This is a genomic window from Coleofasciculus sp. G1-WW12-02, assembly GCF_040219735.1.
Lineage (GTDB): Bacteria > Cyanobacteriota > Cyanobacteriia > Cyanobacteriales > Coleofasciculaceae > Coleofasciculus.
This window is the reverse complement of sequence record NZ_JAVJRX010000119.1, coordinates 1-57,671: the sequence shown is the minus strand read 5'-3', so window position 1 is coordinate 57,671 and position 57,671 is coordinate 1. Positions and strand designations below refer to the sequence as shown.

The 57,671-nt window shown below is 44.8% G+C and carries 39 protein-coding genes and 1 tRNA gene (1 of these 40 running past the window's edge); 12 read left to right on the top strand and 28 right to left on the bottom strand.

What is annotated here, in order from left to right; all coding sequences use genetic code 11:
* The 6 genes from RID09_RS19640 to RID09_RS19615 all read right to left on the bottom strand — a co-directional run.
* Positions 1–1,486, bottom strand: partial view of a helicase HerA domain-containing protein gene (locus tag RID09_RS19640; protein ID WP_446337608.1) — the 5' portion only. The gene continues 230 nt to the left of window position 1, outside the view; only the first 1,486 of its 1,716 coding nucleotides appear in the window; the start codon lies at positions 1,484–1,486; its stop codon lies off the left edge, out of view.
* Positions 1,487–1,589: 103 nt separating this feature from the next.
* Positions 1,590–2,954 carry a hypothetical protein gene (locus RID09_RS19635; protein WP_446337607.1) on the bottom strand — a complete coding sequence of 455 codons (1,365 nt, stop codon included), beginning with the start codon at positions 2,952–2,954 and terminating at the stop codon, positions 1,590–1,592.
* Positions 2,955–3,169: 215 nt separating this feature from the next.
* Complete coding sequence (locus RID09_RS19630; protein WP_446337606.1) at positions 3,170–5,233, bottom strand: serine hydrolase domain-containing protein; 2,064 nt, start codon at positions 5,231–5,233, stop codon at positions 3,170–3,172.
* 189 nt (positions 5,234–5,422) lie between these two features.
* A complete protein-coding gene (locus RID09_RS19625; protein WP_446337605.1) occupies positions 5,423–6,652 on the bottom strand; it encodes an RNA-guided endonuclease InsQ/TnpB family protein in 1,230 nt (409 codons plus the stop codon).
* Between the two features lie 330 nt (positions 6,653–6,982).
* Positions 6,983–7,774: a glutathione S-transferase family protein gene (locus RID09_RS19620; protein ID WP_446337604.1), complete on the bottom strand. Its 792-nt coding sequence runs from the start codon at positions 7,772–7,774 to the stop codon at positions 6,983–6,985.
* Positions 7,775–7,869: 95 nt separating this feature from the next.
* On the bottom strand, positions 7,870–8,646 hold the full coding sequence (locus RID09_RS19615) for an MBL fold metallo-hydrolase (RefSeq protein ID WP_446337603.1): 777 nt from the start codon (positions 8,644–8,646) through the stop codon (positions 7,870–7,872).
* 461 nt (positions 8,647–9,107) lie between these two features.
* On the opposite strand from RID09_RS19615, the gene RID09_RS19610 reads away from it, so the two are divergent.
* On the top strand, positions 9,108–9,350 hold the full coding sequence (locus RID09_RS19610) for a hypothetical protein (RefSeq protein WP_006105755.1): 243 nt from the start codon (positions 9,108–9,110) through the stop codon (positions 9,348–9,350).
* Positions 9,351–9,550: 200 nt separating this feature from the next.
* On the opposite strand, the gene RID09_RS19605 is transcribed toward RID09_RS19610, so the two are convergent.
* The 17 genes from RID09_RS19605 to RID09_RS19525 form a co-directional block, all read right to left on the bottom strand.
* Positions 9,551–10,243 carry a carbonic anhydrase gene (locus tag RID09_RS19605; RefSeq protein WP_446337602.1) on the bottom strand — a complete coding sequence of 231 codons (693 nt, stop codon included), beginning with the start codon at positions 10,241–10,243 and terminating at the stop codon, positions 9,551–9,553.
* 245 nt (positions 10,244–10,488) lie between these two features.
* Positions 10,489–11,205 (bottom strand): EXPERA domain-containing protein, encoded by a 717-nt coding sequence (locus RID09_RS19600; protein WP_446337601.1) that lies wholly within the window; start codon positions 11,203–11,205, stop codon positions 10,489–10,491.
* Between the two features lie 69 nt (positions 11,206–11,274).
* Complete coding sequence (locus RID09_RS19595) at positions 11,275–13,017, bottom strand: carbamoyltransferase family protein (protein WP_446337600.1); 1,743 nt, start codon at positions 13,015–13,017, stop codon at positions 11,275–11,277.
* Between the two features lie 97 nt (positions 13,018–13,114).
* A complete protein-coding gene (locus RID09_RS19590) occupies positions 13,115–14,152 on the bottom strand; it encodes a Rieske 2Fe-2S domain-containing protein (RefSeq protein ID WP_446337599.1) in 1,038 nt (345 codons plus the stop codon).
* A 118-nt stretch (positions 14,153–14,270) separates the two neighbouring features.
* A complete protein-coding gene (locus RID09_RS19585; protein ID WP_446337598.1) occupies positions 14,271–15,278 on the bottom strand; it encodes a Rieske 2Fe-2S domain-containing protein in 1,008 nt (335 codons plus the stop codon).
* Between the two features lie 31 nt (positions 15,279–15,309).
* On the bottom strand, positions 15,310–16,443 hold the full coding sequence (locus RID09_RS19580) for a hypothetical protein (RefSeq protein WP_446337597.1): 1,134 nt from the start codon (positions 16,441–16,443) through the stop codon (positions 15,310–15,312).
* A 95-nt stretch (positions 16,444–16,538) separates the two neighbouring features.
* A complete protein-coding gene (locus tag RID09_RS19575; RefSeq protein ID WP_446337596.1) occupies positions 16,539–17,558 on the bottom strand; it encodes a Rieske 2Fe-2S domain-containing protein in 1,020 nt (339 codons plus the stop codon).
* Positions 17,559–17,777: 219 nt separating this feature from the next.
* Positions 17,778–19,139 (bottom strand): cytochrome P450, encoded by a 1,362-nt coding sequence (locus tag RID09_RS19570; RefSeq protein WP_446337595.1) that lies wholly within the window; start codon positions 19,137–19,139, stop codon positions 17,778–17,780.
* Between the two features lie 61 nt (positions 19,140–19,200).
* Positions 19,201–20,865: an FAD-dependent oxidoreductase gene (locus RID09_RS19565; protein WP_446337594.1), complete on the bottom strand. Its 1,665-nt coding sequence runs from the start codon at positions 20,863–20,865 to the stop codon at positions 19,201–19,203.
* Positions 20,866–20,907: 42 nt separating this feature from the next.
* Positions 20,908–21,948, bottom strand: a complete 1,041-nt coding sequence (locus RID09_RS19560) for an SDR family NAD(P)-dependent oxidoreductase (RefSeq protein ID WP_446337593.1) — start codon at positions 21,946–21,948, stop codon at positions 20,908–20,910.
* Positions 21,949–21,985: 37 nt separating this feature from the next.
* Complete coding sequence (locus tag RID09_RS19555; protein WP_446337592.1) at positions 21,986–23,383, bottom strand: cytochrome P450; 1,398 nt, start codon at positions 23,381–23,383, stop codon at positions 21,986–21,988.
* 153 nt (positions 23,384–23,536) lie between these two features.
* Positions 23,537–24,400 carry a squalene/phytoene synthase family protein gene (locus RID09_RS19550; RefSeq protein ID WP_446337591.1) on the bottom strand — a complete coding sequence of 288 codons (864 nt, stop codon included), beginning with the start codon at positions 24,398–24,400 and terminating at the stop codon, positions 23,537–23,539.
* A 56-nt stretch (positions 24,401–24,456) separates the two neighbouring features.
* Positions 24,457–25,818, bottom strand: a complete 1,362-nt coding sequence (locus RID09_RS19545; RefSeq protein ID WP_446337590.1) for a cytochrome P450 — start codon at positions 25,816–25,818, stop codon at positions 24,457–24,459.
* 74 nt (positions 25,819–25,892) lie between these two features.
* Positions 25,893–27,254 (bottom strand): cytochrome P450, encoded by a 1,362-nt coding sequence (locus RID09_RS19540; RefSeq protein ID WP_446337589.1) that lies wholly within the window; start codon positions 27,252–27,254, stop codon positions 25,893–25,895.
* A 43-nt stretch (positions 27,255–27,297) separates the two neighbouring features.
* Complete coding sequence (locus RID09_RS19535) at positions 27,298–28,401, bottom strand: cupin-like domain-containing protein (protein WP_446337588.1); 1,104 nt, start codon at positions 28,399–28,401, stop codon at positions 27,298–27,300.
* 50 nt (positions 28,402–28,451) lie between these two features.
* Positions 28,452–30,434, bottom strand: coding sequence for a prenyltransferase/squalene oxidase repeat-containing protein (locus RID09_RS19530; protein WP_446337587.1), 1,983 nt, complete (start codon positions 30,432–30,434; stop codon positions 28,452–28,454).
* 188 nt (positions 30,435–30,622) lie between these two features.
* Positions 30,623–31,165, bottom strand: coding sequence for an EF-hand domain-containing protein (locus tag RID09_RS19525; RefSeq protein WP_446337586.1), 543 nt, complete (start codon positions 31,163–31,165; stop codon positions 30,623–30,625).
* A 397-nt stretch (positions 31,166–31,562) separates the two neighbouring features.
* On the opposite strand from RID09_RS19525, the gene RID09_RS19520 reads away from it, so the two are divergent.
* Together RID09_RS19520 and RID09_RS19515 are read left to right on the top strand one after the other, a co-directional pair.
* Positions 31,563–32,312, top strand: a complete 750-nt coding sequence (locus RID09_RS19520; protein ID WP_446337585.1) for an SDR family oxidoreductase — start codon at positions 31,563–31,565, stop codon at positions 32,310–32,312.
* A 29-nt stretch (positions 32,313–32,341) separates the two neighbouring features.
* Positions 32,342–33,649 (top strand): FAD-dependent oxidoreductase, encoded by a 1,308-nt coding sequence (locus RID09_RS19515; RefSeq protein WP_446337584.1) that lies wholly within the window; start codon positions 32,342–32,344, stop codon positions 33,647–33,649.
* Positions 33,650–33,696: 47 nt separating this feature from the next.
* On the opposite strand, the gene RID09_RS19510 is transcribed toward RID09_RS19515, so the two are convergent.
* Both RID09_RS19510 and RID09_RS19505 read right to left on the bottom strand, forming a co-directional pair.
* On the bottom strand, positions 33,697–35,028 hold the full coding sequence (locus tag RID09_RS19510; RefSeq protein ID WP_446337583.1) for a sensor histidine kinase: 1,332 nt from the start codon (positions 35,026–35,028) through the stop codon (positions 33,697–33,699).
* 254 nt (positions 35,029–35,282) lie between these two features.
* Positions 35,283–36,350, bottom strand: a complete 1,068-nt coding sequence (locus RID09_RS19505; protein WP_446337582.1) for a diguanylate cyclase — start codon at positions 36,348–36,350, stop codon at positions 35,283–35,285.
* Between the two features lie 1,000 nt (positions 36,351–37,350).
* Between RID09_RS19505 and mnmA the strand changes: the two genes are divergently transcribed.
* The 7 genes from mnmA (at position 37,351) to ileS (ending at position 49,295) form a co-directional block, all read left to right on the top strand.
* Complete coding sequence (gene mnmA, locus RID09_RS19500; RefSeq protein ID WP_446337581.1) at positions 37,351–38,415, top strand: tRNA 2-thiouridine(34) synthase MnmA; 1,065 nt, start codon at positions 37,351–37,353, stop codon at positions 38,413–38,415.
* Between the two features lie 441 nt (positions 38,416–38,856).
* Positions 38,857–39,432 carry a Uma2 family endonuclease gene (locus tag RID09_RS19495; protein WP_446337580.1) on the top strand — a complete coding sequence of 192 codons (576 nt, stop codon included), beginning with the start codon at positions 38,857–38,859 and terminating at the stop codon, positions 39,430–39,432.
* 371 nt (positions 39,433–39,803) lie between these two features.
* Positions 39,804–40,973, top strand: a complete 1,170-nt coding sequence (gene sat, locus RID09_RS19490) for a sulfate adenylyltransferase (protein ID WP_446337579.1) — start codon at positions 39,804–39,806, stop codon at positions 40,971–40,973.
* A gap of 161 nt (positions 40,974–41,134) precedes the next feature.
* Positions 41,135–41,593 carry a hypothetical protein gene (locus RID09_RS19485; protein ID WP_446337578.1) on the top strand — a complete coding sequence of 153 codons (459 nt, stop codon included), beginning with the start codon at positions 41,135–41,137 and terminating at the stop codon, positions 41,591–41,593.
* Between the two features lie 108 nt (positions 41,594–41,701).
* Positions 41,702–43,789, top strand: a complete 2,088-nt coding sequence (locus RID09_RS19480) for a tetratricopeptide repeat protein (RefSeq protein WP_446337577.1) — start codon at positions 41,702–41,704, stop codon at positions 43,787–43,789.
* Positions 43,790–44,267: 478 nt separating this feature from the next.
* The gene (locus RID09_RS19475) at positions 44,268–45,680 is read left to right on the top strand and encodes a Ycf66 family protein (RefSeq protein WP_446337576.1); all 1,413 of its coding nucleotides are present in this window, start codon (positions 44,268–44,270) and stop codon (positions 45,678–45,680) included.
* 117 nt (positions 45,681–45,797) lie between these two features.
* Positions 45,798–49,295 (top strand): isoleucine--tRNA ligase, encoded by a 3,498-nt coding sequence (gene ileS / locus RID09_RS19470; RefSeq protein WP_446337575.1) that lies wholly within the window; start codon positions 45,798–45,800, stop codon positions 49,293–49,295.
* Between the two features lie 272 nt (positions 49,296–49,567).
* On the opposite strand, the gene RID09_RS19465 is transcribed toward ileS, so the two are convergent.
* A tRNA-Gln gene (locus tag RID09_RS19465) sits at positions 49,568–49,639 on the bottom strand.
* 492 nt (positions 49,640–50,131) lie between these two features.
* On the opposite strand from RID09_RS19465, the gene RID09_RS19460 reads away from it, so the two are divergent.
* Entirely contained in the window at positions 50,132–50,365 is a 234-nt protein-coding gene (locus RID09_RS19460) for a hypothetical protein (RefSeq protein ID WP_446337574.1), read from the top strand.
* Here the strand turns inward: RID09_RS19460 and RID09_RS19455 are convergent.
* Together RID09_RS19455 and ldpA are read right to left on the bottom strand one after the other, a co-directional pair.
* Positions 50,353–52,077: a R3H domain-containing nucleic acid-binding protein gene (locus RID09_RS19455; protein ID WP_446337636.1), complete on the bottom strand. Its 1,725-nt coding sequence runs from the start codon at positions 52,075–52,077 to the stop codon at positions 50,353–50,355. The genes RID09_RS19460 and RID09_RS19455 overlap by 13 nt on opposite strands.
* Positions 52,078–52,198: 121 nt before the next feature.
* Complete coding sequence (gene ldpA, locus RID09_RS19450) at positions 52,199–53,446, bottom strand: circadian clock protein LdpA (RefSeq protein ID WP_446337573.1); 1,248 nt, start codon at positions 53,444–53,446, stop codon at positions 52,199–52,201.
* Positions 53,447–53,996: 550 nt separating this feature from the next.
* Here ldpA and RID09_RS19445 point away from each other — a divergent pair.
* On the top strand, positions 53,997–57,440 hold the full coding sequence (locus RID09_RS19445; RefSeq protein WP_446337572.1) for a response regulator: 3,444 nt from the start codon (positions 53,997–53,999) through the stop codon (positions 57,438–57,440).
* Positions 57,441–57,671: the final 231 nt, after the last annotated feature.

Sequence of the window (57,671 nt, the reverse complement as noted above, 5' to 3'; positions counted from 1 at the left end):
TAGCCTCAATATCCTTATCATCATTCAATAAACAGGTAATTCGGGTGCCAACCTGAGACATGACTTCATTATCAATCCCTGATGGACGCTGATCGACAATTAGTAATGTAACGAAATATTTCCGCATCTCCCGGGCGATAATGCCAAAGATGGTTTGACGTACTGTCGCTGAATCCAGGAAACGGTGCGCCTCTTCAATCGTAATCACTAATGGGCGCGGGCGATCGCATGGATTTTTGCTTTGCAGAAATTTCTCCGCCTTACGCACATATTTACCATGAATGCGGCGTGTCATCACATTCGTGGCTAACATATAGGAGAGCATATTCGATTGAGAACCAAATTCCACCACCACATGCTTCCCCGCATCCAAGGATTGCAGAATCTGGTCAATATAATTGTTAGGACAAGCACTTCGTATGTACTTTAACTCCTCTAGACGCAGTAACTTGCGCTGTAATGCCATAATTGAAGACTTATTTCCCCGCTTCTCATCGCAAAATATCTGGATATCCTCATTCGTCATATTCAGGAGTTGAGTAATCCAGGTTTTGCCAAACTCATTGCGGAGAATAATCGCATTTTCTAGACTCGCCTCAGACAGGTTTAACTCCCCTCGCACCAGCATAATATCTTCGACTTCAATTTGATCGAAACTGAGATACATTTCCTGGGCGTCTCGAATCCCTCGGCGTTGGGTGGATTCCGGGTCAAGGGTGTAAACTTGGACTTGATTGGGAAAGAGTTGGCGTAATCCTTTGACGGTACTAAATTGTTTTCCCTCCGATACGGCTTCCCATCCATATTCGGAGTGCATATCGAAGATTAAATTAACCGCCGCTTGCTTGCGAATAATCCCGGATAATAATAAGCGAGTTAGAAAGGATTTCCCGGTTCCCGATTTGCCAAATATACCATTACTGCGTTCCACAAACCGATCTAGGTCTAAGCATATTGGCACTTCCATGTCAAGGGGTTGACCGACAGAAAAATTACGCCGATGGGGGTCATCTTCCCAGCCAAACACCTTGCGGAAATCTCGTTCACTAGCGTCATAGACTTGGGAGAAGTGACTGGGAATCGTTTTCACCGGAAGTAATTCGTCGTCGTTATCACTACTTTGAGGTTGAAACGACGCTAAAGGACTTTTGCCATTCAGATTAAGGTTAGGTGTCTCGCGTTTTCCCGTGTTTGGCGTCAACATCAGCATCGGGGTTAGATTGATCGTCCCAAAGGTGCCACTTCCGGCGAGAACCTCACGCAAAAATTCATCATCGGGATGGGGGGGATTCGCCCAAATCCGCTGACTGGAGGTTCCTAGAGCCACATCCGTCAGCATACAGAAAAAGCGCGATCGCACCCCTTTAACAACCAGAAATTTGCCCACGCGCATATCTTCCACGGAGACATCCGCATTTAATCGCACTTCCAATCCGCCGGAGAGAGAACCTTCAATGACTGAACCTAAGCGTTTATCTACATCCATCACTGCTAGGGTTTGAACGAAGCCAAGCCTATCTTATCGCTCTATTGTTGGTTATAGGGCATTCTGCCTCGATTCAGGGGTTGAATTATTGCGCTTGGCTTTGTCAATGGCGTAACTGTAAACCCATTCCTTCCCGGCGATTGCGGAGATCATAGTAAATGACGGCTTTAATGATTTGCCAAAATGGCATGACTAACAGACCAGCCAAGATAATCATAATGAATGTTAATGGAATTAACACCCCTAGGCTAGAAATTAATGCCTCTGGCGAGGGCGCCATAAATAAACTTGGAATTATCAGCACTATAGGAATGAAAGCGAGCACTCCTAGCGGAATTGTGATCAGAAAAGCGACGGTAATTACCCCCGTAATTTGGATGACTAACCCCTTTGTCAATTGCCAGCTGCGGTCAAGGCAACTCGTTGAACTCATACCCGGTTCTACGGCTAGCGGTAACTCAGCAATACAGAAGTGAGAGTAGACCCAGATGAAAATAAATAGACTTACTACATTAATCACCAATCCTAGAATATTTAAGATAGCAACTAACGTTACATTATCTGGAAAAACCGTCGAAACAATCATTGTTGGTATACTAACAATAATTACTGACAAGATAGACAGCGCAAAATTGACGCCAAAAGAAATCAGCCCAATTAAGATCTGAGCAATCCAAAAGTCCCACATTTTCGGATTTAGCTGAGTACGAATACTATCGATTGTTTCCGGTTGCTCAGCAAACTCACTAACGGCATGACGTGAAATAATACCCTGAATTTGATAAAATTTTGCCCATCCGTAAATCGGTACTATTCCCCATAAAAATGCCTGAAATGCCAGACCAAAATATAGTTTGAACCGATCGCGATACAACCGCAGACTCGCACTAACCACATTACCCACACTCAAGGGTTTCATGGGTTGGCGAGGTCTGGAATGGCTGGATTGATTGCTATGGTGTGGAGTATGGGCGCTTGTTTGTCGATTGTGTGAGGATGTATACCCTCCAACAGCGTGACTAGGAACTTTGGCAAAATTTGAACCTGGTGGTGGTTCTAAACCAGGGGATTGGAAACTGGAAGATGTATCATTTTCAGCAGCAACGTCTGCGGGAGTTTGGTGCAGATTTAAATCGGGATCTGAGTCTTGAACATCTGCGGCTTGAGAGGATGAGGATTCTATCTCAAAGCTTTGATTCCAAGCAAAAGATTCTTGTCCTTTCTGACGCCCATAAACTTGCACCGTTTTAATCGTCTCAATACCTAGCTTGGTTAAACCCTGACGAATAAAAGAAACTGTCGCTTTTTGATTGGGAATTTGCGCTGATTCCACCAAGACTTGCAAACCATCATCCTGGCGATTAACCTTGGCGATGATATGCTTGGCTCGCAGTGAGCGGTTAATCATTGCCGCAATTGCTTTAGGATTACCTTGCTTAGCAAGCTTTAACATGTTTGGCTCAGCCATAACCCTGTCTCCAGTTTGAGTAAATTCAGATTATATCGAAGCGGTTAGCCGATACGAAATCACCTTCACTAGTTACTCTAGATTTCACGGTAGCTTTTACGGAAAATACCCCTTTTTGTGATATTTTTTTACATTTCCTAATAAAACGTCAGAACAATAGACTTGCAGGGGTCAGGCTAAGGATGTTAATGGGACAGAGAGTTAGGAATTCCAGATTAGAACTGAAATCCGAGTAAATTCCAGTACGCCAAAACGCCGATGAAAACTAAGGCGGCTAATGTGATCACAGAATAATGCGATCGCGCCCCAAAAGACCAGTACTGATTTTTCCAAGCTAACACGGTAAAAGCCAGCAATCCCAGGGTAGCCAAAGCGGTTAAGACAGGAAGACACAAGAGTGCGATCGCGACAGGGGGAACGCCGTAGGCTAACTTCCAGACGCCGATCAGCCAGAGTGACAGGGGTAAGCCAATCAGGAAGACTAAATTTAAAGTCGCGATCGCTCCCGCTAATCGCCACGCTGAGTTATGTTGCTGTTTATCTTGACTAAACTTTCCCCGCCACCATTGAATTAAGGGTTGTACGATTCCCCTACTAATAGCGGATAGGAACACCAAAACACAAAACCCGACAAGTCCAAAATGCACCCAAATCCCTTCATACCAGGATATCCGCTCATAAGTGCCAATCTTGGGAAACAGGGGATTGTAGGCAAAAGTAATCTGTCCCTCCTCATTTTCCTCAAACGCCGTAAATGTCGGCGTATCCACTCGTTTAAATAACAGTGGCTCTACAGGTTCAAGCTGAACGGGTTTGATTTTATTCAAAAAGAAGAGACTAGGAGTCTGAATTTCCAATCGGTTGTCATCAGTTTTTTTAATATTGATATGTTTGAATGTTCCTGCCAGTTTTGTAAACGTATGGCGGGGATATTCCATATCTCGATAAGTCCCCATAAACCGATCAAGTTCTACCTGGGAAGTATCAAGGGATTGAATGGGTGTAGACTCTTGGTCAACCGGAAAATAATGATCAAAAAATTGATTGAGGAATTTACTATGAATTCCGCTAAAACTATTAGAGGCAATGAAAATACCAATATTTTGGTCAGGGATTAACGTCAGCGAACTCGAATACCCCCGTAAGCTGCCTAAATGCCCGATCGCGCGGATATTATTAACCAAGCGTTCCCGAAACCCGTAGCTAGTTCCGGGTAATTTTGGGTGAGGTTTAAAATGGGTCTGGTGCATGAGTTTCGCCGTATCCTCCTCTAAGATACGCTCGTTTTCATAACGACCCTGTTGCAAGTGAGCAATCATAAAATGTGCCATATCTGTGGCGGTGGCACTCAGGGAGGCGGCGGGTGCAATATTAAGGTAGAGGAAGGGAACAGCGTTGTAGTTGCCATTTTGATACTGATAGCCAACCGCCAAATCATCCGCTAAATCCGGTGGCGGGGGTTGAGCAAAGCTGCTGCGCTGCATATCTAGGGGTTGTAGAATATTGTTGTTAATATATTCCAAAAATGGGCGATTTGATATCTGTTCCACCAAATAACCCAATAAAGCTGTAGCATGGCTGGAATAGCTGTACAATTCTCCCGGTTGCCAGACAATCGGCGGCATATGATCAGCCAGGTAATCCCCTAAGGGCGTCATCTCTTGTTCAGTGCGGGCGGCGAGTCCAACCAGACGCTTCGTGCTACCATCGGTATGCATCATCAGCTGGGCAAAGGTCACTGGTTCAGAGTGGGGGTTGTCGAGTTGAAAGCGTTCCAGGTATTGGCTAACATCACCATTTAAATCAATCTGTCCCTTCTCGTACAATTGCATTGTGGCGGTAGCCGTGAAGAGTTTAGACAAAGAAGCAACCCGAAACAGCGTGCGATCGGCAACAACAGGAATTTTTTTCTCGATGTTGGCATAACCATAGCCTTTGGTGAATAAAAGAGTTCCATCTTTGACCACAGAAATTACCGCACCAGGAACGTGAGACTTGGGCATCTCCTGTTCAAAGAAATTGTTCACAAATGTGGTAACTTCCTGTTGGCTAATAATTCCGGGCGTACCGGGTTCTGGGGAAACCGGGGGTTCTTTTTCAATCGCTTCCTGCGGTGGGCGATCTAAAGTGGGAATCTGGAAGGGTTCATTTTGCGCCACGGCGGGAAACCCTGACAAAGACAGAAACAGGATGAATCCGAGTAGTCCGCTAATAATTCCCTTAAACCATTGCTTTAGGGGTAATTTATACTGGCTTTTGTCAACCTGCGGTTGGGTCATTCTTCAAAACGATGGAGTCGGCAACAGAAATTGGGTCGGGATATTGCAGGGTGAGTATCCCTACCTTGGCAGTTTACCAAGGTGGTGAATGGCTGGAATCTGCATAGAGGATGATGATCCCAAGTTGCGGTTAACAGAACTCAAAAGGCAAAACCAGTAGATTTTACGGTAGCTACGGGTGACATACTCCTACACTGACCTGAGTACAGGTACAGTGTAGGCTTCGCAACCAATCCGGCTATTGCTTAGGAGGCGTTGCGCTTTAAGGACTGGATGCCCCTCAGCCCTATTTCTGATATTGATAGCTGCATTATGATCGCGGTCAAGAGAGCATCCACAATGAGGGCAGTCATGCCAACGAATATGCAGCTTTTTTGGTACTTTCTCACCACAATTGGAGCAATCTTGTGAGGTATTACGGGCGCTTACTGGCACAACCAACTTCCCAGCATTTTCGGCTTTGTTTGTCAGTATCGACAGAAAGTTTGACCACCCCGCATCCAACACAGATTTTGCCAATCGGGTACGAGCTAGACCAGAAACGCTTAACTCTTCATGAGCAACTACATCGTATTTTGACAGCAGATAATTAGCTGTCTTGAAGTGGAAATCCTTGCGTTTATCTGCAACTTTTTTGTGCTGTTTTCCCAGTTGCTTGATAGCTTTAAGTCTGCCGTTACTCCCTTTTTTGCGGCGTGATACCCGTTTCTGGATAACCCGTAGGCGCTTCTGGGACTTGCGGTAGTGTTGAGGAATAGCAACGGTTTCACCCTCTGAAGTTGTCAAGAATTCTTTTAAACCCATATCAATCCCAGTAATTTTATCTGGGTTGAAGTCTGGCTTAATTTCTGGAACAGTTTTATCTTCTAAGGAGAGCGTGACATAGTAGCCATCAGCTTTCAAGGTAACAGATGCAGTTTTGATTTTAAACCCATCAGGTATCGGGCGATGCCAGACAACTTTGACCTTGCCAAACATCGGCAAGTTAATCAGATTGCCCTGTAAACATCCTTCTTTCATCTGGGGATAAGTGAAGGTGCGATAGCGGTTACGAGCCTTGAACCGAGGTTTACCACTTCGTTTGCCGTTACTATCACCCTTCAAGAAATGGTCAAACGTTATCTTGACTCGTTTAACTACATCCTGAAGAACTTGCGAATAGATTTCGCCGTACCAAGGATGAGCTTTCTTAAGTTGCGGTAACGTTTTCTTCTGGCTGTAATAGTCAGGATTATCCCGCAACTCTGGCAAATGACAAACAAGAGGACAAGCGTTAACAGGAGAACGATTCTGCTCATACCAATTAAACCTATCAGCCAACAAATAGTTGTACTGAGCGCACAACATAGACAGCCATCTGTCTAGCTGAATAACTTGTTGTTTTGTTGGACGTAATCGGTACTGGTGAGCTGTCCTCATTAAGGTTCCCTCTCGTTTATCGACCTATAAAACAGTATCCTATATTTACGTACATATAACCAGAATAAAGTGAAAAACATTCGCTTAGAAATTATAATCACAGAATAGGAATCTAGACAGCTTGAGCAGGAAGCTGTAAAGCGCGGTATGACCAAATCAGAGTTAATTAGAAGCCTGATTGCTCGTTTAAGAGCACCTATTTGATAGCCTCCGTACCTCCGGCTATCCGCCTATCCATCCCAACGCCAACCTGGGTACAGGTATGGCGTGGGGCTTTCGGCGAAAGAAAGCTAAAACGGATTGCAGGTAAATTGTTATCGGACTACTTCTCTATTCAATCTCAATCGAGGTTGGTGACGAATCGCTGATTCCCGTTGTGGTCAATGGTGTGCGATACTCAGCATAGAGGCGATCGCGCCAGTCGAAGAAGGTTTGATACACGCTACTATCGGCTAAACCAGGAATGCCTTTCCCTGGAAGGGAGTCAGGTAAGTCGAGATAAGGACCATCGGGAAATTTCAGCAGTAAACTCACCCCGGCGACGGCAAAATCAGCTAAACAGGGACTGTCTGTGACTAAATAGGGGCGATCTGACAAGATTAAGCTGAGGGCTTCTAAGTCCTGCTTCAGACTGTCTCTGGCGTCTTTTATGGCGTCTGCACCATAGCCGATACCAATTCCCAAAACCTCAAAGACTTCTGCGGGAACACCGCCCAGAAAAGTTTTGAAGAAATATGGTGTATCTTTGGGTAATACGGATGTGCGATAACTGGGATTGTGACTTAATGCTCCATAGAAGACTTTGCGACTTTTGACACCAATAGACTCATCCGCCCATTCTTCCATCAGTAAACATTGGGCGCGTTGCTGGGGATCGGTGGGAATGAGAGGCTTATCTGGATACTTGCGATCCAAGTACATCGCGATCGCAGTCGAATCAGCAATGACGGTATCCCCATCTTTGAGAACAGGGACTTGCTTTTGACCCGATAGGCGATACAAGTCTAGCTGTCCGATTCCTGGGGTGACTTCAATTTTGCGATACGCTAGCCCTTTGTAATCAAGAATCAGCCGCACTTTTTCCGAGAACTGCGACAACTCAAATTGATACAATTCCAACATGATCGATCTCCTTAGGGTTTGATTTGTCATTTGTCCTTTGTTCTTGGTGATTGCCTAAATTGAACCAATAACTCTGGACAAGAATGTGCAATAGATTAAGCCATTTGAGGTGTCAGGTTGAGTTCGAGCACTTCGTTTGGCTGAGGGTCAATTACCTGAGTGGATAGGTTGTGCTGTGCCAGTTGCGATCGCAACTCCTCCAAACTACCAACCTGATGCAGCAGGGAATCTAGCACTCCCTCGTACTTAACTCCACCTCCGGCGGCTGTAGGTAGAAACACTTGCGGTTGCACCCATTGAGCCAGTTGCAGTGCGCTATGATGACCTTGGATAATGGGTCCAAGCACAGGCAATTCCAATGTCACCACGGGACTAATCACCACATCGATTGGAGCATACTCTTTTAACTGCTCCGATGGATACCCGTGAGGCTCATAATAGAGACTTGTGCCACTATCTAACTGTTTAATCAGATAGGCGTTTTCCTGCAAAAAAGGACCAATCGGTGCCCCCGGTAAGGCGCGGATTTCAATTTGGTTAGCGAGGGTGAAGGTTTGACCAAAGGCTAACGGCGTCACCTGAGTATAGCCCAACTCCTTCACCACTTTTGCGGCACTCTCTGAACCAACAACGGGGATTGTCTTGTCCAGCTTTGCCAATGTGGGTCTGTGGGCATGATCCTCTAGTCCCTGGGATAGCACAATCAAGTCTATCTGATCAGGAAGCGCATCCAAAGCTGGAAGTTTGTCACCTTTGAACAACCAGGGAAGATTGCCAAAGATTAAGGAATCCACAAGCCAGGGATCAATCAGGATGTGTTTTTGCCCGAGTTCGAGTAGCCAGCTATTGGCGCCGAAGTAGGTTAGGTGCATAGCAGTCCGACTATTATGATGAGGTCATCTCTCCCAATTGTAAAGTTTCTTAAAGTTTCTGCCCGTTGTTTAGGAGGTGCGAGGGGGCGCTGCTGACTTTTCACGGCATATAGTTTTGATTGTGTAGGGGCTCACTTTCACTACTATCTTGTTGATTGCACCCAGATGCAACTAAACCCGCCCCGACTTGATCCTTCGATTCAAAGGATCGGACATGGCGTATGACTGCGACTTGGTATCAGGTGTAAACAAATGACCCCTGACAAATAACGAATGACGAATGCTAGGGTAGAGACGGATACAGGGAAATCTACCAAAAGCGAGTCGGAACTGTTAAGCATTTAAACCCTACCGTAGGGTGGGCATTGCCCACCAACCCGAAGTCAGTACCATTCATCGATACCTAATGTAAATGCATGACAGTTTCCCGAAATTTATATCCGAGAATTAGCTGATTTTCCATGTCAACCCTAATCGAAAAATTACTTGCCGCAGGCTGGTGTTACGAAAGTAATCGACCCAGCCATAGTCATGAAAAGACCGAAATCTATAAAGATTGGGAGATTATTACATATCCCGAATTGGCATTGCATTATCTACCAACGGGAGAATATTTTATTGGTTCGACTAATCCCACCTTAGGGTCAAAAGTTTCCCAAGCTAAAATCGGCGTCATTAAGGCACTGATTGATTCATCAGACTAAAGTCACGCATTCGTAGAGGCGGGTTTAGCCACTCAGGTAAGTTTGTCAGGTAATAACTGATCAACAAAACCCGCCCTTATCCAAAAGCATTCGCGTTCTCATGTCTAGGTTCCACTCAAAATGAGCGTCGCTAACACCTATACATCAGCAAAAAGGGGTTACATCGCAAGAATGACGAATGAAAAATGACAAATGACAACCTAATGATCATTATAAGAGCCTTTAAAAATACGCTCTTGCTGTTCTGGCGTAATCCAAGTCGCTCTAGCAAACTGGGTTCTCGGTGGTACGAACTGACCTTGAATCGGGTTATATTCCATAACTTCTCCCGTTTCAATTTCATAAACCCAAGCATGGAGTTGCAATTTACCAGCTTTGAGTCTAGACTGAATTACGGGGTAAGTGCGTAGATTTTCCAATTGGTTGAGAACATTCTCTTGAATAGAAGCATTTAGCAGATCTTCACCTTCATAGTTTTGGTAATGTTCCTTAATAATCCGCCGCGTCGCTTCCGCATGTTTGAGCCATTCGTAAACCATTGGCATTTCCTCTTCCAGCTTGCTGAGTTTCAGCAATCCTTTCATCGCGCCGCAGTGGGAATGACCACAAACAATCACATCTTCAATGCCTAACGCATGAATAGCATACTCAACGGCTGCACCTTCTCCGCCATTCGTCGCCCCATAGGGAGGAATAATGTTACCCGCATTGCGGATGATAAACATTTCACCCGGCTTGGTTTGGGTCATCAGATTGGGATCAATCCGGGAGTCTGAGCAAGTAATAAACAGAACTCGCGGATGCTGTCCTTGAGAGAGTAACTCAAATAGCTCCCGGTGAGCCGTAAAGTAATTGGTCTGGAACTCATGCAGACCCTTAATTAACTGTTTCATCGATCAACGTTTCCGAAGACAAGGGGACATCATTGTCTATGATCCCACACAAGTGTAAGCTGTCACGCATTTAATCTGATAGTTGAGGCTGACAGGGAAATAGGCGTACTCCGGAGACAGGGGAGATGGGGGAAATGAGGGAGATAGGGAAATGGGGAAAATGACGTAGCTTGCTTCTCGCTACCTTGAGTATTACAAATGACATAAATACACATCAGCTTATTAGCTTATTACTCCCTAAATGGTCATTGCGTCGCTTCAATGTCGGAGCGATCGTGATGGTCAGATTTTATATCTAAAAGAGAGATAGCTACATAAATACAAAAAAGAGAAAAGAAAACCCACAGAGAATTGAGTCCCCAAAACTTAATCCAAAAATTGACAAAATGTTTGGTATCTATATTGGAAAAGCCATTTAAAGCTTCTGTCCCAAAAAACAAAATGGCTCCATATAAATCCATGAGTGAAGTAATCAGAATACATAAACCAGCTTGGCGGATATTTCTTTTTAGAATATAAAAAGCATAAAGAGTAAGAGGTCCACCTATTACAGCAGTGACCCACTCTAAAATAACAGTAGCGGAGTCTGATATGAGATAACGGCGATCAGCAACACCATAAGCCCACCATATCCAAGCCCACTTATCTTTTTCCGTGACATCGTGTAGATATGGATGAACAAAACACCAGCTTAACTCCCATGTAACATGAGCAACTCCCGATATTAATAACCAAATACTACAAATAGTTATTAGTTTTTCTATTATTGTCTGATTTCCTGGACTTGAATAAAAGCAAGGGGAGATTAACAGCACCAGTAGAGCGGTAATGAGCAGACAAGAAGCAAAATTTGAGTAGATTAATGGATCGGCTTCAAATAAAACGATGAAAGCGAGCGTTCCTGGGACACAGGTTAATGCTACTATTACAGCAAACATTTGAAATGTTCGGACAATCTTCATAAGATAAATGTTATCAAACAATCCGGATATGAACATATAAATTCAAGTCTGTCAAGCCCTATTAGGGAATTATTTCTCTATTATATAGTCTTCAATAACCAGAGCATCTAGCCCGGTCGTAAAAAACACAGTTATAGCATCTTCTAAAGAATGTATAATGGGCTTGCCCATAACATTGAGACTGGTATTTAAGAGAATTGGTACTCCAGTTAAATCATAAAAAGCTTGGATTAATTCATAAAACCGTTTATTCCATTCTTTTTTAACAGACTGAAGACGGCCTGTACGATCGGTATGGACAACAGCTGGCACTTTATCAACGACTTCTTTCTTGAACTTCAATGTCCTTTCCATATAAGGTGATTCTTGGTAATTTTCAAAATATTCTTCACCGAATTCATGTAAAATAGCAGGGGCAAACGGACGAAATTCTTCGCGGAACTTTACCACAGTATTAATTCTATTTTTCATGTCTGCTGAACGGGGATCAGCCAGAATTGAGCGGTTTCCCAGAGCGCGTGGTCCAAACTCAGCCCGTTCTTGAACCCAACCCACTAATTTTCCTTGAGATAGTAAAATAGCAGTTTCTTTATGAATTTCTCCAGGAAGATGACGTAGCTTATTCAACTTACCGAATTCCTTTAAATGCTCTAAACTCAACTTAGAGATAGAAGAGCCTAAATAAGGAGATTGTATTGTAGGGGTACAAATTAGATCGGGGTGTTCTTGATAAAAACTCAATAAAGCAGCTCCTAGAGCATTGCCGTCATCTGCTGGAGCACAGGGCACATGAAGTTTTTTAAATTTTGTTTTTTGGTATATTTGACCATTGTATGCAGAATTTAAAGCACATCCTCCTCCTAAAATAAGATTCTCTGAAAATCCTAATTCATATAAACTCATGAGCAATTGAGTCATTATTTCTGAATAAAAAAACTGTGTTGTATAGGCTGTATTTGCTCGCTTTTCGAGGAAATTATTTTTATGGTTTGCCAAAGATGCAAGATTCTCTATTAGGTTTTTAACGGCTTTTTTAGAAGAGTATTTTATTTCAATGCCTTTAACTTTTATAACCGCTTTTAAGGCTTGATATAAATTGTAATCTAATTCTCCATAAGGTGCTAAACCCATCACTTTCCATTCTTCACCTTTCATGGGATCGAATCCACAAAAAATTGTACAAACTGCATAGAGAAGTCCTAGGCTTGCAACTCCTCTATTTTTTTTGATTTGTTTTATTTTTCCATTTTGATAATGATAATATGCAATCGAGCCACCTTCTCCATATCCGTCGGCAATCATACAAACTCCTTCAGAAAATGGGCTTGTATAGCATGACATAGCTGCATGAGTTAAATGATGAGAGTAACTTTTAAAAGTTACTTTACTATTTTTAAAGACCTCCCCAATAAATTGCAGTAACTCATTCCCCACTCGTTCTAAAAAATTAAATTCTAGAAAACCAATATAGTTTTTGCTGAATACAGAGTCATACAAAAAACTTACTATTGTTTCCATACTATTGTCGGGCATTTTTTTTGTATTTAGCAAACCCAAAATATATTGAAACTTAAGGAAATCGTGAAAATCTTTGCTCCAAGTTTTGGTAACTATAAAATGAGTATTATCGGAACAGTATTCTGTTAAGACATTGGCTAAAATATCTCTTTGATCTGGTACATAATTTAGGGCTCTTTTTCTCTGCAAATACCTTTCTGTTGCTTCGGCAAAAATGACTTTGCCCTGACTATCTACAATTGCTATCGAACTATCATGAAAAGTGCTGCCTAAGCCAATATAAATTTTTTTCATTTTCTGAGTACCTTGAATTTGTTTAATTCGCTTAATTTTGGGGCTTAATAAGTTATTGCTGTTGCTTTTTAGCTAAAAATTTTATTCCCGGTAAAAGTTAAGGACTGGTAGGGGAGATAGCTATTTGTTTGCCATTTAGTTGTTCGGCGTAGAACTGACGTGCCCAGTGCCGATATTGAGAAATGGGTGCATCCCCATCGCAAAAATTAGGAACAGTTGGATAAGTCTTATTTTCTAAAATTGGAATATCTTGTTGAATCTCTTGTTGCAACCGCTTGCTCAGGTTTTTTGTCACTGCAAATGTTACAAGTGGATTGATAATTTTTTTAATACTGATAACTGCATGAACTTCAATATATTCGCTATCAATGGGAGTCATAAAAAACATAAGCAGTACGTTCACATCGATTCTCACCTTGGCACGAACTCGTATCAATTTGCAACCCAATCCGTAACAGGTAATATCTGACAAGGTTTCTTCCGGTGTTGCCAACAAGATTTGGCTACCCAAAAACTTTCCTCCCTGACGAGAAGCACGCCACTTCAGTACAGACCCTTCTACGGCCAACGGCTCAGTTTTCAAGGTATCCCAGGTAATATGTACAAAGGGAAGATGGGCATAATCGACGGCATTCTCAATAATTTCTTGAATATGCGTGCGGATTTTCCAGCTCTGAGCTAAACGAAACGGAGTCCATTCTCTGGAAGTATATTCCGGTAGTTCTGGTACTGCCCAAGTCGGTTTCTCTCTCTGAGGATGATAGTAGGCCATGATCACCCCATTGACTTCGCAAATAGGCCAGATAGAAATTTGAGCCTTTGGTGGGATTTTGTTGGCATAAGGAATATCAACACATTGCCCCTGACCGTTGAAACACCAGCCATGAAAGGGACACTGAATAATTTCTCCCTTGACTTTACCGCCATAACCCAGATGCGCTCCCAGGTGCGGACAATGGGCATTGAGAAGGTGAACTTCACCCTTTTGGCTGCGGAAAAGCACCAGATCTCTACCAAAGTAGCGGAGCGGTTTGACCTGACCCGGACGCAGTTCGTCACTGTAGGCAATGCGGAACCAGCCAATCGGAAAAGATGTAAACGGAAAACGGGGTTTCAACATAGATACTGCTTGCATGGAGAAGGAAGTTAGGTTGCTAAGAGTTTACAATAATCAATTTGTTAGTCAGTTTTTAAAGTTTTTTGCGGAATGTTGAATAACAAATGACAAAGCAGAAGCAGAATCGCTTCACAGGTTAAACCTGAGATTTTACAGGGTCACTGCTATAGAACTGACTAGCCCAGCGTCTAAATTTTATAATGGGCCCGTCCCCCTCACAAATTAAGGGATTCGTTAAGTAAAGCTTGTTTTCCCAAAGCGGGATATCTTTATCTGCTTCTTGATGAAACACTTGAAGCGTTTGCTCTGCCACCGCAGAAGTCATTTCTTCGCTGGGAAGTTTTTTGATACTGAAAAGATAATGATAATCCAAGTATTCTCCATCAATTGGAGTATCGTAGAAAACTACCATATACTCATATTCAAAAGGCATTTTGACATGGTATCTATGCACGACATGGCCTAGCCCATATAGCGTTTGTTCGATGTAGGCTTGTGTTTCCGGAGTAGAAGGAATATTTTTTGAACTGGCGCTGTAGCTCCACTTCAAAACCTGATTGTCTATATGCAGAGTTCCGTCTTCAACAGCATCAACTAAATGCGTACCATATAGATGCCCGACATCAATCAGGTTTTCTTTGGTTTCCTGTAGGTGTGAACGGATTTTGCGCCGACTGACAACATTAAACGGAGCCCATTCTGAGGATGTGAGTTCTGGAAGTGGCGGTATTTCCCAAGTTGGGGGTTTTCCTTCGGCGTGGTAGTAAACCATGATTACCCCATTCAATTCACGCACTGGCCAAGGGGCAATCTCTGCTTTAGATGGAATTTTATTACCATAGGGAATATCGACACATTTCCCTTCGTTATTAAAGCACCAACCATGAAATGGACATCGGAGAACTTCGCCTTTCACCGTACCCCCATGACCTAGGTGAGTCCCTAAATGAGGACAATAGGCATCAAAAACGTGGGGCGTACCATTTTCCGCGCGAAAAAGAACTAAGTCTCTGCCAAAGTAATGGAGCGGCTTAACTTCGCCAACGCTCAGTTCGTCGCTATAGGCGACGCGGAACCAACCATTGGCAAATGGTGTGAAGGGAAAACGGGATACTTGAGTATTTGCGGTCATTGCTAATTCCATAAGTATAAAGTCTATAGTAAAGTAATGGGATTTAGTACAGGAAAGGAATCATTCTAAATTGAGCTCGATCGCAATAGGTTTCCCACAACTCTCCGTACTTGGCACGACAGCGTTGCTCGTCGCGCCAGGACCGATGGATCAGGAGGCAGCAGAGCCACAAAGGAAGCAGATAGGGAACTATCGATTGAGTTCCCGTTGTCAGAGCGATCGCCAAATAAACGCCAATTTCTCCGGTATAGTTGAGTTTCCGTCCCACTCCCCACCAACCGGAAATGAGGAGTTTTCCCTGTAAGCTTTGAGCTGGCTTGCCCCAAATCTCTGCGTTGGGGTCTTTCTTAAAGCGATGCTTCTGGAGATTTGCCCCTCGAAATAGCCACAAACTGAAGCAATAAAGCAAACAGATGCCAATAACTATCGCTAAGGGCAATGGCGATATTTTATCGATTAGAAACCAGCCAGCAATACTATAGAAAAATGGCACCAAAACCAGATCACCCCAGATCAGCATGAATCCAAATCTTTCGGCAATTATATCCCACATCGACAAGGCGCATTCCTCATAGTAATAATGACTGGCTAGATAAATCCACCAAAATATTTCAAAAATCCACATTTGCAGAGAAACCCTTCCGTAGGTTTCATATTGCACATAGGCAAAGGAGGCATTGAGCAATCCTAAACCAATTAAAGAGGGCTGGTAAGCGAAGAATTTTAAATCTACACCGAGCCAAGTTGGATTGAGTTCAACGCCCAACCACAAATCGCTCAAAAGTTTTCCCAATGATATTTTTTCTGATAAGTCCTTCTGGTTGGGCTGAGAATTCAAGTCTTGTCTCTGTTTGTCACCTAAATATAAAACCAATGTCCAAGCCAAAGCAAAGCCATTAGCAACAATTAATAATTCCCAAAAATATCGATGAATAAAAGCTAAAGACCAGTCAAATAATAAGGTGGATATCCCCATAAACAAAGTAACTAACCCAAATAATAGAAGACCATTGAGTTTATATAATTTTGTAGTCCCATCTGTTTCTGTATCGCGATTTTGATATGTTTTCCCCGGCAAAAATTTCGCGGCAATGAATAGGATGGCGATAAAGCCAACAAAAATCAATATTGCATCCAATAGCCGAGACAGACTAACTGACTGTAAAATATCGTTCATTTTCTATGTGCGACCTTAATATTAGCCCAGCAAAATTTTATTCTTTCCCAGAATTTGTTCATTTTTTAGCTCCGGTAAAAAATTAATGATAAAAGTCACGACTGCTGTACTAGAACTTTAGTCAGATTTTTTTGTTCTGAGTAGAACTGGCGAACCCATCGTCGATATTCTGTAATCGGACCATCACCCTCACAGAGGTTAGGAGTGCTTCGGTAAAGCTTGTTTTCCCACATTGGCATATCTTGATAAATGGCCATTTCGGCTTCACGAGCTGGGTCACTCCCGATAAATCGAGTAATTACTCGATTCACTATTTTCTTGACCCCGAAAACCCCTTTTAATTCAATATACTCCTCATCAATGGGCGTAGGAAATATATCGAATAGTATCCATATTCCCCCCAATACATTCACCCGGACGCGGGTTGCTAAAAACCCTAAACCATAGCAGGTAAACTCATGTGCAACCGTCAACCTTGGGTTAATCATCGGAATTGGAAATTTATTTTTGTAGGAGGGATTGGTGCGGTAGGTAAAAAATGGTCCATTAATTTCTGGAGCAGTCCCTCTGTCAAATTCCATAACGGCTTGAGGATGCCGACAAGTCAGGTGAGCAATGTCCGAACCGTTTTCTCCAATTTCTTGAACGTGAGTTTTTATGTTCCGCCAGCTGATGCGCTTGAGCATCACCCATTCCTCTGAGTTGTATTCAGAGAGTTCTGGCATTTCCCAGGTTGGTTGCTCTTGATCGGGACTGTAGTACATCATTATTAAGCCGTTGACTTCTCGAACTGGCCAAGCTCGAATCTGTGCTTTTGGTGGAATTTTGCTGGCATAAGGAATATCAACGCATTGCCCCTGACCCTCCAAGCACCAACCGTGGAAAGGACATTGGATGGTTTCGCCCTTGACTTTGCCACCATAACCCAGATGGGCTCCCAGATGGGGACAATGAGCATCGAGAACGTGAGCTTGACCCTGTTGGGTGCGGAAAAGTACCAAGTCTTGACCGAAGTAGCGGAGTGGGTTGACCTGACCTGGACGCAGTTCGTCACTGTAGGCGATTCGGAACCAGCCACGGGGAAAAGATGTAAAGGGAAAACGGGATGCCATCATTGTTATTAATAGAATTGAATAAAGTTTTTAAGGGCTAATTATGTTTTATTCATCGTATACCTCGTGAGACTCCGGATAAGAGCGAAGCAAGCCGGAGAGGGATAGAGGTCAAATCTTGCTACTCGATGTGGCAAGATTTGACAATCCAGTTGAAGGCACGACAATTAACCCCGTGCTTGTTCCCAGTCTTTTCGATTGAAATTAACAAGCATTAGAGGCTTACTTACGCTGATAACGCACTAAACAGGGTTGCCGTGGCCCGACAACCCAAGTTGTATAGTTCGGCTCGTAGCTGGCTTGAACCAACTCCAAATCAAAGTGCTGTAACAGAATGCTCCAAATCACTTTAACTTGCTGATAAGCAAACGCCTCGCCAATACAGCGGTGCCGCCCACCGCCAAATCCAATCAGGGCATATCGATGCTGTCTGTGTTCCTCCCGTCCGGGGGCAAAACGGCTGGGATCGTAGCGATCGGGATTTGGGAAAACGTCAGGGATTCGATGGGAAACCGCCGATGAAACCATGACTAAACCCCCTGCTGGCATCATATAGTCTTCATACTCAAAATCCTCTAAAATTTGCCGCATCAGCATGACCAGTGGCGGACGCATCCGTTCCGCTTCTCGAATGGCACTTTCCAAATGAGACAATTGACCCAGGGCACTGAGGGAGATTTCTGGGTTTTCGCCAAAAACCTGTTGCTGTTCCTGCAAAATTGCCGGTAGATGTTGGGGATGTTGCAACAATAATATCCCCGTCCAGGCGGCTAATACCGCACTGGTATGTTGTCCGGCAAATAATAGCGTGAGTAATAAGCCTGTAATGTTATCTTCGGATAGGGCAGTGCCATCAGAATATTGAGCGGCGATCAAGGTTTGTAGGAAGTCCTCTGTCTCTATTCCTTGGTTGCGTCGATTGGCAACGATCTCGGCAATTAATTCCACCATGCGAATTCGAGCTTTGTCCCGGCGCTGGAAAGAAGGGAGGGGTAAATAGGGCCAGAAAAAGCCCAGGAGGTGGAGTGCGCCTTCTATGTCATGGTACAACTGAGCAAACTCAGTTGTGAGATGGGTGCGGAACTCTTCACCAATTAGACAACGACCTGCAATAAAAATCGTCAGCTCGTTACAGGCGCAAAGCAGGTCTATCTCTCCAGAATTTCCCCAGGAGTCAAAGTATGCCTGGGCTTCTTCAGTCATGAACTGGGCATAGGTTCGCATCCTCTCCTCCCGCATCGCCGGGAAGACAAAGCTAATCTGCTCACTCATGATTTCGGGACTGGCATCATAGGCAATGCCTTTGCCAAAAATTGGAATCGTAAATTTGTAGGCTTCTCTGGCGCTAAGTTGGTTGTCGGGAGCTTTAAAAAAAGCTTGATTGGCATTGGGTCCGGTAAGTACGGTGACTTGTTTTCCCATCAAAGAAAAGGAAAAAATATCACCAAACTGTTGTCGCCCCTTGTGGAGTAATCCCACCGGATCACGAGCAAATTCTAAAGCATGACCAAGATAAGGAAGTCCATGACTCAATCTGGGAGGAGATTTCTTTGTCCGGTGGGAGGGGGTATAGGTGGTCGCCATAATGATAATTGATAATGTCTTTAATCCGTTAGTTTATTGCATGATTGATGATAACGTTCTGCTACCCATCTGACGTAGCATGGCAGGCAGCGATATAGCCAAATGTCATGGCAGGACCAATTGTGGCTCCCCCTCCAGGATAGGTATCGCCCATAACCGAAGCCGAAACATTGCCAATGGCATAAAGTCCCGCGATCGCCGAACCATCTTTTCTGAGTACGCGGGCATTCTCATCAGTTTTTAAGCCTCCTTTGGTTCCCAAATCTCCTGGAAAGACTTTAACCGCATAAAAAGGCGGGCAATCAATCGCGCCTAAACAAGGATTAGGCTTAACTCTAGTATCACCATAGTAACGGTTATAACTGTTATCTCCTCTATGAAAATCCAGGTCAAGACCTGTTACGGCATACTGGTTCATTTTTCGAGTCGTTTCGATTAACCCTTGGGGTTCAATGCCACATTTTTTGCCTAAGTCTTCAATCGTGTTAGCCACCTGAATATAGCCATTATCAATATATTTTTTCGGGGTCAAACCGGGCATTAGTGGTCCGGTGGGATATTGATAGCGAAATCGGCGATCGAAAACAAAAAAAGCGGGAACACTATCAGTTTTGTACATATCTTTGACAACATCAATGTAGGGATCGGCTTCATTGGTGAACCGTTTTCCTTGACTGTTGACCATCATGCTACCGGGTAAGGATTTCTCAATAATCAGTACATAAGCATATTGGCTTCCAGGTACAACGCTTGTGGGCGTCCACCAGGCTGATTCCATGAGTTCGCATTCAGCTCCAACGCTCATTCCCATACGAATCCCATCCCCCATATTATCTGGGTTGGCGGCTGTCCATCGGTCAGAAATGGGATGGCGTTGATACTGCGATCGCATGAACTTATTCCGAGCAAAACCACCACTAGCCAATATTACCCCTTTCTTGGCGCGAATCATTAGACTTTTGCCGTTTTGTTCGCCTTTTACCCCGACAACCTGATTATTTTCAATCATAAGTTGTTGCACAGATGTGTTGAGCCAAACCGGAATATTGCGATCGGCAAGAGATAACCGTAATCGACCAATCAGGGCGTTTCCCATGGTTAATCGGGAATCATATCGACCTAGTAAACGGCGAGGATTTAAAAAATATTGACTGAGAATATAGGCAGCATTCAATCTTCCTGGGAAAGAAGAATTGACCATCTGGCTGGCTTCCTGGGGAGTCACAGTAATTCGACCCCAAATTAGAGTTTGTGGATGAGGTTGGCGTAGGTTTTTGGCCAAGATGCCAAGCTGACGTCGATCGAAGGGTTTGGCGATTAACGTCCGTCCTCCTTCTTGTTTGCCGCCGTAATGTTCTGCATAATAATCGGAAAGACCAGGTAAAATTTCAAACTGTACATGGGAATTTTTCGCCAGATATTTAACCAGGGTTGCTGCCTGCTGGACATAGGCTTGCAACCGTTGTGCTGCTACCTGAGATTGGGTGACGGCTTGCAAATAAGCCATAGCTTCTTCACCAGAATCATCAATCCCGGCTTCAGCCATGAGATGATTGCAGGGAACCCAGATTCCGCCACCGGATAGGGCAGTAGACCCCCCATAGACTGGGGACTTTTCTAGCACGATCGCCTGATTTTGGCGATCGCCTGCCACCAGTGCCGCCGTCATCCCGCCGGCGCCTGACCCAACCACAACAATATCTTTTGTATAATCCCAGCGTGACATTAATCGTTACATACTATAATTTCTAATCTTCTTCTATAAAATCTAAAGCGATGGTTGAGTCTGTAATTTGGGGTTGAGGGTGGGATTGACAATCAAACCCCGACGCACAAAGTCTTCGTAGGCTTCGCGAACTGACTGTTTAATCGAGGTAGGTTGATACCCTAGCTCGTAAATTGCCTTACGACAATCCGTTCTCAGACGAGTCTCTAAAATCCTCAAATCTGTTGCATTGAGAACCCGTGGCTTATTCGGAAAAAATGAATTCAACAATGCATCCGTTATTTTTGCCATTCTCAGGCTGGCTGAAACTGGCAAGCGGATCAGAGGACGAGGGCGTCCCGTGACCTCTTCGTAAATGATCATCATTTCATCCACAGTTAAAAATTGAGTGCTGAAGCTATACTTTTGTCCAGCTCGTCCCTTTTCCATGGACAGAATATGCCCAGAAACAATATCGTTTATGGCTACAAACTCGGCACCTCCTGTCGTATAGGCTGGTAACTTTCCATTGGCAAAATTGATCAGGGTTTGTCCCAAGGGAGACGGTTGGAAGTCGTTGAGTCCAACTATTACCCAAGGGATGACAATCACCACATCCAGTCCGTCGGCAAATGCCTTTAAACACTCATGTTCGGCAAAAACTTTGGTTAATTCGTAGGGAGAATGAGGGGCAAAAGGATGGAAGGGAACCGTTTCATCACTGGCTTGATCAAGCAGCTTGCCTAGGGCAAAACCGGAGCTAGTGACGACAACACGGGACACACCGGCTTCCAGGGCTGCCCGTAGGATATGGATTGTTCCCAGGACGTTACAATCGTAGATTTCTTGTTTGAAACTAGCATTGCCATGGAGGGTAGAAACTTTCGCCGCACAGTGATAAATGCGATCGCATCCCCGAACGGCTTTGACAACTGCAGACCAATCTCTCAAGTCCCCAGACACTCGCTCTAAGTCCAAGCCCTCAATCGCCAGATTATTATCGGACTCCCACTGCAAAACCCGTACCCTTTGACCGTCTTTGAGCAAGCGACGAACCAGATTGGCTCCCAAGTGGCCGCTTGCCCCTGTCACCAAAATTGTCATGGTTGACTCCCTATTCTGCGTGAAAACCAAATTCCTATCAATTAACCAAAGCTTCACTCGTGAGAGATTGCCCGCTACCTTGACCTTTGCGACCTTTGAGCACCATTTGTACCCCTCTATCAGGGGCAACAACAAAGCCTTTCACTTTAGGTTTTAGGGGTCGAGGATCGACTAATTCCAAGTCGTAGTCAGACAAAATCGTACCCAGTACCAGTTTCATTTCAAAATAGGCAAACTCTGAACCAAGACAACGACGCATACCTGGTCCAAAAGGAACATATTCGTAAGCCGAATAGTCCCGTTCCAGAAAGCGCTCTGGTTTAAATTGGTCGTGTTCGGGGTACAAGTCTTCTCGATGATGAATCAAATAATTACAGGGAATCACTATCCACCCTGGCTCTAATTGGTATCCCATCACCTCTACCGGAGATTTAACTTTTTGAGGCGATATGATCGGTACAATTGGATTAATTCTCATTGTTTCCTGGCAAACTGCCTTAAGATAAGGGTGTTGCGCCAGACTCATGGCATTGGGATTTTCACCCAGTTGAGTTAAGTGATCGATCAGTTGATGACAGACTGGTGGGGTACGGTGAACCCAATACAATGCCCAAGCGACTGCCATAGCAATGGGTTTATAGCCACTGGTTAAGAAGGTGAGTAATTCGGAGTGAAGTTCTTCATCAGTCATGGGTTGACCTTCTTCATCCCGTGCGGTCAATAGCATGGTCAGAATATCATCTTTATCTGAGTCAAGGTTCTGACGACGATGAGCAATTTCTTGGTACAAAACCAGGTCAATTTCTGCTTTAATTCGCTTGAAATATCCCCAGGGACTCCAGGGGCCTAGATCCTTTTGCAAAAAAGGCAGATACATGAAAATTCCTTTTCCTGGAGAGGTAATGTAGTCCAGTAAATCAATAAATAATTGCTTTAACCGGGATGAGGTACTTCCTTTTTCCAAACCAAACACAACCCGGAACATAGACTCCATTGAGATGTCTCCCATGACGGCACAGGCATCAAATGTTGTGCCTGGAGTTAATTCCTGCATGACTTCTTTTGTCACCTGGCAGATTTTTTGACCATAACTTTGTAGTCGCTCTCCATGAAAATGAGGCATTAATAATTTGCGATGGCGTTGATATTGATTCCGATCTTGCAGTGTTAACAAGGAATAATCCCCAACCAACGGTCTGATTAAATCGCGACTTTCACCAATAAATGGATCGAAATGCTGGGTCAACTTTGTAAAAATCTGTTCCACAGCTTGAGGGTTACCAATTACCACAGCAGGTTCGGCATTAAACCAAAATTTTCCCGTGAAAATATCTCCATAACGTTGGGCTGCGGTTTCTGCATATTCGATACAATCTACATTCCACTGTAGGGTTTGTAACCAACCTGGAGTTTTCGGACCATCCGGTAAAACCATTAATTAGAATCTCCTGTTGAGTTTGAAATTGAACTGGAAAAATAGTCAAATTAATTTTGAGATTAATCTGCCAAGAGCAACCCCCTGAGTAATGCTTAGAAATTCAGCCGCTGAGGCTAATTTTAGCTTATCACTAGAGTCAGTTCGGTGTTTTTAAACAGTTGCTGTAATTATTCTTTTCTGGTGAGCAATTTCTTCAAGAATTGCCATGACATCAGTGCGACTCAGTTTGGCTTGACCCTGGGATAGAGCATCGAGAGTTGCATGGGCTAGAGCTAGTGGAATACTACAAAAGTCCAGGGCTGGTCCTTGGGGTAGAGCATCGGTATAAGCATCAGCAAGGGCAAGATTACCACGGGCATAGGTTAGCATATGAGCTTGATCCCAGTCTCGGGGAAAGAAATCAACCCCACGGGTTAAGTCTTCACCATGGTTACGCAGAATATTCACCGCTTGTAAACCTCGACCAAATCCTATCGCCTGGATGCGGTTAGTCTGGGTGTTGTCATACCACGACCACAATTCAGAAAGTAATAATCCCACCGCACCCGCTACGCTAAATGTGTATCGGTTTAAATCGGCTTCTGTGTTAATTGTCCAGTTTCTATCCGCCCAGTAAGCCATCCGGTCTGCCATGGCTGCCGTTGTGTCCCAAATCCGAGGCCAAATCCTTTTAGGGGCAAGTAAAGCCCATTCCTGGATGCGGAGGGTGACTTCAGGGAGAACATTTTGGTAAAGCTTCAGTTCTGAGAACGCCCCTGGATAAAACTGATCTGTTCCTTCTTGCAATGTCTCACTCACCCGACGCAATAACAATGATTTTGTCGCGTTATCTAATTGCGAATGGTCTTCAATTTCATCGATGGCTCTCATACATAGATAGGCGGACATAACCGCCTCTTGTAACTCTGATGGCAGAAGAACTGTTGGAATGTAAAAGGTTCGACTGGTTTGCTTGAGAACTGCCAACGCATCATTGTGAAAGTTATTTTGAGACTTATGATTTAGAGAATTCATTAAGTTAAGATATCCTTGATAAATTTAGATTAACAGATTAAGTAATGCGTTAGTGATTATTGGCGACGTTCCACCAGCCGCACCCAGAAGTTTTTCGGACAGAGATTCGGATTGTAGATAGTTTTTAGCTTGTAAGTGGGCGGATCAATTTCCAATTTAACTCGGCTCAATAATGTTGCCATTAGGGTCATAATTTGAATTTCAGTCATTCGTTTCGCCAGACAAACATGAGCGCCCAAACCAAATGGGGCATAAACACCGGGCTGCTGATGCTCATTTCGAGGTTCGTGATAGCGATCGATGTCAAACGTATAGGGATTCGGAAAAAATTGCGGTAAAAAATGGCAGACACTGGTGGCAACCATGACTTGTTCTCCGCGTTCGACAGAATACCCAGCAAATTCAAAAGATTCTCTAGCTGAACGGGGCAGAACTGGGCTAGAAGGATACATCCGCAACGTTTCCATTGCTGTACCATGCAGAGATTTCATCTCTCTAAGAGCCGATGCACTCAAGCGTTGTTCTGCCAAAACAGCATCTATTTCTGCCGTAACCCGATCCAAAACATCGGGATTGTTCAACAGAGCAAAAAGCATAAAAGTACAGATATTGGCTGTAGTTTCCATCCCACCTAAAAAAGGACTGAGCACTTGAGGAATTAGGGCTACTTCAGAAAAAGGTTGTCCATTTTCGTCCGTTGATTCTAGCAAATCATCAATAAAATTTCGTTCTCGGTCGATGGGCGGAATAGCACGATGGTTGGCAATCAGCTTTCTACCTAGTTCCATCACTCGTGCTTTCGCTTTCAGATAATCTCGGCGACGCAGTGCTTTTTCTGACCAACCCTTGAATGCCACATTGATATTGACACAGAAAAAATGTCGCAAATCATGAAAATAATCGTCAGATTCATAATTGGCTAAGGCTAGACCCAGTTGCCTGACCACAAGTTGCCGGATGATATCAATGACTTTGATCCGTTGTCCAATCTGCCACTGATCGGTCATTTGTTCAGTGGTTTTTACTAACAGGGGCAAATGGGCTAGAATAGCTTCCCGGGAATAACCTCGATTCAGCACCTGGCGCAGGTGGCGATGGGCTGCCCCTTCCATTCGGGAAATAAAAACATCTGTACCATATTCTTGGGAATAGCTTTTCCATATTTCATCCAATGTTAAGTAGTTATCACCGACTTGGGACATGAAATTGTTGGCTTCAGATCCAGCAATGATTGTAAAAGATTGGTTCGGCACATTGACACGGAAAATAGAACCAAACTCCTGATAACTCTTAACTAAGAAACCGACAAAATCATTAGTTAGTCCCAGGGCATTTCCCAACCATGGAAGTCCCGGCACAATAGGCGGTTTAAGCTTCTGATTCTTTCCCCTTTCCCAAGTCGCAATTTTTTCTATCATAGATTTATTCCCACTTTAAATTTTAACAATTATCGGTATTAAAGATAACCAAGCAAATACGGAGCCAAACATTTTCACTGACGATGCTCAATCAGGCGTACCCAGAAGTTTTTCGGACAGGGATTGGGATTGTAGATAGTTTTGAGCTTGTAAGTGGGCGGATCAATTGCCAATCTAACTCGGCTCAATAATGTTGCCATGATGGTCATGATTTGAATTTCAGCCATTCCTTTGCCTAAGCAAATGTGATCTCCCAAACCAAATGGGGCATAAGCACCGGGCTGCTGATGCTCATTTCGAGGTTCGTGATAGCGATCAATGTCAAACGTATAGGGATTCGGAAAAAATTGCGGTAAAAAATGGGAGACAGTGGTTGCGACGATGACTCGCTCCTTTTCTGCCACAGAGCAGCCAGCAAATTCAAATGACTTTTTCGCGGAGCGCGGTAATGCCAACGTTATGGGATACATTCGCAAAGTTTCCATTGCTGCACCATGCAGAGATTTCATCTCTCTAAAAGCCGACGCGCTCAAGGGTTTTTCTGCTAAAACAGCATCCACTTCTGCTGTAACGCGCTCTAACACCTCTGGATGTCTCAATAGGGCAAACAGCATAAAAGTACAAATATTGGCAGCCGTTTCCATGCCAGCAAAATAGATACTAAAAGCTTGAGCCACAAGGACTTCCTCTGCAAAAGGTTGTCCATTTTCGTCCGTTGCTGCCAACAAATCATCAATAAAATCCCGTTCTTGATCGCTCGTTTGATGAGTGCGATGGTTGGCAATAATTTCTCGCCCTAATTCCACAACTCGTGCTTTTGCCTTTAAATAATTTGGCAAGCGTTGAGTTATTTGCGGCCAGCCCTTAAATGTGACGTTGAGGTTGGTACAAAAAAACAGCCTCAAATCATGCAAATAATCCACAGATGGCTGATGAGCCAGGGCTAAACCCAACTGTTCCACCACGAGATACCGCATCACATCGATGACTTTAATTCGTTTTCCGATCTGCCATCTATCCGCCACTTGTTCGGTGGTTTTTACCAACAGAGGCAAATGGGGTAGGATAGCTTCACGGGAATAACCTCGATTCATCACCTGGCGGAGATGGCGATGCGATGCTCCTTCCAGAGCTGAAACGAACACGTCTGTGCCGTATTCGGGAATAATCTTAGACCATATTTCACGAGAGCTTAAGTAATCATCACCGACTTGTGACATGAAGTGATTAGCTTCTGGGCCAGCCAAAACAATATAGTTTTGATTTAGAGCTTGGATGCTAAAAATTGATCCTAAGCGTTGATAGTTTTTAACAAAGAATCCAATTGAATCATTGGTCAACTCGATTGCGTTACCTAAAACTGGTAATCCTGGAACGAGAGGAGGTTTAAGTTTATGGTTGATTTGACTTATACAATTAATAGTTTTCTGACTCACAAATATTTTCCCTTTTGTAATCTTGATTTACTTATTGATATTCTTAAATTTTCTTCTTGGGAAAAGCCTCTATAACTCTTTTATCATCAACATCTAGTTGATTTTTGAGGATTTTTGACATTGCCTCAATGGCAACGGAAGAACCAAAAATCGTGAAACAATTATAGAGCAAGTTTGTTAGCTGAAAACTTCCTCCCGAAGGAACTCTAAGGGGCATTCCAATTGTTTCACTGAGGTTAGTGACCTCATGCCACCACCAAGGAGGATTAAATAGAATATCACCAGGGTTTAAGCTAACGGTATATTTGGGTATGAAATTGTACAACGGATAACGGGAAGAGTCCTTTTCCTGCTTTTTAGTAACCACCGGTGAAATAAACGATGTTGCTGAAGGATTATGACCCACATTAGGATACATCCAAGCCGAATGCCAAGGTGCAACAAAAACCCATCGTTTCTTTCCATGAAGCTGGCAAAAAATATTGCCTCCAGCCGCACAATGGAAATAAGTAGAACTTTGAGAACCTGCTATAAATAATTCGGGACGCAGTATCTGACAACGAAAAATATCCTCAATTTTATGAAACCCCACTTCTTCTAAAATGTTTGCATAGAGTCCAAATATAGAGGCACAAGATATGGCGTGCTTGCGCTCTCCTGAACGAATACTATGGACAAGATTACTTAGCTCAATTTTAGCAATCTCGTTGTTTTGATAATGGGGTGTTCCATCGTATTCTTTTTTTTCACTTTTGTCTTCCAGATAGGGAATTAGCGCGTCTCCATATTTCTCTTTCAGATAATCAAGTGACCAATGATTGACGGCAAAAGAATCTCTCAATATTCCTTTGATTACGATTGGAAAATTACTAGAAATCAGTTGGGGTAAGTTAAATTTTTCAATATTTTCTGGATATATACAAGGAATCTCATATAGTCCTCCAGCTTCTTGAGGCTCAGCCTTCATCATTCTTTGATGAATTGAGTTTTCTAGCCCCTTAAAAACATTTTCATTTCTGGTCATAAATCGCGCCGTCCAAACCAGATTCATCCCTAAATTGCTTGAAAAATCGTTTTGGGGATGATAAGGGTCGATACCTAGTGCTGCTGTGTTAAAAAGCTCTGCTGCTATTTTTGCCTGTGTCATAAGAATGCAATTAGTAATTTTTATTGTCTATAAATACAGATTAAATTTATCTACCCGATCCGTTCTTGACGACGGGATTCGTATAGAGCTAAAGCCCATATCGGGAAGTAGCTGCGGTAAAGGGTATAGTCCAGTAAGGCTGTACTAAAGAAAACGCCAGCAGGATCTTGATCAGGCCATTCCCCATTGTCTAACTGCATATTGACTAAAAACTTAGCCCCTGCCTCAATGGCTGTCCATGCTGCTGATTTGGCTTCTAATAAAGCTTTCAAAGCCCAAGCCGTTTGAATTACCTGACTTTCATGATGCTCTACATATTGCTTGGTTAAACATCCCTGGAAATGCTCTCCCCAACCTCCATCAGATTTCTGTTTGTCTACTAACCAATTACAAGCTCTGCGAATCGCCGGATCGTAGGTTGGAGTTCCCGCAGCCAACAAACCTTGGATGCCAAACATCGTACCATAAATAAAGTTGACTCCCCAGAAACCAGACCAAGAACCGTCTGGCTGTTGCTGGCGACGCAGCCATAATTTCGCCCGTTCAATTACTCCGTTTAATGGGTGTTCAAGCTTGTTGGGTAAACGACAGCGAAACTGCCCCAGAGCAGCAAGGCAAGAAGCCGTACACTCGATATAAGAACGTTCTGTCATCGAGTTAGCAAACATCTCGGCTGGATTAATCAATTCCAATGTCGAGACGATTTTTCGCCGCTCATAACTGCCAAATCCCCCATCCTGATTCTGACATCGCAGCAAAAAGTAAACAGCATCCTCTAAATCTGATTCGGGGATTACTTTTGAGGGGGCATCAAGAAGGGCAAGTAAGGCTTCCGCCGTACAGTCGCTCACGGGCCAACCATGCCAAACCCCAGCAAAACAAAACCCGCCTTGGGGATCAATGCGGTAGTTTTCGGCAAACTTTGGGAAGGTTTGGCGAATTTGCTGGCTGGCAAGGAATTTTTGCCCTTTCTCTAGGTGACTCGCCACATCTATATGAGAGCTAGCTGCTTGTAGGGCTTGTACCGCAAAACTACTATCCCAGGTACTACTACGGGCTCCGGCGATTCTCAGCCCTTGCTGCTTGTCTTCCCACATCCAGCCCTCAAACGCTTTTAGGGCTTGATGTCGATCGCCATCGTTGGGATCGTGCAACCATAAAGCAATGAGATTGAGCAAACCACTAACTGGGGAAATGCTAGTGTAATTGGTGGTGTGTAGTTCCCAGCGAATTAGCTCAAGCATCTGGCAGAGGACTCGTTTTCGCAGGTTGGGAAGATGCCAGCGATCGCAGACAGTTGCTATATTATAAAATCCACGTAGCACCAGACTTGGAGGACTATATGTTTCCTCAGCTCTGAGTTTTTTCCGGGCAACCCCAAAGTTAACCTTCTCGTATTCCTGCACATAAAGCTCTGAACGCAGCGCTGAGATAATTGGTGTTAAAGGCACCTGAAATTTGCACCCATACACATAAGCCATCCCCAGATAAATCAGACGAGTATGGCAATAGTATTTAGACGGGTGAATGGTTAAGCTTTTCGGCAATAACCAAACTTCCGGCAAGATCGGATTAACGCCACGCCAGTTGTAAAGGTTTAGCATCGCCAACCAGAACTTGCCCCAGGTGGGAATGGAAATGACACCTCCTTGAGAACGGATAAATTGCCCCGCTGGCTGCAACAATGGATCTTTGGGTGGCACACCTAAAAGACGTGCTGCGACATAGACTAGGCTAGTGACAAATAAATAGGGTGAAGACTTCTCATGTAACCCCCATAATCCATCGGACAAGCGTGTAGAGCCAAACTGCTGCAATAGGGCTTCTCGGCGTTGAGCGGGTATAGATACCTGGGTGATGTAACACATTAGGGCATACTGGGCTGCCAACATGGGACACCAAACAACCTCCCCTTCCCAGGAACCTTGATCAGCCTGATGCCCCAGGAGTGCTTGAATGCCAAGCTGTAAAGCCTTGATCCCATCTAAAGGTTCAATTATTTGATTTGTTACATCAACGGTATTTGCATTCATAGCTTAAGCAGGAATCAAAGAAGCTATCAAGGAAGCTTGTTCTCACTGAGAGTTTAACTTGTACAAGTACAATTCATAGCAAGCTTCGCTTGATAGTAAAAATTAGATGTAACTTCTAAGCCCAATAATCTGAGATGCAATGCCATGAATACCCAGCAATTGCCATCAAAATTCGGCTTATTACCAATTTATACAGGTCCTAAAATTAAATTGCCAGGAGCCTTTGGGTCATCGCTAAAGAAGAAGTCTTTACAATGTGCCAAGAACTCTTCTTTACTGATGGAGCCATCCCCATTTTGATCAAGTTGGGTAAACGTTGCCTCGGCTTGACCTTCATCAGACTGCCATGCGGCATTCATCTGTTTGAACTCGGACAGGCCAATTTGACCGCTACCATCCGCATCACCCATGGAAAATAAGACTTCTCCACCTGCAGCAATAAGCTGATTCAAAGTCGGATCACTAGCTGGCTTATCATAGTAAGCTATGAATTCCTCCAAAGTTACTTCGCCATCATTATTACTATCCATTGTCGCCAAATCATTCCATTGCTGGGTGACCGACTGGTCATAAGCACTCTGATATTCAGAAGTTCCCGGCTTATATCCTCGGATCGCGACAGTCGATTCAAAAGATTTCTCTAGATCGGCTTTGGTGATAACACCGCTTCCATCAGAATCGAGTGTATTGAAAACTTTTGTCAGCTTTTTCTTGCGAAGTTCACTTATCATTTCACGTTCTCCTAAATTAGTTTTCCCAAAAACTGGAATTCTCTAATTTATATATGTTTCATGAACAACTTGTCAATATTTGCTTACATTAAATCTATTTATGTAAAAATATAGTAATTATAAATTAATTGTGGCACTTTTTATAAAAAAATCATTGCTAGACCTGGGTCTCAGCTTTTTCACTTGTTACAACTCATTTAAACTTGCTATATGTGATAGATTATTAAATCTAATATATACAAGCTTGACGAGTAAGACAGATTGTGTATGTGGTAAATTGCCAAGAAAGGGAGAAAGCGATCGCCAATCAACCTCGCTCAAGTCATTGGAGTTGACAAAAATATAGTTATATGATTATATAAATAATGTTTGCCTAGTAAAAAAAATTCAGACTCCAATGGGAAAATTAAAAGATAAAATTGCCGTCGTTACTGGGGGGAACAGTGGTATAGGTTTTGCTACGGCAAAAGCTTTTGTCCGTGAAGGAGCAAAAGTAGTGATCATGGGACGCAATTCAGTTACCTTAAAACAAGCTGTTCAAGCTTTAGGAGAAGACGGAATTTATGTACAAGGCGATGTAACTAACTTGAGAGATATTGATCGGCTTTATGAAAAAGTGAATAAACTGTATGGCCGTCTCGATATTTTATTTGTCAATGCTGGAATTAATCGGTTAGGTAAAATTGAGCAGATTACTGAAGAGTTATTTGATGAAATTATAAATATTAATCTTAAAGGCGCATTTTTCACGGTGCAAAAAGCACTTCCCTTACTGCAAAATGGGAGTTCAATTATATTCACTACGTCAGCATCTGCCCGATTGGGAATCCCAGAAATTGGCATTTACTCAGCAAGCAAAGCCGGATTACGTTCCCTGGTTAGAACAATTTCAGTTGAGCTATTAGAACGCAACATCCGAGTTAATGCGGTTGCTGCCGGTGCAGTGGACACATCTATTTTGAGCCGCTATAATATACCCGAAGATAAACTTGTGGCTCTAGGCAACCAATGTTTTAATAGAATTCCCATGAAACGAATCGGAAGTGCTGAAGAAATTGCCAAAGCTGTTGTGTTTCTAGCGTCTGATGATGCTTCCTATATAATAGGTTGCGAACTGGCGGTGGATGGAGGAATGACCCAACTCTAACCGGGTCATTATTGAAAAAGATGAAAATTATGTCTGAATCTTTTGATGTGGTTGTTGTCGGTGCTGGTCCGGTAGGTTGCGTTACCGCAATGAGTCTGGCATATAAAGGTGCCAAGGTGCTTTTGCTAGAAGCCGATCCCAACGGTTCAAGGCGACTGGCAGGTGAATGGTTGCATCCCCCTGGCTTAAAAGTTTTACAGCATTTAGGAGTAGAAAAATCGATTTCTACTTTGAGAGCGAGCTATGCCAATGGTTTAGGTTTTGTTGTGTTTCCTGATGATGGAACAGAGCCAATTCAACTCAACTATCCCGACAATAGCCTAGGGTTTAGTTGTGAACATAACACCTTAGTCAAACTGTTACGAGAAGCCGTTTTAGCCTATCCTCGGATTCAGTTCATTCCGTTTGCTAGAGTCACTCAGATTGAACACAATAAAGTCATTTTTGAGAATAGGGTACTGGAAAAGACTCAAAGCGTTATCAGTGAAAACATTGTGGGTGCTGATGGTCGATCTTCAACCATGCGGAAATTATTAGGCATACAACCTAAACGCCATTTAATTTCCTATATGGCAGGTATTTTCCTAGAAAATGTTACGCTTCCCTGGGAAGGCTTCGGACATGTTTTTTTGGGTGGATTAGGTCCAGTTCTAGCTTATCGGATTGGCTGTGATCAAGTACGGATCTGTTTGGATGTTCCCGTTGATTGCTTCAAAACCTCTCAGAATAAAGCGGCTTTTTTGTGGGATGCTTATAGCCCAATATTGCCGAGCACTCTACTCCCGGCATTTCGATATGCTTTAGAAAATCGACCGGTTGCTTGGTGTGCCAATCACTTTAGTCCACGGGTACATTATGGGAGCAAGACTCTAACTTTAGTGGGAGATGCAACAGGATGTTATCATCCAATCACAGCAACAGGTATGACTCTGGGTTTTCAGGATGCAGAACGTCTAGCAACCAGCAAAACCTTTGCAGAATTTCAACGCGATCGCCTACTTCATACTTACGTTCCCGAATTACTCACTTTCAGTCTCTACCAGGTTTTTACCCGATTAGATTATAGTGCGGTAGCGATTCGCCATGCAGTTTATCAAATATGGCGACAGTATCCCAGCGAACGTTACCGCACCATGCGCCTACTTTCAGGTGAAGAAACAAATGTTTTATATTTTATCAGTTCCTTTCAACAGGGTTTGCGAATAGCTGTTACTCAGTTAATTATGGAACAGATAAGCATGGGTCGTGGCAGAGAAGTTGTTTCTACGCTAGCTGCTTTTAGAGAATGGATTGAATTACCTTTCAAGATGGTTCTCTCTCGTATTTCAAAAAATTAATATTAAGAGAGATTTTTCTTTCATTTTCTCATAATAATTACCCTACATTAAACTAATGGCAACAAGATTTCAAATGTTGTACCTTTCTCTAACTGCGAATGCATTAATAACTTCCCCTCATGTTTCTCGGTGACAATCTGATGAGTAATCGCTAACCCTAATCCTGTCCCTTTACCGACTGGCTTGGTCGTAAAAAATGTCTCAAATATTCGCTCTTGAATATTGGGTGCTATTCCTGTACCATTATCACCAATTTGTACCAAAACCCAATCTCTTTCCTTCTCTGGTAACAGGTGAGTGCTAATCTCAATCTGAGGCTGCCATGAGCCAGACCCATTTCCGACTTTTTCTATCTTTTCATTCAGGGCGTCAATGGCATTGCTGATTAGATTCATGAAAACCTGACTAAGCTGACCGGATGAACAATTAACAAGCGGCAAATTTGCATAGTTTTTACTTATCCTGATCCCTGTCTTAATCCGATTATTTAAAATAATTAATGTACTTTCGATACACTCATGAATATTCGCAGGCTGATGTTTAGACTCATCCATGTGTGAGAAGTTTTGCAGACTACCAATGATTTTGGTTAATCGTTCTGAGCCTAATTTCATGCTAGTCAGTATTTTTGGCAAATCCTCTAAGATAAAGTCGAGTTCATGCTCCTCTTTTAGCTGACTTAAATCTTCTGATGGTTGTGAAACTTCTGCGGCGTAGGCTGTTAATAGCTCGATTAACTTAGCACAATAATCATCTAAGAATTCAAAATTACCGGTAATACAGCCGACGGGATTCTTGATTTCATGAGCAATCCCAGCCACCATTTGTCCCAAACTTGCCATTTTTTCGGTTTGAATCATTTGAGCTTGAGTTTGCTCGTGCAGTAGCTGGGTGGTGAGTTCCTGAATTTGCGACTGAGCCACGAGTACTTGATGCACGTCTAATAAGCGATAGGTTCCTGGCTCAAGTTCGACAACAATCGGTTCGTATACGAATTTCGGTGTACGCTGAAGTGAACGGCGAGCAGCATCAACTATTTTTGTATCTCCTCGGAGGATTAAAACGTCTGCACTGACAAAGCGGTATAACGAATGAAGGGGACGTTTCAAAAACAGTTCCAATCCATAAGGACGGCTCATTTGTTCCAAAAATTGCCTTCGCGAAATCATGCCGATAATTTTTCTATGTTGAATAAGAATAACTCCGGGTAATAGAGGATTTAATTGAAACGATTGAGCCACGTCTCTACCCGGTTGAACCGATTCCACCTGAAAGTTATAGAGATTGAGTTCTCGGATGGTGGAATCTAACGTCAGATTAGGGGTCTTGAGTTGAGGCAAGACGGATAGTTCGGGGTAGGTGTGTTGCAGAGAAACCATAAAACTATAAAATTAAGACTCTAACTTGTATCTAAACTCACAATTAGCCATTTGTCATTTGGTTTGTAAAATGATTTAATAGTTGGTTTATAGGAAATATTATAGAAAATGAAGATGCTTTGAAGGGTTAATAGCGTTTTAATAAACGATTAAACTTTAATAAAAACTAAGCGAAGAGAGAAAATTGATTTAATTTTGGCAGACAATCCCTGGTATAAAATAGAGACGGTTGAAGTTATCCATCAGAATTAAGACTAACGGGTATAGACAACCACGCGATCGCGTCCGGCGGCTTTGGCTTGATATAATGCAGCATCGGCGACTGCGGTCAAGGTTGTCGGTGATAGTCGTGGATTGGGAATAGTACTCGCCACACCAAGACTCAAGGTAACGCACTGACTCACCAAAGAGGTTGCATGGGGAATATTTAAAGTCCTCACCGCTTCTCCAATCCCTTGAGCCACCTGAGTTGCACCCTCGATAGGAGTCAGGGGTAAAATGACTGCAAATTCTTCACCCCCATAACGCGCCACTAAATCTGCGGGTCGCTTAACTTGACGCTGGATAGCCGCCGCCACTTGTCGTAAACACTCGTCACCCGCCTGATGACCGTAAGTATCGTTGTAGCATTTAAAACAATCAACATCACACATAATCAACGACAGCCAAGAGTTTCCTACACAATGTTGTTTCCAACAGGTTTGTAAATAGTCATCAAATCGCCGACGATTAGCAACTCCTGTCAACCCATCCGACTTGGCGAGTTCTTCTAATTGCAGGTTGGCGACTTCTAAATCCTGATAAAGTTGCTTGAGTAACCGGGTGGCTAGTTCGTGAATATACAACTGAGCCACTAATAATTGATAAGCATCCAATATACGATAGGTTTGGGTGGTTAACTCCACCGCGATTGGTTCGTAGAGTAAACTGGGAGGACGTTCTAAACAATGGCGTGCTGCTGTAACAATTTGGGTATCTCCGGTTAAAACTAATACCTCGGTTTGGGCAAAACGATATAGCGATTTGAGCGGTCGCCGCAAAAAGAGTTCCAGTCCATAGGGACTGCTCATCTGTTCCAGAAACCGTCGCCGCGAAAGTATCCCCATAAATCTCCCCCGTTCAACTAAAATAACTCCTGGTAGTACAGGATTTTGTTGAAATATATGAGCCACTTCTTCTCCAGGTTGAGAGGCTTCAAATTGAAAGTTATAAAGAGGTAATTCTTGCAGCGTCGCATTTACACTCAATTGTTTAATCTCTGGATAAGAGGTCTCAAGTTGCGTAGATGACTGTTGTATAGAATACATTGATGAGTCCATCATGGTTCTCTCTTCTCTCTAGCAACTGTAAAAAATTAAACCTTAACACCGACTTGCAAATAGTTCGGACTTAAATTATACAGTTTTTAGGGGATAGATTGAAATTAAGTTAAGCCCAAAAATTAAGGTTAAGGTTAGGTTATAATAAAGTAATCAATCGTTGTTTTGTGACCCAACTCGTAAAGATTTGGTTATAGGATGGATTTTTACCGGATCAACTTAGCAGGTCAGTGGGGTCGAGGGATGAGACCCCACCCAACAAACCTGATAAGGGTAGAAGGGTAAAAGGGTAAGATTTTTTTGTGTCGGCGTGCCAGAATCAGTTCAACCCAACCGACAACAGTAAAAGCTTGATTAGGTTCCCCACAAACCAAATAGCCGATGGGGATGTTAGCCTAGATCAACAATTGATCTTTCAAAAGGATTAGTTGTCCATTCATGTCGTCAGGAACCCCACGGCTATAAGCCGGAGGCATCGAAATTGCCTATACCTGACCAGCCTAAGACCTACGAGGTCTACGTTACGCCCAAGAGTTAAAGTTCCTACCTTGGGATGCGTTCGCGTAGCGTGCGCGTAGCGCGTAAGCCAGTCCCATGCTCTAGAACTCCAGCATTAAACAGGCTTATAGGGTTAAACCAGTGTGTTGGAGATAGTACCGAGGCGTAACATTGGCGAGGCTAACGTCACCCCTCCAAACGGGAGTTCGGGGCAACCATACCCCACCCATATCGTACAGGTTGAAAACACGAGTCTGTAATTGCCCAGACGAAAGGTGAACGCAATACATCGAACGAGGTAAGTAAATCCAAGGCGGTAGGGGTTTGTACAGACGTAGCATGCTACGTCTGTACAAATAATGCAGTTTTGTACACGGGAAATGGAGCCGATGCACTTCCCAAAAAGGAAGTCCTGTCGGACTGCTATTTATGTAAGGGAACGAATTCCTCCCCATACATAAATGACAGGGGTTTCCATTCGCCCCCTTACCAACCCCGATTTTCGATGAATAAAGTTGTCGTCGGTCTATCCGGTGGAGTTGATAGTTCAGTTGCCGCCGCTACCCTACATCATCAAGGCTATGAAGTCGTTGGTCTGACCCTGTGGCTGATGAAAGGCAAGGGTCAATGCTGTTCTGAGGGGATGGTCGATGCGGCGTTTATTTGTGAGCAACTGGGCATTCCCCATCATATTGTAGACACTCGTGAGGTTTTTCAGGCAAATATCGTCGATTATCTGGTTTCGGGTTATGAATCGGGAATCACGCCCTTGCCTTGTTCTCAGTGCAACAAAACGGTTAAATTTGGTCCGATGCTCGCTTATGCGCGGGAGACGTTAGGCATTGATAAAATTGCCACGGGTCACTATGGGCGGATTCGCTATGATGCTAAGAGCGATCGCTATCAGTTGCTGCGGGCGGTAGACTCTAATAAAGACCAGTCTTATTTCCTTTACGACTTGACCCAAGACTTACTCGCCGCCTCGATATTTCCTTTGGGCGAACTCCAGAAGACGCAAACGCGACAACTGGCGGCTGAGTATCAGTTAAAGACGGCGGATAAACCCGAAAGTCAGGACTTGTGTTTGGTTGAATCTCACGGTTCGATGCGGACGTTTCTGGATAAATATATTTCCCAAACCACGGGTGACATTGTGGATACTAATGGTAAGGTCTTAGGTCAGCATCAGGGAATTCACCATTACACCCTTGGACAACGCAAAGGACTCGGCATTGCTGCACCTGAACCTTTGTATGTTGTGGCGATTGATGCTGGGGCGAATCGTGTTATTGTAGGCGATCGCACTAGTGCAACGCAACCGGATTGTACCGTGGGGCGAGTCAATTGGGTGTCGATTCATCCGCCCACGACTCCGATTCAAGCGTCTGTGCAAGTGCGTTATCGCAGTCGCCCTGTGGATGTTACAGTTATTCCCCTAGAGGGGAATCGGATGAAACTTGTTTTTGAGCAGCCGCAGTTTAGCATTACTCCCGGACAAGCCGCTGTCTTGTATGACGGGGAGATGCTGTTAGGCGGTGGAATTATTGAACGAAAGCAGGATGTAGTGTAGAGACGCGCCATGCATGGCACGTCTGGGATATGGGGGGTTGTTCTGTAGGGTGGGCATTGCCCACCTACGGTAACTGTTTTGGCAATGGTTCAATCTGTCCATGAGTAGGCTGGGTTTCGTTCCTCAATCCAGCAAATTCTCTGGGGAGCGTAGCCTTAAACCAAGGGTACGGCATTGCCGTACCCCTACGGGAGAATTGATTGGGTAGGGACACGATACCATCGTGTCCTGATTTAGATTTCCTGTATCCGAATCGTTTATCAATCAACGGTTTTAGGCTATAGGCTCCATTGTCATCGGTAAAGACTATATCAGAGACAGGGTGCGATCGCCTGAACCTTTTCCGCTAAGGTTATAGTCTAAGCTAGACCTTAGAGACGCTGTGTACCCCTACGGACAGGTGATGCATCCACGTAACTTGAGCGAACAGGTAACAGTAAAATGACCGCTTATACGATAGATTTTAACCCGATTATTCAGCTTACCGACGACCAATTTTTTCAATTGTGTCGGGCTAATCCTGAGCTAAAGTTTGAACGCAATGCCCAAGGAGAATTGATTATTATGCCCCCAACTGGCGGAGAAACCGGAAATCAAAACTTTGAACTGGTCATTGATTTTGGGATATGGAATCGCCAAACTCGATTAGGGATTGGGTTTGACTCCTCTACTTGTTTTAAACTCCCCAATGGCGCTAATCGTTCTCCAGATTTAGCTTGGGTAATACAGGAACGCTGGGATGCTCTGACTCCCGAACAACGAACCAAGTTTCCGCCGATTTGCCCTGATTTTGTGGTGGAATTGATGTCTCCTTCGGATACGTTAAAAGCCACGCAAGATAAAATGAAGGAATATATTGAGAATGGCGCTCGTTTGGGTTGGTTAATTGCGCCGGGAATGAGACGAGTGGAAATTTATCGTCCCCAGCAGGATGTTGAAGTTTTAGAGACTCCGGCTACTCTCTGTGCAGAAGAGGTTTTACCGGGATTTACCCTAAATTTAAACTCTCTTTGGTGATTGTCAATCAGAACCCGAATGAGGAATGTGCGATCGCGCCCTTTACTATCTGTGTCTGAAACGCTTAATGAAGAGGTTATAGGCAGGCACATTTTTCCATGGTGATAAGTATACCAGAAAATCGTGCGATCGCGTCCTTCGTCGTCCAAGCTTCAGCCTTCAACTGAATGTCACGCTCAGATGAGGCTGGTGGGCAATGCCCACCCTACGGTATATCAAAGGTTTTGACGTTCCCCAAATGCTTATTCTAGTGCCATTTGACGGTAGCTTGCTTCTTTTCGGGAGTGAGTATGACATAAGACGAATAATTGCCCAGAACCCATAAAGCAGATTATTTTGGAGATGCAGTTGACGCATAAAGGTTAAAGACATTGAGTAAGCATTCGGATGGAATCGCCCCTCATGGGGGTCAACTTATCAATCGCATTGCCTCAGAACAACAGCGCTCGGAATTTTTGGAGAAAGCGGATTCCTTACCCAGGGTGCAACTTGATGCCTGGGCAGCATCTGATCTAGACTTAATCGCGATCGGTGGATTTAGTCCCTTGACTGGGTTTATGGAGCAAGGGGATTATGAGTCAGTCGTCGATAATATGCGTCTGGCGAACGGTTTACCCTGGTCTATCCCAGTTACTCTATCCGTTAATGAGGACATTGCTGAACCATTAAAGGAAGGCAGTTTAGTGCGTCTGGATGATCAGGATGGGCGCTTTGTCGGAGTTTTAGAACTTACGCAAAAGTATCGCTATGACAAAAAGCGGGAAGCGGTGAATGTTTACCGCACGGATGAGGAAAAGCATCCGGGTGTCAAGGTGGTTTATAACCAAGGGGATGTAAATCTAGCTGGTCCCGTTTGGTTATTACAACGGTATCCCCATCCCCTGTTTCCTAAGTATCAAATTGATCCGGCTCAATCTCGGATGTTATTTAAGGAACGGGGATGGAAAACGGTGGTGGGTTTCCAAACTCGTAATCCCATCCACCGGGCGCATGAATATATCATTAAGTGCGCCTTGGAAATAGTTGATGGTTTATTCCTGCATCCCTTAGTGGGTGCAACCAAAAGCGATGACATCCCCGCCGATGTGCGGATGCGTTGCTATGAAATTATGATGGATAACTATTTCCCTAAAAACCAGGTGATTTTAGCGATTAACCCAGCCGCTATGCGCTATGCCGGTCCCAGGGAAGCCATTTTCCACGCGATCGTGCGTAAGAATTACGGTTGTACTCATTTTATTGTGGGACGCGATCATGCGGGTGTGGGTGACTATTATGGAACCTACGATGCTCAACATATCTTTGAGGAGTTTGAGCCGGATGAGTTGGGGATTATTCCGCTAAAATTTGAACACGCTTTTTACTGCGAAGTGACGGAGACAATGGCAACAGCCAAGACAAGTCCTAGCACTCCAGATCAACGGATTCATTTATCAGGAACTAAGGTACGGGAATTGTTGCGTAAAGGGGAGTTACCGCCGCCGCAGTTTTCTCGCCCTTTAGTTGCGGCGGAATTAGCCAAGGCGATGAAGGTGGAATAGTCGTTTGTAGTAAGGGCTTTAGCCTAAAATTTTATTAGGTTTCCTTGGCTAAGCCTAAGTGAATTTTCTAGGCGCACGTCAGTGCGCCCCTACCAGCTATTTCACTTACGTTCACGGATACGCTAAAAATGTAATAGAAACTATTATCATTCGCTTCAGCTATGATACCAGAAGTACTCGTCACAGAATTTGCCAAAACCGTTTTTGGTGCTGCTATCGAAACCGGGGTGGGTAAGGCAACAGAAAGCATTATTAGGAAAGCAAGAGATACTATCATGCCTAAGTTGTCAAGATATCCGGATGCCGATCGCGAGATCGCAGCCGCCCAACAGGGTTCTCAACCGGACTTAGCAAAGGTAACACAGTATTTGCAGGCGGTGATGAAACAAGATCCCGCTTTTGCCCAAGAGGTTGAACGTTTAGCTGGACAGGTTATAAACGTCAGTAGTATAGCAGATCAGCGGACTCTGAATCAAAAGAGCGATCGCAGCAACCGCACGGTTGAAGTGAAAGCTGACACCACAGGGGATATTATGAGCGATATTCAAGCCGACTCGATTGGGCGAATTGGCGGGAGAGATACCACAAACAACTACGGAGATACCACAAACAACTACTGACTACTGGTAGAAAATCAGCGCAGCACTCCACCCAATTTAGATGAAATCCGCCCTAGTACCGATAATTGGCAAGGGCGAAAGTTAGAACGCCAAACCATTGGGGATTGGATGGCGGATGGGAAGACTCGGTTAATTGGAATTACGGGTATCGGTGGGTTGGGTAAATCGACTCTCGCGGCTAAGATTTACGACGAGGATAGTACAGAATTTGACGATAAAGTTTGGGCAGATATTAGCCGTATCGGGTTTACCGAGTTAGCGCGGCGAGTCTTATTGAAATTTGGAGTATCTCAGGAAACTATCGAGGCGATACCCGAAAAATCTCTGGGGGATGCATTAGTCAATCATCTGCGTCAGGGGCAGTATTTGCTGGTAATGGATAATCTGGAAACCCTGTTGCAATCTGAGGATGGGGATAACAAGAATACATCTATTCGCGATGAATCCTATCGGCAGTTTTTCTATGACTGGTTGGAATGTGGCGAGAAAAGTGTCGTACTGGTAACAACGCGGGAACGGTTTGATTTACCGCCGATAAAATGTCAATGGTTATCCTTACCGGGATTAGAACCCGTGGAAGGGGCGACATTATTACAGGTGTTGGGAATTCGGGGAACAGATGAGGAATTAGTCGAGTTTTCCCAGAAGGTAGAGGGACATCCATTATTATTAACGCTGGTGGCTGGGTTTTTATTACAAGAGGAAGAATTCGATCCGCAGCTTCGGTATTTGCAGCGTTATGGGTTGGCGGATATATCCCATTTATTAAGTGATGAGAATTTAAAAGGCTTGCATCGGGGTAAAGTTGATATCTGGATGCGGCGGGTGTTGGATGAGAGTTTTAGGCGGATTAGCCAGAGAATGCAGCGATTGGTATTGGGGGTATGTGTTTATCGAATTCCCTTTAATTCAGCGATGGCGCTGGCACAGATTCATAGTCTCTCTTTTGAACAGGAGTTAGGGGAATCTCAACCTCAAGATAAGCAAGAAAAATCCTCTCTAGATTCTTTTAGCCCCCCTTTTGAAGGGGGGTTGGGGGGATCTAAAATGGGAAAACTCGATACCAAAAGTATTGAACAAGATTTGCGTCAGTTGGTGAGGCGTTCCCTATTACAGGAAGAGATAGATAAAGATGGAAGACGATGGTTTAATTTTCAGCCATTGATTCAGGAGTATGCGAAGTACAAAGCGGAAGATTTAACTCAGACGCATCAACGGGCGATAAACTACTATCTTTTAAATTTTAAACAACCTCCTTGGGAAAGAATAGAGGATGTAGCCGAATATCTGGAAATCTTCTATCACTGGTGCGAACTTCAACAGTATATTCCAGCCTTCGATATCCTTCACAGCTGCAAGGATTTTTTAGAGTTGCAAGGGTATTACAGTATTTTAATTGAATTGTATAGGCAGTTAGTGCGAGACTGGAAACCTAATAACAATGAAATCTATATATCGGCAGCTCTTATATATTTAGGCAATGCTTACCACTCCTTAGGGCAATACCAACAGGCAAAAAATTACTATTTTGAATCCTTGGAAATTGCCCAGAAAATTGGAAATCTTAAAAGTGAGCTTCATTCTTTATTAGGTTTGAGCAACGTTTATCATGATTTACAACAACCTTATCAGGTGGCAAAATTCAGTCAGGATGCTCTAAAAATAGCGCAGCAAATTGGTGATATAAGGGGAATGGTTGGCGCTCGCAACAGCTTGGGTAATTATTGTTACTCTTTGGGTGAATTTGAGCAAGCGATTGAGTATTATCAGCCAATTTTATTAAGAGGAACTCACAAAGATAAAGTTGAGGCATTGAATAACTTAGGCATAAATTACCGTTATTTAGGCAAATACCAAAAATCGATTAAACACTACGATTTTGCTATAAAAACTGCACAAAATATTGGTTATATTAAAGGAGAAGCCAATGCTTGCTATAATCTTGGGTCTACCCATACTGAGTTAGGTCAAAAATTAGAAGCCATTGCTGCTTACCAAAAGGCTCGTGAACTTTATCAAGCAATAAACCTAGAGGCAGATGTTCAAAATTGCAACAATTTAATTGAGTGCCTGACTCAGACATCTTACCCTTGGGTTAGTTTACCCAAACTCCTTGCTAACAGTATATTACGGTGGATGCATAAACTATGGCGAATCATCCGCGCCTTCGTCAAGCGTCTGCATCAGCACCAATGAGAAACAAGTGAACAGATAGACCACCTATTATATCATTTTCACTTACTTCTCGAAACCTCTACAAATTCCCATCAAATCCTGCCAACTCCTCTGCGAACCTCTGCGTTTCCCTCTGCGTCCTCTGCGTTTAAAAAATATAATTCCGATGCTGACAAATGAAAGATTAAGGTACTTTAGTGCCTACTACAAACTGGCGTACATCGTTACATTTTATGTATAAGCAAAACTCTTGCACTCAGTTAGGGCGGGTTTAGTTACATCTGGGTTAGGTCAGAAATGATAGTAGTAAAACCCGCCCCTACCGTCTTTGCTGATAACGCGGCGAACAAAGGGTGTTTGTAACATCTCGTTACGATTGACTTGGCGCGATCGCACTCTAACTGCTGAAAATAGGGATAGGGTTCATCGGTCTAGACTGAGTAAGCCATGAACCCTATACCATCTACAATGAACGTCTGAGTCAAGGAGTACCCGCCTAATGTTGCCATACATCCTCGCGTTAGTTATCGGTCTTGGTAGCTTTGCCTATTACATGGCAGCATTCTTTTTTCCCGAAGTCCACCGCAAAAGCGACTTCTTCTGGAGTGGTGTAGGATTTTTCTACGCCCTCGTCTTGTGGGTGTGTGGGGGAAGGATTACTGGGGCGGTACTCCTGAGTCAAATCGCTAGTGTATCTCTGTTGGGGTGGTTAGGCTGGCAAACCCTGATGATGCGGCGACAGTTAGCCCTACCCGAAGCCCAAACGGAAATTTCGCCCCAAGTTCAGAAAAAAATAGCCCGTTCTGGCATATTCCAATTGGGCAAAAGCGCAGTTATTCAACCCGTCGCCCGTGTGTTCAGTAAAAAGCCAGTGACGCCAACCCCAGTCGCGACTGAACCGGAACCCATAACTGAACCAGTCGTTTCAGAGACGGAAATCGCAATGGCAAAAACGGAAATTGGAGAACCTTTTCCGGAGACAGTTACGGAGATAACTGAACAGGTGCAACCTCCATCTGAAGAAAACGATGTCCCCTTGGCTTCTCCCACAGGGGTAACCGAGGAAACCCCAGAAGAACCCGTAATGGCGGATATCACCGAATCCGTTGAAGTCATGGAAACAGTGGAAACAACGCCAACTGAACTTGTAGAAGCACCGGCTGAGGAAACAACACCGCCAGAACCGATAGGGGAATTTGCGCCAGAGGAAACACCTGTAGCTGAGACACCTGTAGCTGAGATATCTACAGAAGCACAGAAATTAACTGAAACACCTGTAGCCGAGACACCCGCAGAAGAACAAACCTTAACTGAAACACCTGTAGCCGAGACACCCGCAAAACCCGTCCAGAAACAAGCCAAACAACGCCAAGGAATTAGCGGCTTTTTCAATAATCTCTTCGGTAAAGGTAAATCGAAACCCGCTAAAACAAAGAAACCTCAGACATTCCCAGAGGATACCTCCACATTACCCGAACCAGAAATCCCTGAATTCACTCAGCCAGACACCCTATTCCAGGAGTCTCCAACTCCGAGTCAGGAGATAGAAGAGACAGCCGCAGGGGAGGAAACCCAAACAGTTGACACTACCTTCGGGGAACAAACACAGCCACCGGAACCGGAACTCCCGCAAAACCAAGACACCCAACCCCCAGAAACCCCAGAGGAATTTACCATCCAGGAGACTAAACTCACCGACTCCGAACCCCTCAGACGCCCGAATCCCCCTGAACCCGAACAGGTAGACGCAGCGAACCAATCGGCGGAACCTGAATCCTCAGCAGTCGAAGACATCCCAGTCGCAGACATTGCCCCAGAAGCACCATTATCGCCTCCCGCTGAACCCATTGGTGAAGGTGATCCCCAAACCAGACAATCCCCAGATTCACAAAATCCTCCCTCATTCAGTTGAAATGATGGCAAATTCTCACCCATAATGTAGGGATACATAACGCTCCCTATTGTAAAAAGGGATAATCGGGAAATATCCCCACAATCTAAGTACAACCACTAGCCAACAGGTCGAACTGTGACAGAAGCTAAATCCTACAAAGACACCGTAAATCTGCCCCAAACCCAATTTGATATGCGGGCAAACGCGGTCAAACGGGAACCGGAACTGCAACAATTTTGGCAAGACCAACAAATTTATCAGCGACTGTCACAGACGAATCCCGGTGATATTTTTGTCCTGCATGATGGTCCCCCCTACGCGAATGGGGCACTACATATGGGACACGCCCTAAATAAAATTCTTAAAGATATCATCAATAAATATAAACTGCTGCAAGGGTATAAAGTTCGCTACATTCCCGGCTGGGATTGCCATGGCTTGCCCATTGAACTGAAAGTCCTGCAAGCAATGGACCCAGAAGACAGACAAGCCCTAACCCCGATAAAACTGCGGCGCAAGGCAAGAAAATTTGCGCTAAAAACCGTTGAGGAACAACGCCAAGGGTTTAAACGGTATGGCGTTTGGGGAGACTGGGACGATCCTTATCTTACCTTAACCCCTGAATACGAAGCCGCTCAAATTGGCGTTTTCGGTCAGATGGTGCTAAAAGGCTATATCTATCGGGGAATGAAGCCCGTTCATTGGAGCCCAAGTTCCCAAACCGCCCTAGCCGAAGCGGAGTTAGAATATCCAGAAGGACATACCTCCCGCAGTCTTTATGCTGCATTTCCCCTGACTAAAGCCACAGACGCGGTGGAAGCTAGGCTAAAACCCTATTTAGTAGATTTAGGTGTCGCCATCTGGACAACAACCCCCTGGACAATTCCCGGTAACTTGGCGGTGGCGGTAAATCCAGAACTGACTTATGCGGTTGTGGAAGTGTCTCAAAAATCGGCAAGTCAGGATACTGAGAAATCCTCGAAAGCAAGTCAGACAAGGGCAAAAGGCTTTGCCCCAGTTCCAGAGGAAGAGGCTTCTGATGCTGAAGCATCAGCCAACCCAGAGACGGAAGCCGAAGGATTTAAATACTTAATCGTGGCGGCGGAATTAGTGGAACGCCTCTGTCAAACTCTGGACAAAAATCTAACCGTTAAAACCACCCTGAAAGGGAAAGAATTAGAACATTGCACCTATCGTCATCCCCTATTTGACCGGGAAAGTCCGATTGTTATCGGTGGCGATTATGTAACCACGGAATCGGGAACCGGATTAGTCCATACCGCACCGGGTCATGGTCAAGAAGATTATATCGTGGGTCAGCGCTACAACTTACCGATCATCTCCCCCGTGGATGAAAATGGGGACTTTACCGCCGAGGCGGGACCCTTTGCTGGGTTAAATGTGTTGCGAAATGCCAATCCTGCGGTGATTGACGCCCTGAAAGAGGCGGGTTCTTTCCTCAAAGAGGAAAACTATGTGCATAAATATCCCTACGATTGGCGCACTAAAGAACCGACTATCTTTCGGGCGACGGAACAGTGGTTTGCTTCGGTGGATGGTTTCCGTGAGGCGGTAATGCAGGCGATTAAGTCAGTGAAGTGGATTCCTCCCCAAGGAGAAAACCGGATTACCGCCATGGTGTCGGAACGTTCTGATTGGTGTATCTCTCGCCAACGGAGTTGGGGTGTACCGATTCCCGTATTTTATGACGAGGAAACTAATGAACCCCTGTTGACGGAAGAAACCATCGCCCATGTACAAGAGATTATCGCTGAAAAAGGGTCTGATGCGTGGTGGGAACTGTCGGTGAGTGAATTATTGCCCAAATCCTACCAGAATAATGGTCGCACGTACCGTAAAGGTACCGATACCATGGATGTCTGGTTTGACTCTGGTTCCTCTTGGGCGGGAGTTGTCCAGCCGCGTGAGGAATTATCCTATCCGGTGGATATGTACCTGGAAGGCTCGGATCAACATCGGGGTTGGTTCCAATCCAGTTTACTTACCAGTGTGGCGACAAATGGCTGTGCGCCCTATAAGTCAGTATTAACCCACGGCTTTGTTCTGGATGAACAAGGACGCAAAATGAGTAAATCCGTGGGTAATGTGGTAGATCCAGCGACGATTATTGAAGGGGGGAAGAACCATAAACAGGAACCCCCCTACGGAGCAGATATACTGCGGCTATGGGTGTCCTCTGTGGACTATTCAGTAGATGTCCCTATTGGTCAAGGGATACTCAAGCAACTTGCCGATATTTATCGCAAAATTCGCAATACAGCACGGTTCTTATTGGGAAATCTCCATGATTTTGATCCGGGCAAAAATGCGGTGGCGTATGAACAGTTACCGGAAATCGATCGCTATATGTTGCACCGGATGACGGAGGTGTTTGGCGATGTGACGGAGGCGTTTGAAAGTTATCAGTTTTTCCGCTTCTTCCAAACGGTGCAGAATTTCTGTGTGGTGGAGTTGTCGAACTTTTATTTGGATATTGCCAAGGATCGTCTTTATATTAGTCACCCGGATTCGGTACGACGGCGCAGTTGTCAGACGGTATTAGCGATCGCACTGGAGAATTTAGCCCGATCAATTGCCCCTGTATTATGTCATACAGCCGAAGATATCTGGCAATACCTGCCCTACCCGACACCCTATAAATCGGTGTTTGAGTCGGGATGGGTGCAGTTAGATGAGAGGTGGCAAAAGCCGGAATTAGTAGAGAAGTGGACAAGGTTACGCAATATCCGCACCGAGGTGAATAAGGTGTTAGAGCAAGCTAGGGCAGAGAAGATGATAGGTTCTTCCCTAGAAGCGAAAGTGTTGCTCTATATCCCCGATGCTCAATTACGAAACCAGTTGCGGAAATTAAACCCCAGTGGGATTCCGCGCCTGTGGCTGCAAACCCCGAAACCTGAACTGATGATGGCGCAGGAAGCAGAAGCCTCACTGACACCCGAAACGCTCCCCTCAAAGACAGGGGAACAGGGGTGGAATGTTAATCAGATTCTGTCTAATCTATCGGTGACGCTGGGTAAAGCCTTGAGCGAAAATCAGCGATTATGGTTAACGGTGGGGGTAGCGTTAGCTGTACCCATTACCCTAAAGGTAACGGCGACGGTATTGGAATCGCTCGGACATCTCCCCTTATTGGCTGATATGTTGCAACTGGTGGGTATTGGCTACAGTGCTTGGTTTATCAATCGCTATTTACTCCGCGCACCCAGTCGGCGAGAATTAGCCCAGAAGGTGCGATCGCTAAAAACAGAGGTATTGGGTGAAGCTTCTGTTCAACCTGAACCCGAAACGGTAGAACTCGCCGCAGAACCCCCAGCACCAGCTCCACCCCAACCCCAACCTAGAATTTTAGGCGAACGGTTTACGGTTCTCAGTAACGGGGTGGATGAGTTACGTTATCTGTTTTTAGCCTCCCAAGTTGAGGTGTTAGATTCCCCTGATGGGATGGAAAATGTCAACTATCGAAGTCAGTCAGATCTCGTCTGGGTGGGGGTGGTTAAAGCAGAAGGCGAAAAGTGCGATCGCTGCTGGAACTATTCCACTTATGTGGGTAAAATAGCCGAACATCCCACGATTTGCGAACGGTGTCGGGCGGCTTTAGCCGGTCAATGGTAATGTATTTGTCATTCGTCATCAAAAAAATGGCGGCTGATGAGCGATTTGTAGAGACGTTGCATGCAACGTCTCTACCCAAGGGGGAATTTTGTAGTTTTTGGGAGATTCTCCTATCGATTTTGATGACTAGACTGGTGCACTAGGATTGTGCGATCGCGTGAAATCATCTCTTCTCGAATCCCCGGAATCAAACCGATGATCACGAATAAACCCTCTGCCCTCTGAAGAACTGGGCGTGATCGGTAGATGATTATAGATAGGGGTAGATGCGACTGGGGTGCTAGGATTCGAACCTAGGAATGGCGGGACCAAAACCCGCTGCCTTACCACTTGGCTACACCCCAAAGTGTGTACCTTGATTATATTAGCAGTTTTGGCAGGGAATATGTCAAGAGATTTGTGAAAATTGGCTAATTTGTCCTGGGTCAGGGAACAGAACGCTCAATTTCATCCTTTATCATGCCTTTACATAACGAATCGATAAATGTCAACTTTTATTAAAGATCGTTAACTTGTCTACGTCCATTCAAAATTTAATATAATCTTTATAGGACGATGAAATGCCCTATAATAAAGCATTGGCTGCTTTATTCAGGGTAAAGCGATGCTTTTACATATCTTCAGGTTAGGGGTAGCTATGTTCAGGGGTGGAACTATGTATGTGAACGTTTGTTAAAAAAAGGTAATTTTTTTAACGATAAAACAAGTTATCACAATGCCATCAGCCAAGGGAACCTCTACGGGAGATCTCTTGCTCAAGATGACTGTTGCTTAGAGCAATCAGTCACCGAACCTTACGTGACTTTCATCTACCGATTAACACTGGAGATTCACTGATGAGATTAATTCGCGAAATAGTACAAGAAGCACAAAAGACCGGTTATCTGACCGTGCAAGCTGAAGAACAACTGCGTCAGCTTTTAGTCAATAAATATGATATGGAAGACTTTACCGCCTTTATCCAATTGCAGCAAGCTGTGATGGAAGAACGGGTGAAGCAAGAGTCTCGTGAGCTACTCTACACATTATCCTCTTGCCACACCCCTATCCCTTGCCATCAAGCGGGGTAGATTCTCAAGCGGCGATTGGGTTCATCGCCAAAACTATCAGACTTGAGGCGATAGTGTTCAACCAGTTCATGCTGCATCTTCCGTACTTTTGGCGATCGCGGAAGTAACTCGACGGGTTGTCCATTGGGAATCACAATTTGCTCAACAGCTAAACGTGCTTCTTCTAGCGCCTCAATCTCATCATCACTTCCACTTTGGGTAAACAACCGCAAATCCGCCGTATCGGGGGTTCCGGGGTCATCCATATCCAACATACGCCGCAGGGCGCGAGTCACTTGGGGAATGGTGCTAGCTTTAACCGCGTGAATGGGAATTTGACGGGAGCGAGCAATTGAGCGCAGTTTTGAGTGACTTTTAACGTGCGATCGCAAGCCCAAAATCGCATCAGCACTATCCATGTCTTTAGTTAAAACAACGGGTAAATTTAGGACTCGGATCACCTGCTCAATTTGATGACGACTCACCCCATAAGGATAGATATGAAGGGGCAAATCCTCACCATTGGGTCCAATCGTGTCTACAACCTCATCAACGGGGCTAGCTTGTTGCCAAGAATCATGGAGCAGCTGATCAAAGTAACTCGTTTGAGCCGAAGACGGCGATGAGGAGCGCGACAGAGGCTGCATCTGTCCCGACGAACGCCAGCCACTGGGTTTAGCCACTAACCCCGACTGGTTATGGCGTTCCAAGGGGGCGGGCGCATCAGGAAATTCATGGGTAATAATCACCTTATTCTGTTCATCCACTGTCCGCACTTGGGGATTCGGTTTACGTCCCCGCAGCAGGGAATCCACCGTATCCGCCACACTCTCATGTACTACCCAGCGCTGACGCTCCAGCATTTCGACAGCAATCTCAAACGTGGGCGGTGCTTTGCGTTCTAATACCGTTTTTTGAGAACCCCGGCGTCTGGCTTCATCATCACCCAGAGTTACCGCTTGAATCCCACCGACTAAATCAGAGAGCGTGGGATTTTTAATCAGATTCTCGATTTGGTTTCCATGAGCCGTACCCACTAACTGCACCCCCCGTTCCGCGATCGTGCGGGCGGCGAGGGCTTCGAGTTCGGTGCCAATTTCATCAATGACAATCACTTCGGGCATGTGATTTTCCACCGCTTCAATCATCACCTGATGTTGAAGTTCCGGACGCGACACCTGCATCCGCCTCGCTCTACCAATAGCAGGATGAGGAATATCTCCATCACCAGCAATTTCATTGGAGGTATCAATAATCACCACCCGTTTTTGCAGATCATCAGCCAGCACCCGGGCAATTTCGCGTAACGCCGTCGTTTTGCCCACACCCGGACGTCCCAACATCAAAATTGATTGACCTCGTTCCACGAGATCTTGAATCATACCAATAGTGCCAAACACGGCTCGTCCGACGCGACAGGTTAACCCGATAATGTCGCCGGGACGATTGCGAATCGCGCTAATCCGGTGTAAAGTTTTCTCCAGTCCGGCTCGATTATCTCCACTGAAATGCCCAACCCGCTCAACACAATAGTTTAATTGTTCAGCGGTGACGGGTGTATCTGATAGATATTCGGCGCCAGATGGGAAACGTACCTCAGGAAACCGACCCAAATCCATCACCACTTCAATTAAATTGTCTAAATTGTCGCGATGGGGGTGTTGCTCTAGGATTTGGCGAATATCCTTGGGCAAAATATCCAGTAACTTTTGGAGATCCTCAGTAATCTGCATCCCAGCTAAATTGGTGGTGTTGGATAATTCTTGATTGGATAACGATTGGGGATGGGATGGGTTCATCCCGTTGGCATTCACCATAGGCTTGTATGTGAAAAAGAGCGATCGCTGTTGGTTATCAAAGGGATAGTTCCGGTTGATTTTGGCTCAAAGCAAAAACAGGCTTAGGGACAGACTTCAATGGGGACACCAGAGAATGGGCGATGGCTACGGCTTTGAGCAGCCGCTGCGGATCATTTTCCAGGTTTGCCCTTGATGATAATGGAAATGATTGGGAATTGATATCATGATTTGCTTCATGGTATTGATCGAGTTGGTCTAAAATCGGAGCAAGTAATACCCGGGCATAGCTACCGTAAGCCACACCCGCGACAAAGGGCTTTACTGGATTAGCCGCAGATTCCTCCGTTGTTCCCAGGGTGAGGAGTCCGGCTGCTTTGAGTTTACTGACGGTATGGTGATTGGTTCCACCCGCCAGTTGCACGAACCCTGGTAAATTGGCTGATAACGCTTTTTGGGCTAGCTTCACGGCTTTTCGAGTTGTTCCGATACCAATATCACCGCTCATTGGCTTACCATCGGTTTGCCAGATTAGGGGACAAGGTAAGGGCGCGATCAGATGGTAAAGTTCCCACAGATAATCAATGAAGCCCTCACCATCAGGACAACTGATAGCCAGCAACTTCAGGGTATGAATCCAGGGTGCGATCGCGCCCCAGAGTCGTTTAAAATCTGTAAAATGTCCTACTTGAGTATGAATTTCCAGGGCATCAACTTCGTTTTTGAGAATTACTTCAGCCAGGGTTGTGGGTGTGGATACGTAGGATCGAGTATATACGAGTTGACTGGGGCAAACGGGTAAGCAACGTCCACAGCCATAACAGCGTTGATCGATAACACCGGAGAATCCCTGGGGTGAGTGAGGGGAGTTGAAGGGTTGATCTGGCTCCCACTGGCGGAGAGTTTCCGCCTGAGTTGGCGGTTGCTCGAAGACAATCGCTTGAGCCGGACAGATGGTTTGGCAAGGGCGGGGACAGTCTGGGGGACAGGCATTCGGATTAAATTCAGCTTTGCGAAAATGGGGATCTTCTCCATCATTTAAACTGACCATTAACCAGGGTTGGTTACGGTATCCCATACCTTGTGCTTGACCGGACTCTACCAGGCTTGTCGCCACCTTTAAGGCTGTCTTTGCCGCCGCAATGACGGCGGGGTCAGCTGCCACATCAATACAATCAGCCCCAGCTAGAGTATACGCCAAGGTGAGGTTACGAACGGCAGGGAGGTGCTGAAAACTGGCGCCGCAGATGAGCTTGAACCAGTGACCTTCCCTTAGAGATTGTAAGGGATTGTACAGTTTAGTCACCCTTATATGCTAAATCCTTGTGCCAAAAATGGGGAGAGGAGTTTCTGCACAAACTTATGGGACAACAAGCTGTAGGCTTTTGAGTTAAGCTTGGGAACTATCCTGCGATCGCGACGCCTATCGGTTCATTTCGCCATATCTAGGCGGTTGATTTGGCGTTTCCCCTAAATCTGGGGGGTAAATCCCGATGGGGTATTTCTCATCCCCGACATGAATGAACCTGGATTTAATGTTTAAGTTTTGTAACATTAATGAATCCGGTTGACCCCGCCGACAGTAGGAGTTTGGTAACCAAACCCTTTGAAGGATTCCCCATTCCCACAAAAAGACCCCGCTCTGTTCATTTGGCGGAGTCAACCTTAACTCTCTACTACACTAAAAAGACTACTGTAATCCCAGGGTGAGATCTATGAAGTTTCGGTAAAGTTCCGGGAGAAAACTTTAAAGATTCTGTAAAGCCACAGCTTACGGTAGAGTCGGGAATAATCTGGACTGAAATAATGGGGAATCATAGAAAACCCATCCAAACGTTGGCAAGGGTGTTTACCAAATGACTTTATTACCGTTTTCCTTTATCCCCCATGGGCATTGCTACTTGTGGCAGACTAATCTCGTGTCCCTTCATGTTGCGTCTGACTCGTTAATAGCCCTGGCGTACTATTCCATTCCCGGTACTCTGCTGTATTTTGTGAATAAGAGACGGGATATTCCCTTTCCCAAAGTCTTCTTCCTCTTTGGCGCATTCATTATTGCCTGTGGCATGACCCATGTTATGGGAGTATGGACACTTTGGTATCCCCATTATTGGCTATCGGGTGGAATTAAAGCCATAACCGCCTTAATTTCCTGTTATACAGCATTAGCCCTGATTCCCCTAGTTCCCCAAGCGTTAGCCTTACCGAGTCCCGCTCAACTCGAAGCCGCCAACCAAGCCTTAGAAACGCAAATTCGTGATCGCCAACAAGCTGAAGCCGAGGTGCGATCACTGAATGCACAACTTGAGGAGCGTGTCAATGAGCGAACAAAAGAACTCCAACAGGTGAATCACCAATTAGCCGATCAAATCCAGGAACGCATTCACGCTGAAGACGCGCTACGCCAAGCCGAAGAAAAATATCGTAGCATTTTTGAGAATGCCGTAGGTGGCATCTTCCAAACCACACTCGATGGACGCTATCTCAGTGCCAATCCCGCATTGGCGCGAATTTATGGCTATGCTTCACCTGATGAGTTAATTAACCACATTACCGATGTTGAACATCAACTGTATGTGAATCCCAGCCAGCGCCGCGAGTTTATCCGCTTAGTCCACGAACAGGGTGCAGTCTCTGGGTTTGAATGTCAAGTGTATCGTCGAGATGGCAGTATCATCTGGATTTGTGAGAACTCTCGTGCTGTGCGTGATCATCAGGGAGCGATCTTATATTATGAAGGTTCCGTCGAAGATATTACCGCTCGCACCCAGGCGCAGAAGCAGTTACAAGCCAGTGAACAAAAGCTGCGTCAGGTTATAGACTTAGTACCCCATTTTATTTTCGCCAAGAATCGGGAGGGTGAGTTTATTCTCGTCAATCAGGCGCTAGCCGACGCCTATGGCACCTCTGTCGAACATCTGCTGGGACGAAATGAGACAGATGTGGCGTCTATCCCCGAACAAGTGCATCGCTTCCGCGCCGATGACATAGCCGTGATTGATCAACGAGAACGAAAATATATTCCTGAAGAAATTTTAACCGATGCTCAGGGCAAGATTCGCATTTTACAAACCACGAAAATGCCCTTCTATCTCAATGACTCAGACACCCCCGCTGTTCTGGGTATCTCTATTGAGATTACCCAACGCAAACAAGTTGAACAAGAACTGCGTGAAAGTGAAGCCGCGATTCGGGCATTATATAATTTCACATCCTCCGTCGAACTGGATTTTGACCAATGCCTGCAAAACCTGTTGGCAATGGGACGCGAGCAGTTTAACCTAGATATTGGCATCCTATCTCAAGTCACCGACAATCAGTATCACGCGATCGCGACTGAGTTACCCAATCACCTCAATCCCAAAGGAGTTCACCTGGATTTAAGCCAAACCTATTGTCACGCCACGCTGCAAGCCAATCAACCCCTGTCTATTCCCGCCGCCAGCAATAGTGAGTGGCGTGATCATCCCTGTTATCAAACCTTTAAACTGGAAGCCTATCTGGGTGTCCCGGTTGTTGTCGCAGGTCAACCCTATGGTACCCTGAGTTTTTCTAGTGTCACCCCCCGCCACAAACCCTTTAAAGCACTAGATATCGAACTATTACGATTAATGGCACAATGGATTGGTGGGGAAATCGAACGCCAACAAGCCGCCAAAGAACTCGCCGCCGCTCGCGACGCCGCTCTGGCTGCAACTCAGGCAAAAAGTGAATTTCTGGCAACCATGAGCCATGAGATTCGTACACCGATGAACGGTGTGATTGGCATGACGGGATTGCTACTGGATACCCAACTGGATGCAGAACAGCAGGAATTTGTGCAAATTATCCGCAATAGTGGCGATACGTTGCTCACGATTATTAATGATATTCTCGACTTTTCCAAGATTGAATCCGGCAAACTGGACTTAGAAGAAATCCCCTTCGATTTGCGAAACTGTATCGAAGAATCCCTGGACTTGCTATCCACCAAAGCCTCTGCCAAAAACCTGGAACTCGCTTACCAATTCCCGCCTCAAACCCCCAGAACCTTTATCGGCGATGTTACCCGTGTGCGCCAAATTCTGGTGAATTTACTCGGTAATGCCGTTAAATTTACCCAGGCGGGGGAAGTGGTGGTTTCGGTAACAGCGCATCGGTTAGCCGCAGCGGAAATGGAGTCGGATTCGGTTGCTGTTTCATCTGCCACTCCCCCCCGTTATCGGTTACAATTTGCGGTGAAGGATACGGGTATTGGTATTCCCCAAGATCGATTAGACCGTTTATTTAAACCCTTCAGCCAAGTGGATTCCTCCACCAGCCGCAAATATGGCGGCACTGGGCTGGGACTGGCTATCTGCAAACAACTGAGTCAAATTATGGGCGGTACGATGTGGGTAGACAGTAAGGTGGGTGTGGGTTCAACCTTTTATTTTACGGTGATGGTAAATGGCGTGGTTGAGGCTGAATCGGAAACGGAACTGGCTAAGTCGTCTTTAGTCGGGAAGCGATTGCTAATTGTGGGTGAAACTAGCACCAATCGTCAAATTTTGCTCCAGCAGAGTCAGGTATGGCAAATGCATCCCCAAACAACGGAGTCGAGAACCCAAGTGATAGAATGGTTGCGTCAACATGAACCCTTTGATCTGGCGATTCTGGATGGGCAGATGTCCTCAACGGATGGATTGAATCTGGCTGTAGCGATTCATCAGCAACCCGGGTATCAGGATTTACCTTTAATTTTGTTAACCTCCATTGGCACGACTGATCTAAGTGAGCCCAGTGTCAAGGAGCATTTTACCGCAATTCTGACCAAACCGATTAAACAGTCTCAACTGTATGATGTCATGAATCAGGTTTTGGTGGGCAAGCCGATTCCGATGAAACCCGCGTCCCTTTCCTCCCAGATTGATCCGCAAATGGCGCAGCGTCTACCCTTGCGAATTCTGGTGGCTGAGGACAACGCGGTGAACCAACAAGTGGTATTGCAGCTACTCCACCGCATGGGGTATCGAGCCGATGTGGCGGGGAATGGCTTAGAAGTGATTGAAGCCCTACACCGTCAGCCCTATGATGTGGTATTAATGGACGTACAAATGCCAGAAATGGATGGATTAGCAGCAACCCGTTGCCTAGTCAGGGAATGGTCAGCTACAGAACGTCCACGAATTATTGCCATGACTGCCAATGCTATGCAAGGCGATCGCGAAACTTGTTTAGCCGCTGGTATGGATGATTATATCAGTAAACCGATTCGGGTACAAGAATTAGTTCGGGCGTTGAGCCAAATGTCCACGGCTGGAGTGTCAATTTATAAGTAGGGCTGGCTGCACAACTCCAAATTTGTCATTTGTCATTTGTCATACTCGCTTCCTTTGAGCAGCAAGCTACGTCATTCGTCAAGCCAAAATGTTTATAGGGTAGCGATGGTGAAAACCTCTGCGTTTTAACCAGAGGATGAAACTTTCGCGTTGCGTTCAGCAAAGCGACTAAAGTCGCCAGTCTAATCTATCCTGACAACACTCAACTAATAGTGTAGTATAGTGTTAGAA

Bases quoted from the DNA above. Each gene is read 5' to 3' on its own strand.
- RID09_RS19635 (WP_446337607.1), bottom strand. From the start codon at position 2,954: ATGGCTGAGCCAAACATGTTAAAGCTTGCTAAGCAAGGTAATCCTAAA.
- RID09_RS19630 (WP_446337606.1), bottom strand. From the start codon at position 5,233: ATGACCCAACCGCAGGTTGACAAAAGCCAGTATAAATTACCCCTAAAG.
- RID09_RS19625 (WP_446337605.1), bottom strand. From the start codon at position 6,652: ATGAGGACAGCTCACCAGTACCGATTACGTCCAACAAAACAACAAGTT.
- RID09_RS19620 (WP_446337604.1), bottom strand. From the start codon at position 7,774: ATGTTGGAATTGTATCAATTTGAGTTGTCGCAGTTCTCGGAAAAAGTG.
- RID09_RS19615 (WP_446337603.1), bottom strand. From the start codon at position 8,646: ATGCACCTAACCTACTTCGGCGCCAATAGCTGGCTACTCGAACTCGGG.
- RID09_RS19610 (WP_006105755.1), top strand. From the start codon at position 9,108: ATGTCAACCCTAATCGAAAAATTACTTGCCGCAGGCTGGTGTTACGAA.
- RID09_RS19605 (WP_446337602.1), bottom strand. From the start codon at position 10,243: ATGAAACAGTTAATTAAGGGTCTGCATGAGTTCCAGACCAATTACTTT.
- RID09_RS19600 (WP_446337601.1), bottom strand. From the start codon at position 11,205: ATGAAGATTGTCCGAACATTTCAAATGTTTGCTGTAATAGTAGCATTA.
- RID09_RS19595 (WP_446337600.1), bottom strand. From the start codon at position 13,017: ATGAAAAAAATTTATATTGGCTTAGGCAGCACTTTTCATGATAGTTCG.
- RID09_RS19590 (WP_446337599.1), bottom strand. From the start codon at position 14,152: ATGCAAGCAGTATCTATGTTGAAACCCCGTTTTCCGTTTACATCTTTT.
- RID09_RS19585 (WP_446337598.1), bottom strand. From the start codon at position 15,278: ATGGAATTAGCAATGACCGCAAATACTCAAGTATCCCGTTTTCCCTTC.
- RID09_RS19580 (WP_446337597.1), bottom strand. From the start codon at position 16,443: ATGAACGATATTTTACAGTCAGTTAGTCTGTCTCGGCTATTGGATGCA.
- RID09_RS19575 (WP_446337596.1), bottom strand. From the start codon at position 17,558: ATGATGGCATCCCGTTTTCCCTTTACATCTTTTCCCCGTGGCTGGTTC.
- RID09_RS19570 (WP_446337595.1), bottom strand. From the start codon at position 19,139: ATGGCGACCACCTATACCCCCTCCCACCGGACAAAGAAATCTCCTCCC.
- RID09_RS19565 (WP_446337594.1), bottom strand. From the start codon at position 20,865: ATGTCACGCTGGGATTATACAAAAGATATTGTTGTGGTTGGGTCAGGC.
- RID09_RS19560 (WP_446337593.1), bottom strand. From the start codon at position 21,948: ATGACAATTTTGGTGACAGGGGCAAGCGGCCACTTGGGAGCCAATCTG.
- RID09_RS19555 (WP_446337592.1), bottom strand. From the start codon at position 23,383: ATGGTTTTACCGGATGGTCCGAAAACTCCAGGTTGGTTACAAACCCTA.
- RID09_RS19550 (WP_446337591.1), bottom strand. From the start codon at position 24,400: ATGAATTCTCTAAATCATAAGTCTCAAAATAACTTTCACAATGATGCG.
- RID09_RS19545 (WP_446337590.1), bottom strand. From the start codon at position 25,818: ATGATAGAAAAAATTGCGACTTGGGAAAGGGGAAAGAATCAGAAGCTT.
- RID09_RS19535 (WP_446337588.1), bottom strand. From the start codon at position 28,401: ATGACACAGGCAAAAATAGCAGCAGAGCTTTTTAACACAGCAGCACTA.
- RID09_RS19530 (WP_446337587.1), bottom strand. From the start codon at position 30,434: ATGAATGCAAATACCGTTGATGTAACAAATCAAATAATTGAACCTTTA.
- RID09_RS19525 (WP_446337586.1), bottom strand. From the start codon at position 31,165: ATGATAAGTGAACTTCGCAAGAAAAAGCTGACAAAAGTTTTCAATACA.
- RID09_RS19520 (WP_446337585.1), top strand. From the start codon at position 31,563: ATGGGAAAATTAAAAGATAAAATTGCCGTCGTTACTGGGGGGAACAGT.
- RID09_RS19515 (WP_446337584.1), top strand. From the start codon at position 32,342: ATGTCTGAATCTTTTGATGTGGTTGTTGTCGGTGCTGGTCCGGTAGGT.
- RID09_RS19510 (WP_446337583.1), bottom strand. From the start codon at position 35,028: ATGGTTTCTCTGCAACACACCTACCCCGAACTATCCGTCTTGCCTCAA.
- RID09_RS19505 (WP_446337582.1), bottom strand. From the start codon at position 36,350: ATGATGGACTCATCAATGTATTCTATACAACAGTCATCTACGCAACTT.
- mnmA (WP_446337581.1), top strand. From the start codon at position 37,351: ATGAATAAAGTTGTCGTCGGTCTATCCGGTGGAGTTGATAGTTCAGTT.
- RID09_RS19495 (WP_446337580.1), top strand. From the start codon at position 38,857: ATGACCGCTTATACGATAGATTTTAACCCGATTATTCAGCTTACCGAC.
- RID09_RS19485 (WP_446337578.1), top strand. From the start codon at position 41,135: ATGATACCAGAAGTACTCGTCACAGAATTTGCCAAAACCGTTTTTGGT.
- RID09_RS19480 (WP_446337577.1), top strand. From the start codon at position 41,702: ATGGCGGATGGGAAGACTCGGTTAATTGGAATTACGGGTATCGGTGGG.
- RID09_RS19475 (WP_446337576.1), top strand. From the start codon at position 44,268: ATGTTGCCATACATCCTCGCGTTAGTTATCGGTCTTGGTAGCTTTGCC.
- RID09_RS19460 (WP_446337574.1), top strand. From the start codon at position 50,132: ATGAGATTAATTCGCGAAATAGTACAAGAAGCACAAAAGACCGGTTAT.
- RID09_RS19455 (WP_446337636.1), bottom strand. From the start codon at position 52,077: ATGCAGATTACTGAGGATCTCCAAAAGTTACTGGATATTTTGCCCAAG.
- RID09_RS19445 (WP_446337572.1), top strand. From the start codon at position 53,997: ATGACTTTATTACCGTTTTCCTTTATCCCCCATGGGCATTGCTACTTG.